This window comes from Blautia sp. HA3515 (genome assembly GCF_059933065.1).
In genome coordinates, this window is the sequence record NZ_JAYFUY010000072.1 from 1 (window position 1) to 48,166 (window position 48,166).

Annotated in this window: 48 protein-coding genes and 7 pseudogenes; 47 read left to right on the forward strand and 8 right to left on the reverse strand. The window is 44.5% G+C overall.

Annotated elements, in window-relative coordinates; genetic code table 11:
* Positions 1–325: PHP domain-containing protein (locus tag R1Y93_RS05745; protein ID WP_500822024.1), on the reverse strand; the 325-nt coding region annotated here is incomplete at its 3' end.
* 240 nt (positions 326–565) lie between these two features.
* Here R1Y93_RS05745 and R1Y93_RS05750 point away from each other — a divergent pair.
* From R1Y93_RS05750 to R1Y93_RS05865, 24 genes and pseudogenes are all read left to right on the forward strand, one after another.
* Entirely contained in the window at positions 566–1,372 is an 807-nt protein-coding gene (locus tag R1Y93_RS05750) for a class II aldolase/adducin family protein (RefSeq protein ID WP_158420035.1), read from the forward strand.
* Between the two features lie 22 nt (positions 1,373–1,394).
* Positions 1,395–2,783 (forward strand): aldehyde dehydrogenase family protein, encoded by a 1,389-nt coding sequence (locus R1Y93_RS05755; protein ID WP_500822025.1) that lies wholly within the window; start codon positions 1,395–1,397, stop codon positions 2,781–2,783.
* Positions 2,784–2,800: 17 nt separating this feature from the next.
* A complete protein-coding gene (locus R1Y93_RS05760; RefSeq protein ID WP_173728342.1) occupies positions 2,801–4,024 on the forward strand; it encodes a zinc-binding dehydrogenase in 1,224 nt (407 codons plus the stop codon).
* Between the two features lie 24 nt (positions 4,025–4,048).
* Entirely contained in the window at positions 4,049–4,363 is a 315-nt protein-coding gene (locus R1Y93_RS05765; RefSeq protein ID WP_500822026.1) for a BMC domain-containing protein, read from the forward strand.
* A 96-nt stretch (positions 4,364–4,459) separates the two neighbouring features.
* Positions 4,460–4,735: a BMC domain-containing protein gene (locus R1Y93_RS05770; RefSeq protein WP_158420039.1), complete on the forward strand. Its 276-nt coding sequence runs from the start codon at positions 4,460–4,462 to the stop codon at positions 4,733–4,735.
* 29 nt (positions 4,736–4,764) lie between these two features.
* The gene (locus R1Y93_RS05775; RefSeq protein WP_500822027.1) at positions 4,765–5,073 is read left to right on the forward strand and encodes a BMC domain-containing protein; all 309 of its coding nucleotides are present in this window, start codon (positions 4,765–4,767) and stop codon (positions 5,071–5,073) included.
* 134 nt (positions 5,074–5,207) lie between these two features.
* On the forward strand, positions 5,208–5,486 hold the full coding sequence (locus R1Y93_RS05780) for a BMC domain-containing protein (RefSeq protein ID WP_158420208.1): 279 nt from the start codon (positions 5,208–5,210) through the stop codon (positions 5,484–5,486).
* Positions 5,487–5,561: 75 nt separating this feature from the next.
* A complete protein-coding gene (gene pduL / locus R1Y93_RS05785) occupies positions 5,562–6,173 on the forward strand; it encodes a phosphate propanoyltransferase (RefSeq protein ID WP_500822062.1) in 612 nt (203 codons plus the stop codon).
* Between the two features lie 112 nt (positions 6,174–6,285).
* A complete protein-coding gene (locus tag R1Y93_RS05790; protein ID WP_158420042.1) occupies positions 6,286–6,552 on the forward strand; it encodes a EutN/CcmL family microcompartment protein in 267 nt (88 codons plus the stop codon).
* 4 nt (positions 6,553–6,556) lie between these two features.
* On the forward strand, positions 6,557–7,885 hold the full coding sequence (locus R1Y93_RS05795; protein WP_500822028.1) for a 4Fe-4S dicluster domain-containing protein: 1,329 nt from the start codon (positions 6,557–6,559) through the stop codon (positions 7,883–7,885).
* 16 nt (positions 7,886–7,901) lie between these two features.
* Positions 7,902–8,451 (forward strand): annotated as a pseudogene (locus tag R1Y93_RS05800) (BMC domain-containing protein).
* 34 nt (positions 8,452–8,485) lie between these two features.
* Complete coding sequence (locus R1Y93_RS05805) at positions 8,486–9,265, forward strand: DeoR/GlpR family DNA-binding transcription regulator (protein WP_500822029.1); 780 nt, start codon at positions 8,486–8,488, stop codon at positions 9,263–9,265.
* Positions 9,266–9,278: 13 nt separating this feature from the next.
* A pseudogene (locus tag R1Y93_RS05810) lies at positions 9,279–10,435 on the forward strand (1-propanol dehydrogenase PduQ).
* A 399-nt stretch (positions 10,436–10,834) separates the two neighbouring features.
* Positions 10,835–11,376 (forward strand): annotated as a pseudogene (locus R1Y93_RS05815) (propanediol/glycerol family dehydratase large subunit); the annotation flags it as partial.
* Positions 11,377–11,504: 128 nt separating this feature from the next.
* Positions 11,505–12,500 carry a propanediol/glycerol family dehydratase large subunit gene (locus tag R1Y93_RS05820; RefSeq protein WP_500822063.1) on the forward strand — a complete coding sequence of 332 codons (996 nt, stop codon included), beginning with the start codon at positions 11,505–11,507 and terminating at the stop codon, positions 12,498–12,500.
* A gap of 11 nt (positions 12,501–12,511) precedes the next feature.
* Complete coding sequence (locus R1Y93_RS05825) at positions 12,512–13,201, forward strand: propanediol/glycerol family dehydratase medium subunit (protein WP_500822030.1); 690 nt, start codon at positions 12,512–12,514, stop codon at positions 13,199–13,201.
* Positions 13,198–13,596, forward strand: coding sequence for a diol dehydratase small subunit (locus R1Y93_RS05830; protein WP_500822031.1), 399 nt, complete (start codon positions 13,198–13,200; stop codon positions 13,594–13,596). Before R1Y93_RS05825 ends, R1Y93_RS05830 begins: the two co-directional genes overlap by 4 nt.
* Before the next feature lie 292 nt (positions 13,597–13,888).
* Positions 13,889–14,391, forward strand: a pseudogene (locus R1Y93_RS05835) (hypothetical protein).
* Between the two features lie 339 nt (positions 14,392–14,730).
* Positions 14,731–15,219, forward strand: coding sequence for a diol dehydratase reactivase ATPase-like domain-containing protein (locus R1Y93_RS05840; RefSeq protein WP_500822032.1), 489 nt, complete (start codon positions 14,731–14,733; stop codon positions 15,217–15,219).
* Positions 15,173–15,274: a diol dehydratase reactivase ATPase-like domain-containing protein gene (locus R1Y93_RS05845; RefSeq protein WP_500822033.1), complete on the forward strand. Its 102-nt coding sequence runs from the start codon at positions 15,173–15,175 to the stop codon at positions 15,272–15,274. The genes R1Y93_RS05840 and R1Y93_RS05845 overlap by 47 nt, the downstream gene beginning before the upstream one ends.
* A gap of 62 nt (positions 15,275–15,336) precedes the next feature.
* Positions 15,337–15,417, forward strand: a complete 81-nt coding sequence (locus tag R1Y93_RS05850) for a hypothetical protein (RefSeq protein WP_500822064.1) — start codon at positions 15,337–15,339, stop codon at positions 15,415–15,417.
* Positions 15,418–15,443: 26 nt separating this feature from the next.
* Positions 15,444–15,806, forward strand: coding sequence for a glycerol dehydratase reactivase beta/small subunit family protein (locus R1Y93_RS05855; protein ID WP_500822034.1), 363 nt, complete (start codon positions 15,444–15,446; stop codon positions 15,804–15,806).
* On the forward strand, positions 15,803–16,021 hold the full coding sequence (locus tag R1Y93_RS05860) for an ATP:cob(I)alamin adenosyltransferase (RefSeq protein ID WP_500822035.1): 219 nt from the start codon (positions 15,803–15,805) through the stop codon (positions 16,019–16,021). The genes R1Y93_RS05855 and R1Y93_RS05860 overlap by 4 nt, the downstream gene beginning before the upstream one ends.
* Positions 16,022–16,079: 58 nt before the next feature.
* Positions 16,080–16,874 (forward strand): ATP:cob(I)alamin adenosyltransferase, encoded by a 795-nt coding sequence (locus R1Y93_RS05865; RefSeq protein WP_500822065.1) that lies wholly within the window; start codon positions 16,080–16,082, stop codon positions 16,872–16,874.
* A gap of 484 nt (positions 16,875–17,358) precedes the next feature.
* Here R1Y93_RS05865 and R1Y93_RS05870 read toward each other — a convergent pair whose 3' ends face one another.
* Positions 17,359–18,210, reverse strand: a complete 852-nt coding sequence (locus R1Y93_RS05870; RefSeq protein ID WP_500822036.1) for a helix-turn-helix transcriptional regulator — start codon at positions 18,208–18,210, stop codon at positions 17,359–17,361.
* Positions 18,211–18,400: 190 nt separating this feature from the next.
* Between R1Y93_RS05870 and R1Y93_RS05875 the strand changes: the two are divergent.
* Together R1Y93_RS05875 and R1Y93_RS05880 are read left to right on the forward strand one after the other, a co-directional pair.
* Positions 18,401–20,197, forward strand: a pseudogene (locus tag R1Y93_RS05875) (L-fucose isomerase).
* A gap of 270 nt (positions 20,198–20,467) precedes the next feature.
* Positions 20,468–21,715, forward strand: coding sequence for a hypothetical protein (locus R1Y93_RS05880; protein WP_500822037.1), 1,248 nt, complete (start codon positions 20,468–20,470; stop codon positions 21,713–21,715).
* Between the two features lie 96 nt (positions 21,716–21,811).
* On the opposite strand, the gene R1Y93_RS05885 is transcribed toward R1Y93_RS05880, so the two are convergent.
* The 4 genes from R1Y93_RS05885 to R1Y93_RS05900 form a co-directional block, all read right to left on the reverse strand.
* Positions 21,812–22,255 carry an RbsD/FucU family protein gene (locus R1Y93_RS05885; protein ID WP_500822038.1) on the reverse strand — a complete coding sequence of 148 codons (444 nt, stop codon included), beginning with the start codon at positions 22,253–22,255 and terminating at the stop codon, positions 21,812–21,814.
* A 191-nt stretch (positions 22,256–22,446) separates the two neighbouring features.
* Positions 22,447–22,839 (reverse strand): VOC family protein, encoded by a 393-nt coding sequence (locus R1Y93_RS05890; RefSeq protein WP_500822039.1) that lies wholly within the window; start codon positions 22,837–22,839, stop codon positions 22,447–22,449.
* Between the two features lie 44 nt (positions 22,840–22,883).
* A complete protein-coding gene (locus R1Y93_RS05895) occupies positions 22,884–24,737 on the reverse strand; it encodes a leucine-rich repeat protein (RefSeq protein WP_500822040.1) in 1,854 nt (617 codons plus the stop codon).
* Complete coding sequence (locus tag R1Y93_RS05900) at positions 24,727–25,986, reverse strand: leucine-rich repeat domain-containing protein (RefSeq protein WP_500822041.1); 1,260 nt, start codon at positions 25,984–25,986, stop codon at positions 24,727–24,729. The genes R1Y93_RS05895 and R1Y93_RS05900 overlap by 11 nt, the downstream gene beginning before the upstream one ends.
* A 218-nt stretch (positions 25,987–26,204) precedes the next feature.
* On the opposite strand from R1Y93_RS05900, the gene R1Y93_RS05905 reads away from it, so the two are divergent.
* The 11 genes from R1Y93_RS05905 to R1Y93_RS05955 all read left to right on the forward strand — a co-directional run bounded on the left by R1Y93_RS05905 (position 26,205) and on the right by R1Y93_RS05955 (position 38,581).
* Positions 26,205–26,774 carry a response regulator gene (locus tag R1Y93_RS05905; protein ID WP_500822042.1) on the forward strand — a complete coding sequence of 190 codons (570 nt, stop codon included), beginning with the start codon at positions 26,205–26,207 and terminating at the stop codon, positions 26,772–26,774.
* The gene (locus R1Y93_RS05910; RefSeq protein WP_500822043.1) at positions 26,677–27,828 is read left to right on the forward strand and encodes a helix-turn-helix domain-containing protein; all 1,152 of its coding nucleotides are present in this window, start codon (positions 26,677–26,679) and stop codon (positions 27,826–27,828) included. Before R1Y93_RS05905 ends, R1Y93_RS05910 begins: the two co-directional genes overlap by 98 nt.
* Entirely contained in the window at positions 27,825–28,274 is a 450-nt protein-coding gene (locus R1Y93_RS05915; protein ID WP_500822044.1) for a cache domain-containing protein, read from the forward strand. The genes R1Y93_RS05910 and R1Y93_RS05915 overlap by 4 nt, the downstream gene beginning before the upstream one ends.
* Before the next feature lie 93 nt (positions 28,275–28,367).
* Entirely contained in the window at positions 28,368–29,825 is a 1,458-nt protein-coding gene (locus R1Y93_RS05920) for a sensor histidine kinase (RefSeq protein ID WP_500822045.1), read from the forward strand.
* Positions 29,826–29,860: 35 nt separating this feature from the next.
* The gene (locus tag R1Y93_RS05925) at positions 29,861–30,625 is read left to right on the forward strand and encodes a substrate-binding domain-containing protein (protein ID WP_500822046.1); all 765 of its coding nucleotides are present in this window, start codon (positions 29,861–29,863) and stop codon (positions 30,623–30,625) included.
* A 175-nt stretch (positions 30,626–30,800) separates the two neighbouring features.
* Positions 30,801–31,784 (forward strand): ABC transporter permease, encoded by a 984-nt coding sequence (locus R1Y93_RS05930; protein WP_500822047.1) that lies wholly within the window; start codon positions 30,801–30,803, stop codon positions 31,782–31,784.
* Positions 31,785–31,822: 38 nt separating this feature from the next.
* Positions 31,823–33,316 carry a sugar ABC transporter ATP-binding protein gene (locus R1Y93_RS05935; RefSeq protein WP_500822066.1) on the forward strand — a complete coding sequence of 498 codons (1,494 nt, stop codon included), beginning with the start codon at positions 31,823–31,825 and terminating at the stop codon, positions 33,314–33,316.
* Between the two features lie 15 nt (positions 33,317–33,331).
* Positions 33,332–34,336, forward strand: coding sequence for an ABC transporter permease (locus R1Y93_RS05940; protein WP_500822048.1), 1,005 nt, complete (start codon positions 33,332–33,334; stop codon positions 34,334–34,336).
* Positions 34,337–34,388: 52 nt separating this feature from the next.
* Positions 34,389–35,468, forward strand: coding sequence for a substrate-binding domain-containing protein (locus R1Y93_RS05945; protein ID WP_500822049.1), 1,080 nt, complete (start codon positions 34,389–34,391; stop codon positions 35,466–35,468).
* Between the two features lie 401 nt (positions 35,469–35,869).
* Positions 35,870–37,270 carry a rhamnulokinase gene (gene rhaB / locus R1Y93_RS05950; protein WP_500822050.1) on the forward strand — a complete coding sequence of 467 codons (1,401 nt, stop codon included), beginning with the start codon at positions 35,870–35,872 and terminating at the stop codon, positions 37,268–37,270.
* Between the two features lie 48 nt (positions 37,271–37,318).
* On the forward strand, positions 37,319–38,581 hold the full coding sequence (locus R1Y93_RS05955; protein WP_500822051.1) for an L-rhamnose isomerase: 1,263 nt from the start codon (positions 37,319–37,321) through the stop codon (positions 38,579–38,581).
* Between the two features lie 125 nt (positions 38,582–38,706).
* On the opposite strand, the gene R1Y93_RS05960 is transcribed toward R1Y93_RS05955, so the two are convergent.
* Positions 38,707–40,524 (reverse strand): sensor histidine kinase, encoded by a 1,818-nt coding sequence (locus R1Y93_RS05960; RefSeq protein ID WP_500822052.1) that lies wholly within the window; start codon positions 40,522–40,524, stop codon positions 38,707–38,709.
* A complete protein-coding gene (locus R1Y93_RS05965; protein WP_500822053.1) occupies positions 40,521–42,086 on the reverse strand; it encodes a response regulator transcription factor in 1,566 nt (521 codons plus the stop codon). The genes R1Y93_RS05960 and R1Y93_RS05965 overlap by 4 nt, the downstream gene beginning before the upstream one ends.
* A 192-nt stretch (positions 42,087–42,278) precedes the next feature.
* On the opposite strand from R1Y93_RS05965, the pseudogene R1Y93_RS05970 reads away from it, so the two are divergent.
* The 10 genes and pseudogenes from R1Y93_RS05970 (at position 42,279) to R1Y93_RS06015 (ending at position 48,092) form a co-directional block, all read left to right on the forward strand.
* Positions 42,279–43,797: pseudogene (locus R1Y93_RS05970) on the forward strand (sugar ABC transporter ATP-binding protein).
* 54 nt (positions 43,798–43,851) lie between these two features.
* A complete protein-coding gene (locus R1Y93_RS05975; protein WP_500822054.1) occupies positions 43,852–44,226 on the forward strand; it encodes an ABC transporter permease in 375 nt (124 codons plus the stop codon).
* Between the two features lie 127 nt (positions 44,227–44,353).
* Positions 44,354–44,791, forward strand: a complete 438-nt coding sequence (locus tag R1Y93_RS05980) for an ABC transporter permease (protein WP_500822055.1) — start codon at positions 44,354–44,356, stop codon at positions 44,789–44,791.
* A 203-nt stretch (positions 44,792–44,994) separates the two neighbouring features.
* A pseudogene (locus tag R1Y93_RS05985) lies at positions 44,995–45,393 on the forward strand (ABC transporter permease); the annotation flags it as partial.
* 122 nt (positions 45,394–45,515) lie between these two features.
* The gene (locus R1Y93_RS05990) at positions 45,516–45,806 is read left to right on the forward strand and encodes a hypothetical protein (protein WP_500822056.1); all 291 of its coding nucleotides are present in this window, start codon (positions 45,516–45,518) and stop codon (positions 45,804–45,806) included.
* Between the two features lie 108 nt (positions 45,807–45,914).
* Positions 45,915–46,415, forward strand: a complete 501-nt coding sequence (locus R1Y93_RS05995; RefSeq protein ID WP_500822057.1) for a substrate-binding domain-containing protein — start codon at positions 45,915–45,917, stop codon at positions 46,413–46,415.
* Positions 46,369–46,938, forward strand: coding sequence for a substrate-binding domain-containing protein (locus tag R1Y93_RS06000; RefSeq protein WP_500822058.1), 570 nt, complete (start codon positions 46,369–46,371; stop codon positions 46,936–46,938). The genes R1Y93_RS05995 and R1Y93_RS06000 overlap by 47 nt, the downstream gene beginning before the upstream one ends.
* 171 nt (positions 46,939–47,109) lie before the next feature.
* Positions 47,110–47,424, forward strand: a complete 315-nt coding sequence (locus R1Y93_RS06005) for a cupin domain-containing protein (RefSeq protein ID WP_500822059.1) — start codon at positions 47,110–47,112, stop codon at positions 47,422–47,424.
* Positions 47,425–47,440: 16 nt separating this feature from the next.
* A complete protein-coding gene (locus R1Y93_RS06010) occupies positions 47,441–47,746 on the forward strand; it encodes a hypothetical protein (protein ID WP_500822060.1) in 306 nt (101 codons plus the stop codon).
* Entirely contained in the window at positions 47,685–48,092 is a 408-nt protein-coding gene (locus R1Y93_RS06015; protein WP_500822061.1) for a helix-turn-helix domain-containing protein, read from the forward strand. The genes R1Y93_RS06010 and R1Y93_RS06015 overlap by 62 nt, the downstream gene beginning before the upstream one ends.
* Positions 48,093–48,166 lie beyond the last annotated feature (74 nt).

Here is a 48,166-nt window from a genome sequence, read left to right on the forward strand (position 1 = left end):
CAGGGTGAAGGTTCTGGGTGTGCATACTGGCAATCGCATAATCAAGGCCTGAGAGAACATCTGCTGGAAGGTCGATCCGGCCATATTCATCCAGGATATTAACCTCTGCACCTAAAAGCAGCTGAATGCCAAAACGCTTCCTGGGGACTGCTGACAGGCTGCGAAAATAAGAAACAGTACCTGCACCTATAGTAGAAGGACCATGGTCTGTGATTCCTAAAAGAGAAAGTCCCTTGCATGAAGCAGCCTTTGCCATTTGAGTAATGGTACAGGAGGTACCATGGCCACTGGCAATAGAATGAGTGTGTATATCTGATAAATACATAAATGAACAACTCCTTTGCCACCAGTATGACATAGCGTGAAAAGGTTTGTCAATGAAAAAAACAGGTGATTTCCTGAAAAAACAATAAAAACAACATAATAAAACCTTTAAAAACAACATAAAACAACAGATATGCCTTGACTTATTGTGTGGAATGAGGTAGAATCACAATAGAAACAAAATGTTACTGCGAAAAATGGAGCAGGAAACGCTATATATGCTTAAGGAGGATAAAAAAGCATGGTAAACGAATATGAGATCAAAAAACAGATTTGTGAAATCGGAAAACGTATCTACAACCGTAACATGGTAGCAGCAAATGATGGTAACATTTCCGTGAAACTGAATGACAATGAATTTCTCTGCACACCTACTGGTGTATCCAAAGGATTTATGACTCCGGAGTATATCTGTAAGGTAGATGCTAAGGGAAATGTGATCCAGGCAAATCCGGGATTCCGTCCTTCTTCTGAGATCAAGATGCACATGAGAGTATATCAGAAAAGACCGGATGTAGGATCTGTTGTACATGCACATCCTGTATATGCAACATCTTTTGCAATTGCAGGTATTCCTCTTACACAGCCGATTATGCCAGAGGCAGTTATCGCATTAGGATGTGTTCCGATTGCTGAGTATGGTACACCATCTACCAATGAGATTCCGGATAGACTTGAGAAATATCTTCCATATTATGATGCAGTTCTTCTTGAGAGCCATGGCGCACTTACCTGGTCAACAGATCTTCTTGCTGCATACATGAAGATGGAATCTGTTGAGTTTTATGCACAGCTCCTGTATCAGTCCAAGATGCTGGGCGGACCAAAGGAATTTGATAAAGAAACTGTTCAGAAACTTTATGAGATCAGAAGAAAAATGGGTCTTCCAGGCAAACATCCTGCAAATCTGTGTCTGAACAAAGACGGCGTAAACTGCCATAACTGCGGCGGTGGATGTGGTTCTTCAGAAGCGAAGAAAGACGTAGCAGGAGATGCAGATCTGGTAGCACAGATCACCAAACAGGTAATGAAACAGCTGGGAATGTAAGAAAAGTTAGGAGGACAATCTCATGCCAATCAGCGAAAGCATGGTACAGGATATTGTACAGGAAGTAATGGCGAAAATGCAGATTGCAGATGCTCCGTCCGGAAAACATGGCGTTTTTAAAGATATGAACGAAGCGATCGAAGCTGCAAAAAAAGCACAGAAGATCGTTCGTGCAATGTCAATGGACCAGAGAGAGAAGATTATTACCTGCATCCGCAGGAAGACAAAGGAAAATGCAGAAATTCTTGCACGAATGGGTGTGGATGAAACCGGAATGGGAAATGTAGGAGATAAGATCCTGAAACATCATCTGGTTGCAGATAAAACACCAGGTACAGAGGATATCAGCACAACTGCATGGTCCGGGGACAGAGGACTGACACTTATTGAGATGGGACCTTTTGGTGTGATCGGTGCGATCACTCCTTGTACCAACCCAAGTGAAACAATTCTCTGTAATACAATAGGTATGCTGGCAGGTGGAAATACAGTTGTATTTAACCCTCATCCGGCAGCAATCAAAACATCAATTTATGCGATCAATCTTTTAAATGAGGCCTCTCTGGAAGCAGGCGGGCCTGATAATATAGCAGTAACCGTAGAAAAACCAACACTGGATACAAGTGAGATCATGATGAAGCACAAGGACATTCCGCTGATCGCAGCGACCGGAGGTCCTGGTGTTGTAACAGCAGTTCTTTCTTCCGGTAAAAGAGGGATCGGCGCAGGTGCCGGCAATCCTCCGGCACTGGTGGATGAGACCGCAGATGTGCGCAAGGCTGCACAGGATATTGTGAATGGCTGTACATTTGATAACAATCTTCCCTGCATTGCAGAGAAGGAGATCGTTGCAGTTTCTTCCATCGTAGATGAACTGATGCATTACCTTGTGACAGAGAATGACTGTTATCTTGCTTCTAAAGAAGAACAGGACAAGCTGACAGAGGTTGTACTTGCAGGTGGCAAGCTGAATCGTAAATGTGTGGGACGTGATGCCAGAACATTACTTTCCATGATCGGTGTAAATGTACCTGCAAACATCCGTTGTATCGTATTTGAAGGACCAAAGGAGCATCCTCTGATCTCTACAGAGCTTATGATGCCGATTCTTGGTGTAGTAAGAGCAAAGGATTTTGATGATGCAGTAGAACAGGCTGTATGGCTTGAACATGGCAACCGTCATTCTGCTCACATTCATTCTAAAAATATTGATAACATTACCAAGTATGCGAAAGCAATCGACACAGCAATTCTTGTAAAGAATGCACCGTCTTATGCTGCTCTTGGCTTTGGCGGAGAAGGTTATTGCACCTTTACCATTGCCAGCCGTACAGGCGAGGGTCTTACAAGCGCAAGCACCTTTACAAAGAGAAGACGTTGTGTAATGGCAGACAGCCTTTGCATTCGCTGACAGGAGGATGGTAGATAATGGATATGAATAATGTAAATATTGAAGAAATAGTAAAACAGGTACTTGCAGGAATGTCAGGAAATGCTTCTGCTCCTTCCAAAGCAGCACCTGCACCTTCAACAGGCAGCATTCCGAAAACAGCAAGAGTTGCTATGTTGACAGCACTTGAGCATTACGATATTAAGGAGTTCCCGATTCCTCCTGTTGGAGATGATGACATCCTTGTAAAGGTAGAGGGATGTGGGATCTGTGGTACAGATGCTCATGAGTTTAAAAGAGATCCGTTCAGCCTGATCCCGGTTGCACTGGGACATGAGGGAACTGGTGAGATCGTTGCCATGGGTAAGAATGTAAAGACAGATACAGCCGGAAAACCTGTTAAGATCGGTGATAAGGTTGTTACCTGCATGATCTTCAAAGATGATCCTGACATTACAATGTATGATCTGAATAAGAAGAATGTAGGCGGCGCAGATGTTTATGGACTTCTTCCTGACGATGATATTCATCTGAATGGATGGTTTTCTGATTATATCTATATCAGAGGCGGCAGCTTCGGATCTACATTCTTTAATGTAAGCGATCTGGATCTGGATTCCCGTATTCTGATCGAGCCAAGTGCAGTTTTGGTGCACGCAGTAGAGAGAGCGAAGACAACAGGTATCCTTCGGTTTAACAGCAGAGTTGTTGTACAGGGATGCGGCCCTATCGGTCTGATCTGTATCGCAGTACTTCGCACTATGGGTATTGAGAATATCTGTGCAGTAGATGGAGAACAGAAACGTCTTGATTTTGCCAAGAGAATGGGCGCAAGCATGACTGTAAACTTTAAAGATCACAAGGGCATTGAGGCACTTGCAGGTGCAGTAAAAGATGCATTCGGTGGACATCTTGCTGACTTTGCTTTCCAGTGTACAGGATCACCGGTAGCACATTCCAATATTTATAAGTTTATCCGCAACGGCGGCGGCTTATGTGAACTGGGATTCTTTATTAATGGAGGAGATGCTACCATTAATCCTCATTTTGACATTTGCTCCAAAGAGATCACAACAGTTGGCTCCTGGGTATATACACTGAGAGATTATGCAACTACATTTGATTTCCTGAAGAGGGCAAAAGGCATCGGTCTTCCAATGTCAGATCTGATCACAGACAGATTCCCACTGGAAGAGATCAACGAAGCACATAAGACCAATCTTGCAATGACAGGACTGAAGATTGCGATCATTAATAAATAACCGGCAGGATAAAGGAGAGAAGAGATGGCAGAAGCTGTAGGAATTTTAGAGGTGTTCGGATTGACAACGGCTTTCGTGGCAGCCGATGCCGGTTGTAAGGCAGCAAATGTCCATCTGGAGGTTTTTGATAAGAATAAACCTGCCAATGCGGACAGCCTGCCAGTACCGCTTCTTGTCTGCATTAAATATAGGGGCAGCGTATCGGATGTGACAGCTGCTGTAGAAGCAGGTATGAAGGTTGCAAAGAGCATGACCGGTGTGGTTCAGCATTATGTGATCCCCAATCCGGATACCGGTACAGAAAAAATGTTAAAGATCAGTGCCCTGGACAAACAATAGACATTGCAGAAACAAAAAAGATACTATACAATGAAAGACAGAAGCAACAGACGATAACAATACAGTTTATTTAGATAATTCAGGAGGATTTAAAAAATGGCACAGGAAGCTTTAGGAATGGTTGAGACCAGAGGACTTACAGCAGCAATCGAAGCAGCAGATGCAATGACCAAAGCAGCAGAGGTATCTCTGATCGGAACAGAGAAGATCGGATCCGGACTGGTAACAGTTATGGTTCGTGGCGATGTAGGAGCTGTTAAGGCTGCAGTAGAGAGCGGAAGCGCAGCTGCATCCCGTCTTGGAGAGCTGGTTGCTACACATGTGATCCCAAGACCACACAATGATGTAGAAAAGATCCTTCCTACCATCTGAAAAGAATCAGGTAATTAAGGAGTTCGCTCATGAATAAATCATATGGCTTTATCGAAATCACAGGTGTTGTGGCGGCTATGGATGCCCTGGACATTATGTGTAAAACCGCAGATGTTCAGCTGGCGTCATGGGAACGCAAGCTGGGCGGACGACTGGTGACGATCATCGTAGAAGGCGATGTGGCGGCTGTAACAGAGGCGGTAGAGACTGCTGCAGCAAAGGCTATCAAGAAACCGGTCAGTTATGCAGTGATCGCCCGCCCCCATGAAGAGATTGTCAAGATAGTAGAATTAAGCGCGAGCCGATGGAAAAAATCAGAAGTACAGGGGGATGAATAATGGCTGACGAGAAAAATACAGCGGAAAATGAAGCCCCGAAAAAGGCTGCCGCTCCCAGGAGAAGAACGGCGAAAACAACAATCAAAAAAGAACCTGTAGAAAGATCACAGACAGATCATAAGGAGGAAAAAAGAATGACACAGGAAGCATTAGGAATGGTTGAAACCAGAGGACTTACAGCATCAATTGAGGCAGCTGACCAGATGTGCAAAGCAGCAAATGTTGCACTTGTTGGAACAGAGAAGATCGGATCCGGACTGGTAACAGTTATGGTTCGTGGCGATGTAGGAGCTGTTAAGTCTGCAGTTGAGGCAGGAAGCGCAGCAGCATCCAGACTTGGTGAACTGGTTGCTACACACGTGATCCCAAGACCACATAACGATGTAGAGAAGATCCTTCCGGTTTTAAAATAATTCACAGGATAGAGTACAATCGGAAAGAAAGCGGGTGCAATCTTGGAAACCAATAACATTGAGCTGATCACGAAAATGGTGATCAATGCAATCAATAAAAAAGAAGAAAAAGGCAATGGTTTTATGGTGCCTATCGGAGTTTCTGCAAGACACATCCACCTGACACAGGAACATGTAGAGGCACTGTTTGGTCCCGGATATCAGCTTACAAAGAAGAAAGAGCTGATGGGCGGACAGTTTGCTTCTAATGAAACAGTGACAATTGTTGGATTGAAGCTTCGTGCGATTGAGAATGTACGTATTCTTGGACCTGTGAGGAAGGCATCTCAGGTAGAGGTTTCTGCCACAGATGCCATTAAGCTTGGCATGAAGGTGCCTGTAAGAGAGTCTGGTGATGTGAAGGGCAGTGCCCCGATTGCCATTGTTGGACCTAAAGGTGCCATCTATCTGAAAGAGGGATGTATTGTGGCAATGCGTCATATACATATGTCTCCAAAGGATGCGCAGGCAGCAGGAGTCAGGGACGGTGACATTGTTTCTGTGAAGGCAGACAATGAACGTGGAACGATTTTCAATCATGTTAAGATCCGTGTGGATGACAGCTTTACATTAGAGATGCACATCGATACAGATGAGGCGAATGCGGCACAGATCGCTACTGGTAATACCGTAACGATTATCAAGTAAGATCTGGTAAAGAACGCAATGATAGTTTTTCTCCTGCAGGGACTGTTCCACAGGGATCCAACAGGATACCTGGACAGTTCCTGCAGGTGGATTTAGAACACTGGAGGTTCATATGATTATAGGCAAAGTAGTTGGCAGCGTGGTTTCCACACGGAAAAGTGAAAAACTGGTAGGCAATAAATTTATGATCGTTGAGCCTGTCCATCATATGAAAGGTGACCTCAGTCAGATCGTTGCCATTGATATTATCGGTGCAGGGATCGGAGAATATGTATTGGTGGCACAGGGAAGCGCAGCAAGAATCGGCTGCGGCGTAGAAACAGCACCGGTGGATGCAGCTATTGTAGGTATTGTAGACGATGGTGCAGGATTGGAGTAACGCCATGGAAATTAAAGAGTTACAGAAAATTATTCAAGAGAATGGTGTAGTTGGTGCAGGCGGTGCCGGATTTCCTACATACATGAAACTGACCGATAAAGCGGATACGATTCTCATGAACTGTGCAGAGTGCGAGCCATTACTGAAATTACACAGACAGTTATTAGAGAAGCACGCATATGAGATCATGAAGACCTTCCATATGGTTGCAGAGACTGTGGGAGCGTCAGAAGCAATTATCGGGATCAAAAGGTCCTATACACAGACGGTAAATGCTTTGAAGCAGCATATTGAAGAATTTCCGGGAATGAGGATTCATCTTCTGGACGAAGTTTATCCTATGGGAGACGAGGTTGTGCTGATTTATGAAGCTACCGGCAGAGTCGTAAGACCTGGCGGACTTCCTATTGAGCAGGGTGTTGCCGTTTTTAATGTAGAGACTTTGTATAACGTATACAGGGCTGTAGAGTCCGGGAAACCTGTAACAGACAAATATGTATCTGTTGTTGCAGAGGTAAATAAACCAGTAACTGTAAGAGTTCCTCTTGGCTGTACACTGGAAGAGGTAGTGGAGCAGGCAGGCGGTATTACAGTAAAAGATCCGGTATATTTTGTAGGCGGACCGATGATGGGACGTATTGGGCAGCCTTCTGATCCGGTGACAAAGACGACAAATGCGATCCTGATCCTGCCTAAGGATCATCTGATCGTGCAGAAGAAGCAGAGGACTTCTTCTATAGATTTGAAAAGAGCAGCATCAATTTGCTGCCAGTGTAATACCTGTACGGATCTGTGTCCGAGAAATAATCTGGGACATCCGATTGATCCGGCACGCTTTATGAGAGCAGCATCCAATCATGATTTTCAGGATCTGAATCCATACATAAATGCAAGCTTCTGCAGTTCCTGCGGTGTTTGTGAAATGTATGCATGTCCACAGAGTCTGGCACCAAGGACTTTGCTGGCTGACATGAAAGGCGGGTTACGAAATGCCGGGATCAGACCTCCACAGGGTGTTCAGCCGGTACCGGTAAAAGAATCCAGAGAGTATCGCAAGGTGCCTGAAGAAAGATTGATGGCAAGGCTTGGACTTACCAGATATGATAAAGATGCACCGCTGGATGAAACTCTGGTATCTGTATCAAAAGCCCGGATCCTTTTAAGCCAGCATATCGGAGCCCCTGCCCAGGCAATTGTAAAGGCAGGCGACCAGGTTGAGAGGGGACAGATGATCGCAGCCCCTGCAAATGGCTTAAGTGTAGGGATCCATGCATCGATCACAGGTAAAGTAACAGAAGTAACAGACCGTTATATTGTAATTGCAAAGAAGTAGAAAGGACGGACAGAACATGAGCAAAGCAATCGGGATGATTGAATTTAAAACCACATCCACAGGTGTAACCGCTGCAGATGCTATGGTAAAAACATCAGAAGTGGAGATTGTGGAGGCACAGACCGTATGTCCGGGCAAATATATTGCAATTATAACCGGAGATCTGAGCGCAGTAAAAGCAGCTGTTGAGACAGCAGTAACTACTTATGAGGATAAATGTATTGACAGTTTTGTCCTTGGAAATCCTCATGAATCCATTTTCCCGGCGATTTAACGGTACCACACAGGTGGAAGAGATCAGTGCCCTGGGAATACTTGAAACTTATGATGCAGCCTCCATTATCGAAGCTGCTGACCAGGCTGCAAAGACGGCCATCGTAGATCTGATCGAACTTCGTATTGCCAAAGGTATGTGCGGAAAGTCCTATATGATGATCACAGGAGAGGTTTCTGCTGTTGAAGCATCTATCCAGAGAGCAAAGGAGCTTGTTGCGGAAAAGGGAATGTACCTGGATTCTTCCGTTATTGCACATCCGGACAGGAGAATGATCGACAGTATCTTATAATCTACAACAAAAAAAGAAAAAAGGAGGCAGATAAATGCTCGCATTAGAGAGACGGAACTTGATTCTAACAAAACTGCAGGAAGAAAAGCGGGTTGTGGTCAGTGAACTCAGCCAGCTTTACAACGTCTCTGAGGAAACCATACGCCGTGACCTGGATAAGCTTGAAAAAGAAGGGCTTGCCATTAAAAGCTACGGTGGTGCGGTGATCAATGAGAATGTAAGTATTGATCTGCCTTTTAACATCCGTAAGAATCAAAATGTGATCAGCAAGCAGAGAATGGCAGAGATTGTAGCCTCCCTATTCCATGAAGGAGAAACAATCTCCATGGATGCCAGTACTACAGATGTATTCATTGCAAAAGCCTTGAAAAGTAAAGAGAAACTCACTCTTTTAACTAATTCCATGGAAATCCTCCTGGAACTGACTGATGTGTCAGGCTGGAACATCCTGTCTACTGGTGGGACTATGAAAGAAGGATATCTGGCATTTCTTGGTTCAAAGACTGATGAAGCTTTCAGATCTTATTATGTGGATACTGCTATTTTTTCCTGTAAAGCACTGGATCGAAATAAAGGGATCATGGAATCACAGGAAGCGTTCGGCTGTGCTAAGCGTGCGATGATCGCTTCAGGAAGGAAGAAGATCCTGGTGTTGGATAATGGCAAATTTGATCAGTCAGCTTTTTGCATAGCAGGCTCTCTTAGAGATGTGGATATTGTGGTGACAGATGTAAAGCCAGCTGATGAGTGGATACAGCTTTTTGATGAATGGGATATAAAGTGCCTGTACCCATCCTGCGAATCAGAAGAATAAGGAGCATGTGGTTATGAAGACATTTGAAATGAAAACAGTGATCCATTTTGGAGATAATTCACTGGAGCGGCTGAAGGTGATTCCCTATAGAAGAGTACTGATCATTACAGATCCTTTTATTGCAAATGGGGACATGATCGATCTGATCACAGCGCCGCTGAAAAGCGGGGGCATCCAGTATGATCTTTTCACAGATGTTGTACCGGATGCACCAGTAGGGAAGATCGCCGAAGGAGTGAAAAAGTTTCTGGAGTATCAGCCGGAAGCAGTGATTGCTGTAGGCGGCGGATCTGCCATTGATTCCTCCAAAGCCATCCGTGAATTCGCTTTAAAGATCAATAATTATGGAAAGGTAGGCCTGATTGCCATTCCTACCACAAGTGGGACTGGCTCAGAGGTGACTTCCTTTGCAGTTGTAAATGATACAGATGCCCAGGTAAAATACCCGCTTGTATCTGACAGCCTTACGGCGGATGAGGCCATCCTGGATGCAGAACTGGTTCGCAGTGTACCTGCTTCTGTAACAGCAGATACAGGAATGGATGTATTTACCCATGCACTGGAGTCTTATGTAAGCACGGATCACAATGAATTTTCAGCAGCATTGGCTGAGAAGGCAATTGAAATATGTGGTGTATTCCTGCTTCGTGCTTATCTGGATGGCAACGATATGCATGCACGCCAGAAGATGCATGTAGCTTCCTGCCTTGGCAGGGCTTTCCTTTAACACGGCAGGATTGGGGATTACCCACAGTATGGCGCATCAGCTGGGTGCTATGTTCCATATTCCCCATGGAAGGGCGAATGCAATGCTCCTTCCCCATATTGTGGAGTTTAATGCAAATATCAATAAACACAGCAAGAGCCAGAAGGAATACCTTCCGGCTGTGAAGAGATATTCTAATATTGCACATGTCCTTGGCAACTAAGCAATTATAACAAAGTGATGAGTGTACGTTCTCTTGTGAACTGGATTCAGTTTATGCAAAAAGAGATGAACATACCGCTGACCATTCAGGAAATGAAAACGATCACACCGGATGTTTATTTTGCAGCAATCGACCGGATGGCAGAGGCGGCTCTGGCAGATGCACTAGTACAGCTACCAATCCAAGAGTTCCTACCAAAGAAGACATCGTAAAGATCTATACAAAACTCTGGTCTTTTTAAATGAGCAAGCAGCAGGACAGTTTTATCTCAGTCGACGAAGACTCCCACCTCTTTCAGGTGGTGAGTAACAGCAAGTTCGTCTCAGTGGGAGTCTAATCTCCGACTGAGACAGACTACTGCGCCGAGAGGATGCGCAGGGATTCTGTAAAGAATATGTCAGCTTACGCTGACCAGAATCACGCGCCAAGTCTCGCGGCTGCTCGACTTGAAAACTGTCCTGTAAATATATACGGTTTTGAATTTAATTAATTAGCGAAGCGGATTTGGGAATATCCGTTCGACTTAATTAGCCAGGCGGGTTATGGGTATCCGCTTAACTAACGAACATATATGTTTCTGTTATGCGGGATGCAGGGACGTATCAGTTAAAAAGTCTTTTTATCAGAAAAGGTAGATACTATGAAAAGATCAAAAAGAATAGAAGCTTTAGACAAGCGGGCAGTAAATCTGGACGGCTTTATTGATGAGTGGCCGGAGATGGATTCGTGGCAATGCACAGTCCTTACGATCCAAAACCATCGGTAAAGGTAGAGAATGGAATGATTACAGAACTGGACGGAAAGAAAAGAGAAGATTTTGATTTCCTGGATCAGTTCATTGCAGATTATGCGATTCGGGTGGATCGGGCAGAAGCCTCCATGGCTGTGCCTTCTCTTGAGATCGCACGGAAGATCGTAGATATTTCCGTATCCAGAAAAGAAATCCTTTCGATCGTATCAGGAATCACACCTGCAAAAATGGCAGAAGTGATCAATCATCTGAATGTGGTGGAAATGATGATGGGCATGCAGAAAATGCGTGCAAGAAAAGTGCCGGGCAATCAGGCACATATTACAAATCTGAAGGACGATCCGGTGCAGATTGCAGCAGATGCTGCTGAAGGTGCACTTCGTGGATTCAGGGAAGAAGAAACTACCATGGGTGTGGCAAGATATGCGCCTTTTAATGCCATAGCACTTTTGATTGGCTCACAGGCCGGCAAGAAAGGAGTTCTGACTCCAGTGCTCTGCAGAAGAGGCCACAGAAGCTGGAACTGGGGATCCGTGGGTTTACTACTTACGCAGAGACGCTGTCTGTATATGGAACCGAGAAAGTCTTTATTGATGGGGATGATACTCCTTATTCAAAAGCATTTCTTAATTCGGCTTATGCCTCCAGAGGCCTTAAAGTCAGATTTACCTCAGGCGCAGGTTCCGAAGTATTGATGGGAAGCAGTGAACAGAAATCCATGCTTTATCTGGAATGCAGATGTCTTTATGTGACCAAAGGCGCTGGTTCCCAGGGAATCCAGAATGGGTCAGTAAGCTGTATTGGCGTTGCAGCCGGTGTTCCGGCAGGTATCCGTGAGGTTATGGGAGAAAATCTTGTTGCAGCACTTTTGGGACTGGAATGTGCATCTTCCAATGACCAAAGCTTTTCTAACTCAGACATGAGAAGGACTGCAAGAACTATGCTTCAGTTTATGCCTGGAACGGATTTTATTTTTTCTGGTTACGCAGCAGAGCCAAATTACGATAATATGTTTGCAGGCTCCAATTTTGATGCAGAAGACTTTGATGATTACAATGTACTGCAAAGAGATATGCAGGTGGATGGCGGGCTCAGGCCTGTTACAGAGGATGAAGTGATCCGTGTACGCCGCACCGCAGGAAAGGCAGTTCAGGCAGTATTTAAATATCTGGGGCTTACTGAGATTACTGATGAGCAGGTGGAAGCAGTTACCTATGCACATGGAAGTAAAGATACATTGAACAGAGATTCTGCAGCAGATATTATGGCAGCGGATGATCTGATGAAGTGTGGGATCACAGGGATTGATGTGGTGAGAGCATTGGCAGAAAGCGGATTTGAGGAACTGGCACAAAGTATCCTGAACATGCTGAAGCAAAGAGTGATCGGTGATTATATGCACACAGCTGCTATTCTGGATGAACATTTTCAGGTAATGTCCGGGGTAAATACACCTAATGATTATATGGGACCGGGAACCGGTTATCGTGTAACAGGAGAACGTTGGGAAGAGATCAAAGCCATTCCTCATAGGATCAATGTAGACGAATTTTAGGAGGCTGTGTTATGAAAATAGATGAACAACTGATACGTGCTGTTACTGCAGCAGTAGTGGAACAGTTGCAGAAAAACGGGCAGCTCCACTTGGATACAGTAAGAACTACAACAGACAATAAAGAAGATTATAAACTTGCCGGAAGAACGCGGATGAAGCCAAAGCATTCTTATAAGGGCGCTGTAAAAGCAGAACAGGGTACTGATCCAAAAGAGATCGTGATCGGTGTGGGAGCTGCTTTTCAGACAGAGATCCGCTCTACGATCTGTGGGATTCCTTTAGATCAGGTTTTACAGAATGTACAGGCCGGGATCGAGGAAGAAGGCATGGCTTCCAGGGTTGTTAAGGTTCTGGACACTTCAGACGTTGGATTTATGGCACTTCAGGCTGCCAAGCTTTCCGGTTCAGGGATTGGTATAGGAATCCAGTCAAAAGGTACCACTGTGATCCATCAGAAGGATCTATATCCCTTGTCTAATCTGGAACTATTTCCACAGGCACCGCTTATGTCCTTGGATACTTACAGGAAGATTGGCAGAAATGCTGCCAAATATGCCAAAGGGGAGAAGGTAACACCTATTGAATGTACCAATGACCCTATGGTGCGTGCCAAATATCAGGTAAAGGCAGCCCTGATGCATATTGTGGAAACAGAACAGCTGGATCCGGAAAAAGGGATGATCAGTTGGGAGGGAGTATGATGAGTAATTATCCTCTTGGACAAAATGAAGCAGATACAATAACTTCTAAGACAGGGAAAAAGTTGAATGAGATCACCCTTGAGGAAGTCAAAAAAGGAAATGTAACAGCTGAAGACATTAAGATTTCATCTGAAATGCTGAAACGTCAGGGACAAGTAGCCCAAGAAGCAGATAATCCTCAGATGACTGCAAATTTTGAGAGAGCGTCAGAATTGGTCAATGTTCCGGATGATGTGATTTTAGATATGTACAACAAGCTGCGGCCTAATCGTTCTTCAAAAAAGGAACTGGTGCTGATGGCACAGGAGCTTCTGGAAAAATACCAGGCGCCCCATTGTGCAAAGCTTGTACTGGAAGCAGCAGAAATATATGAAAAAAGGGGAATTCTTCTTTGAAATTGATTGCTGGTGTTGATATAGGAAATTCCACAACTGAAGTATGTATTGGGGCGATAGAAGACAATGGCAGATTCGCGTTTTCTTTCCAGCGCTTCCAGGATGACCACGGGTAGGCAAGGGAACATTGCCTAATGTTCACGGGACTCAAGGCAGCTCTTACAGAAGCAATGGAGCGGATCCATGAGCCTGCGGAGAGCGGCTTTCCCTTATTCGTCTGAATGAGGCTGCACCTGTGATCGGGGATACTGCAATGGAAGCCATTACCGAGACGATCATCACAGAGTCTTCCATGATCGGACATAATCCTTCTACACCAGCAGGTGCAGGAGAGGCAGTCGGCCGTCTATATTTCTTGAGAATATATGGAAGGGCGAGGCGGGAGTAGCCTATATAGTAGCTGTGTCCAATAGATTTTCTTATGAGGAAGCAGCCTCCAGGCTGAACCAGTTTCTGCCGGAGCTGGATATCCGAGGACTGATCCTTCAGGCAGATGAGGCTGTACTTGTGGAAAACAGACTGAACCGCAAGATGCCTATTGTGGATGAAGTGAAACATATCACCCGGATTCCGGAAGGAAAGCTGGCTGCTATTGAGGTTGCCCTGCCAGGTACATCTGTCAGGATGCTTTCCAACCCTTATGGGATCGCAACCCTTCTCGGGCTGGATGCACAGGAAACAAAAGCCATTACCCCTATTGCCAAAAGCCTTGTGGGAAAAAGAAGTGCAGTAGTGATCCGCACACCTCATGGAAATATGAGAGAAAATATTCTGCCCGCAGGGAGATCCATTTAACAGGGGAGAAAGATCTGTGGGTGAATATTGATGCAGGTGCAGATGTGATCATGGAAGCAGTTGCCCAGGCAGGGGAGATCCAGGATATTACAGGGGCAGGATAATACCAATGTGGCAATGTCAGTGTGGACCAGACGGATGGCTGAGGCAGCCTGGGCAGCAAGGAGATGAAGAGAACCTAACCACAGACACTTGGGCTGTGGACACCCTGGCTCCTGAGACCAGGCATCTTGCTGGAGAACGGTATGGAGACAAGGCACTGATTGCCCAGCCACTGCAGACTCAGCATCTGCCTATGGCAGCAATCGCAGAGAGATTAGAGGAAAACTGCACACCAAGGTGTCAGTTGCCGGAAGTGGGAGGAGGGAGGCATGGTTCTCCCTGCTGGTGCAAATGCAGCAGCCTGGCACTAGGCTTCCGCTGGCAATTCTGGATATGGGAGGAGGATCTACAGATGCAGCTGTCCTTGAACCAGATGGTTCTGTAAGGACCACCCATCAGGCAGGTGCCGGTGAACTGGTTTCCATGCTGATACAGACAGAACTTGGCCTTGGCAGCCGGGTTAGCAGAACAGATCAAGAAGTATCCTATGGGAAAGGTGGAAAGCCTGTTTCATATGCGTTTGGAAAAATGGAGCTATGCAGTTCTTCCCGATCCATAGATCCAAGATATTTTGGTCATGTGGTTTTGCTTGCACCAGGCGAGATGCTGAAGATTGAAGAAGACATTCCTATGGAAACGTATCCTGGAGGTGCGGCAGGATGCCAAGAAAAAGGTATTTGTGAGAAATGCGATTCGTGCACTTCGGACGATCGCACCGGGAAATGACCTGAAAAATATACCCAATGTGGTTTTGGTTGGCGGTTCGGCAGAGGGTTTTTGAGATACCAGAGATGCTGATGGCAGCTCTTTGAGAATACAGGATCGTATGCGGACGAGGGAAATATCAGAGGGACAGAAGGTCCAAGAAATGCAGTAGCAACAGGGCTTTTGATGTCCTATCTTGGGGAGAAACATCAAGGGTAAAGTAAGAACAGGAAGGAGAAGAGGCAATGGTTGTGAACAGGCCGGAGATCATATTGTATACCTGCAGGCCGGATGCGGATTATCTGAAAGAAGTCTGTGCCGGGATCGAAGAAGAAGGCGTACTATATCGTATATACAGCCGTCAGGGAGATCTGGATACACTGGCTTTTGAAGCAGCGGCTGCCTCTATGTTAGGCTGTGGGATCGGGATCACAGGCAGTGAGCTTGCCATGCAGATGCAGCATCTTCCTAAAGGAAAAAATGTTTTTGAATTAAATTGTCCCAGATTCTGGCAGTGTCGTAATCTGGGAGCCAATAGCGCAAGGGCTGTAAAGAAGATGCCCTTTAAATCTGTAATAACCGGAAAAATGGAGGAATCACTGTTATGAATATTTATACGAAAGGCGGAGACAAAGGGACAACAAGTCTTGTACATACAAAAAATGTGTCAAAGTCAGATGACAGGATTCAGCTGGTTGGCACCATTGATGAGCTGACCAGTCACATTGGTCTGGTAAAATCCATGTTAACGGATCCGGATATGATACAGAATCTGGAAAAGATCCAGTCTACACTGATCACTTTAATGGCCGGGGATCGCTGATCCTTATAAACGGGATTATCGGATCAGTGATGAGGAAACCAGTTTTCTGGAAGCAGAAATTGATCGGCTGGAAGGCTTGTTTGACAGACCAAAGAAGTTTATTCTTCCAGGCGGCAGCCGTTTGTCAGCAGAGACGGATGTGGCACGTACTGTTGCCAGGCGGGGAGAACGGGCGCTGGCTGCTGTCAGTGTGAAATTCGGGGCAGATAATGGTGCAAAAAAATATATGAATCGTCTGGCAGATTATCTTTATGTACTGGCAAGGTATATAGATGCCAGAGAAATGGGACAGACAAAAGATGGTGCATCTGGAAAAGAAGGATCTGCAGATAAGGATAATCTGAAGAACAGAGGAAGTATTATGGGACAGAAGGAAATGCCGGTCAGTGAGGCTGTGATACAGGAAGTTTTGAAAAGAATGGGAATACAGGGAAAGATCACTTTGGACAGTGCCAAAAGACTGATCGAAGCCATCGAGCAGGAGGCGCAGCGAAGAGGAAAGAAGGCTGTGATCGCAGTCTGCGGTCCGGATGGGAATCCTATTGCAGTTCATGTGATGGATGGTGCATTCCTGGTAAGCTTTGATGTAGCTGTCAAAAAGGCATATACTTCTGTTGCTGTTAAAATGACAACAATGGAACTCTCTGCACTTGCCCAGCCAGGAGGAACTTTCTATGGACTGGATAAAATGGACAATGGAAAGATTGTGATCTTTGGCGGTGGTGTACCCCTGAAAGTGGGGGATACCATTATCGGAGGATTGGGCGTCAGCGGCGGTACCGGGAGAGGAAGACCATTCTCTGGCAGAGTATGGATTGAGCATTCTGAACCAGGTATTATGATAAAACTGTGACGGTGCAGTTTTGGGCAGCCATTTTTCAAATTATTGCGTATATCTTTATATTTCAGAAAAGACATTTTATATCAGTCGAGAAGACTCCCCCACCTCTTTCAGGTGGTGTGTAACTGCTCGACTTGAATTTATGGAGGAAACAAACCTGTGTTTTTCCATGTAAAATGTCTTTTTTTGATGGAAATAAAAATAGGGTGGATATAAACATCCTGCAAACTTTCGGTGAAATATATCTTTATGTTGGAAAAACAGACAGGATCAGAAGGGAAAACAGGTGCAAACTGTCAAAATATGCAAAATGAGAGGGTTTTCTTTTGGTTGTATTCTGGCAGATGCTTTGATAGAATGTAGGAAACGAAAGAGGGAAATAAGTAAAAATACATGTCTGCTGTCAGTTCTGAACAGCGAAAATCTCCCATCTTTTTATTTTTTTGTCTAAAAACCGGAAGTCAGGCTGATAAACAGTGAAGACTTCCGGTTTTGTCTACAATTTTTTATATTTTCCTGGCGTAGTACCTTTGTATTTACGGAAGGTACGGATAAAATAGCTTAAATCATTAAAGCCTGTCCGATAGGCAATCTCAGTAATGGAGTCATCTGTGGTGGAAAGCTGGTAGCAGGCCTCCTCGATCCGTTGTCGGTTTAGGTAGTCCATCGGGGTCTGGTGGGTCATTTCGGAAAAAAATCTGCAGAAATATTTAGGGGACATGGAAACAGAGGCAGAAAGCTGCTGCAGGGTCAAAGGACTGGCATAATTCTGTTCAATAAATTCGACCACCTGTTTCAGCTGCTGAAGTCTCTTATAGTCACGTCTTGTTTTGGAAATCCGGTCAAGATATAATTGTTTACCAAAAACAAGTCCAAAAAAATGATAAAATTGTCCAATAACTGTCATTTCGTATCCTATGCTTTTTTCCAGGATAGCCTGAAAGATATCGTTCACAGTATCCACAATATCCGGGTATTTTCCTGTAAAATGATGATATACCATTAATTCCTGATGGGCGATCTTCTGGATGTATTCCCCACACAGGGTATTTTGCTTGATAAATGTATTGATGTCAAAAACAATACACTCATATACACAGCCATTGTCTGGTATGCCACTGTGAAGAATACCACTGTTGACAAAAATAACATCACCTGCTTGTGCAGTAAAGCTTTTTTCGTCTAAAGTGACAGTAAGGCTTCCGCACAGGATTCGCATGATCTCGTATTCCATATGCCAATGATAAGACATTTCATAGCGTGGGTGGCTGCTGTCAATGTGATGAAATTCAAAAGGAAACTGATACGTCCCTCTTGGCCGGTCTTCATTCTGATCCAATCCGTGCAAAAAAATACATCTCCTTTCATTAAAATAGAAAAAGTGAATATTATGCTATTATTTGCTATTATAACACAAGTAATAATGTGCACACAACGGTATAATGACAATCAGAGAAGGTTGTACATATGTATCTGTCAGGGGATAAGACTAAGACAGATACACATTCTAAATTTTATTATGGGAGGTATTTAATATTATGGCAAAGAGCAGACTGATCGGTGAATATCCTGTAATCGGTATTCGTCCTACGATTGACGGCAGAAGAGGCGCACTGGATGTAAGAGGTTCTCTGGAAGAACAGACCATGGGAATGGCAAAGGCTGCTGCAAAATTATTTGAAGAGAATCTGAAATATTCCAATGGCGAGCCGGTAAAGGTTGTAATCGCAGATTCTACTATCGGACGAGTTGGCGAATCAGCAGCATGTGCTGATAAATTCAGAAGAGAGGGCGTAGATATTACTCTTACCGTTCTCCATGCTGGTGCTACGGTTCAGAGACAATGGATATGGATCCACAGACCATTAAGGCAGTCTGGGGCTTTAATGCAACAGAAAGACCGGGAGCTGTATATCTGGCATCTGTTCTTGCTACACATGCACAGAAAGGACTTCCTGCATTTGGTATTTACGGACATGAGGTTCTGGATGCAGATGACATGGAGATGCCTGCAGATGTTAAAGAAAAAATGCTCAGATTCGGACGTGCAGCAGTTGCAGTTGCTTCTATGAGAGGCAAATCCTGGCTGCAGATCGGATCTATCTGTATGGGTATCGGCGGTTCCATTATCGATTCTGATTTCATCGAGTCCTACCTTGGAATGCGTGTAGAGTCTGTGGATGAGGTAGAGATCATCCGTCGTATGACAGAAGGCATTTATGATCACGAAGAGTTTGAGAAGGCTCTGAAATGGGCAAAAGAAACCTGCACTATCGGATTTGATAAGAATCCACCAGAACTTCAGATGACAGAAGAGCAGAAAGAAGAGCAGTTTGAATTTGTTGTTAAGATGGCAGTGATCGTTCAGGAGCTGATGAACGGATGCGATAAGCTGGATCCGAAGTTCTCTGAAGAAGCGATTGGACATAATGCACTTGGAGCTGGATTCCAGGGACAAGAGACAGTGGACAGACTTCTATCCAAACGGTGACTTCGCAGAGGCAGTCCTTAATACATCTTTTGACTGGAATGGAGCAAGAGAGCCATACATCCTTGCTACAGAGAATGATGTTCTGAATGGCCTTGGAATGATGTTTATGAAGCTTTTGACAGGACGTGCACAGATGTTTGCAGATGTACGTACTTTCTGGAGCCCAAGCGCGATCAAGCGTGTGACAGGCTATGATGCAGAAGGTCTGGTTAAAGAAAATGGCGGTCTGATCCATCTGATCAATTCCGGTGCATGCTGTCTGGATGCAAGCGGAGAGGCAAAAGATGAGAACGGCACACCAGTCATGAAAGAGTGGTGGAATATTACTGAGGAAGATCAGAAAGCAATCATGGCTGCTACTACATGGAATGCAGCTGATAACGGATACTTCCGTGGCGGCGGATTCTCCTCCAGATTTGTTACAAAGGCAACCATGCCTGCAACAATGATCCGTCTGAACCTTGTAAAGGGTCTTGGACCAGTTCTTCAGATCGCAGAGGGATGGACGGTAGAGCTTCCTGAGGATGTATCTGATACTCTTTGGAAACGTACAGATTATACATGGCCATGTACCTGGTTCGTACCAAGATGCGATGGCAAAGAGGGAGCATTCAAATCTGCATACGATGTTATGAACAACTGGGGTGCTAACCATGGCGCAATTTCCTATGGCCATATTGGTGCAGACCTGATTACTATGTGCTCCATGCTTCGTATTCCTGTATGTATGCACAATGTATCTGAAGATCAGATCTTCCGTCCGGCAGCATGGAATGCTTTCGGTATGGATAAAGAAGGTGCTGATTACCGTGCATGCAAGAATTACGGACCATTATATAAATAATGGGATGAGTGTGGGAGTACAGACAAGAAGTGATCTGCAGGTATCATAGACTGCATCCTGTATCCTGACTTTATATTAAATAGTAGTATTCATTTGCCTGACCGTCTGTATGGATGGTCAGGCGTTTTTTCTGCAAAAAATGACAAAAAAAGATTGAAACTTTCCATGGACATGATAGAATGAAAGATAATAGGCAACTTTCCAATCAATGCATCTTATGAGGGAAATGGTCAGTTGCATTAGCAGAAAGAAAGGGAATGGAAGAACCATATGAAGAATATTCTAAAAGGATTTTTGGGGGCTGTATTTACTGTTCTGTTTACCATTACAGCATGGGCAGATGCAGGTAATACACAAAGCATAGATTATCCCACAGATTATTACATGATCGTGGAAAGCAAAGAAGGCGGTATTAATATATATGCTGAGGCGGATCTGTCCAGCCAGAAGCTGAATGATCAGCTGATCCCTAATGGGACAGCCCTTCATATAGAAGGTGAAAAGCAAACAGACGATAAGCGTATATGGGGCTATACCAAATATCATGGTATGTATGGATTTGTTCCTACAGATGATCTGAAGCCGGTTACCCGCTCACAGGCTGTACAATCTGAGTATTATCTGTATGGCGGCAAGGATGCAGATTATGATCTTACGGTTGCAGCAAAAGATGGCAGCGTTGCCTTATATCATGGCCCTGGAGAGAAGTATGACACAGTGTCCGGCGCAGACCAGATACCGAATGGACAGGTTCTGCATATTACAGCAGAGGCAGATGCAGGTGAGGATGGCCTGTGGGGAAAGACGGATTATGAAGGACTGGAAGGCTGGGTAAATATTCATCAGGCCAAGGGCGAAGACTCCAAGGGAGAGGACGCAGATGGGCTAGAGATCATTGAGACTGTAAATCCAACTGAGAAAGCCACACCTACAAAGGAGCCGGAGACAGCCTCTGCAAAGATGTCGGAAGCTGCACCTGCAAAGAAGGCACAGGCTACACCTACTAAGAAGCCGGAAGCAACGCCAACAAAGGAACCAGAGGCTACTGTTACAGAGAAGCCGGAAGCCACACCTACCAAGAAGCCAGAGGCTACACCTACTAAGAAGCCGGAAGCAACGCCAACAAAGGAACCGGAGGCTACACCTACTAAGAAGCCGGAAGCAACACCAACAAAGGAACCAGAGGCTACTGTTACAGAGAAGCCGGAAGCCACACCAACAAAGGATCCGGAGACTGTAACACCTACAGAAGAAGCAGTAACACCTACAGAAGAAGCAGTAACACCTACCGAAGCGGCGGTGACACCTACGGAAGAGGCAGTAACACCTACAGAGGAAGCAGTTACACCTACGGATAAAGCTTCTGCTGAGAAGGACGCGAGTGCAAAGGAAGCTTCTTCTCAGGAAGCAAAGGCTGAAAAAGGGATTGGCAATTTAGCTTTATGGATACTTTTGGCAGCTGTAGTGATAGGGTTGATCATAGTAGTGGTTCTTATGAAAAAGAACAAGAAAAATTAAATCAGAATACAAAAAGAACGGCCATATATCTTCCTGATGAAACAGGAGGATATACAGCCGTTTTTATGTTGTGTGAAATGACTTTGCAATGAAAGATCATTTGTTGATGACAACGCCCTTCTGAAGCATTACATTGGCATATACAGCCTTTTCACTTGTTGCAATAATGCAATAAGCTGTTTTGGCTTCTTCATAAAATGCAAACCGCTCAATATTACCTACAGCAGAAGCACCACGGGAATCATGCTTGGTAACAATTTCTTTATAAGTATCCCAGATAGGTGTAGCCACCTGATCTCCTGGCATGACTTCCATCAGATTAACCGGATGATCTACATAAGTATCCAGTGGAATCATAGTAAGGATGGCATCCAGGATCTCCGGTACACCATGACCATCGCACCGCACGACCACTGCATTTTTACCCATAGATTCTACAGGGAAATTACCGTCTGCAATTACAAGACGGTCACTGTGACCCATTTCACATAATACCTTTAATAATTCAGGTGATAAAATTTCAGGAACTCCCAATAACATTGTTTGCTCTCCCTTCTGTCCTTTTTTTAATAGAGTACATGGAGACAGAAGAGATTGCAAGGCAATATTTTACTGAAAAAGATGAAATAGTTACGGAAAAGTTATTGTAAACGGAGTAAACAGTAATACGGAAAATCTATATAAAACATCAACAACCGTAACATGGGATATTTGCAGCTGCTCGACTTGAATTAAAGAAACTGGCTGAACTCAACTTTTTCTTTATTGGGGCCTTCAATGGTAAAAAACTTCACTCCATTGTCCCAGAAAGGCAGGAAGTGGATCTGGTCATTTAAGGTGTTAAGGTCATGTCTGCATACCAGGTCGTATACAGCTTCAATATCTGTTACATTAATGGCAATATGTTCTATCGCACCGTAAGCCATAGACGTAGAATCACACTCATAGGCTTCAATTACAAGATCGCCAAGTTTTAAAAAGTTTACAGACTTACCGGTATCCTCCATTGTTGTGGAAAAGGCAATCTCAAATCCCAGTTCTGAGTAGAATAAAAGAGTTTCAGCCATGTCGGTTGTAGGAATGCCGATGTGCTGAACACCGGTAGCATAATCTTTGATTTGCATGTTATAAATCTCCTTTCGCATTTAAATATATCAGATGGGTCATCTTACATATAACTTATGGTTCTGGTGCTGGAGCTGCGGCCGTATACAACATTTTGACCGGAACGGCTGTAAGCACGTACTCTGTAACGATAAGTGATGCCTTTTACAGCTTTTGAATCTAAATAGGTAAGGCTACGGCTTACTCCCGCCTTTTTCCAGGCTCCATTTTCATAGCGGTAGATCACATAGCCTGTGGCACCGCTGCATCGTTTCCAGCTGAGACGGATTCCCTGGGAAACAGACTTCGGGGTTCTAAGTGTTACTCTGGACAAAGGAGTGGCAGCTGTGATACCGGAGGTAAGGTAGGAGCCAAGCACCTGACGGTTGCCTGTATTTGTAAAAGCTCTTACTGTATAGGTGTTTATTTTTCCTGGGGCAACCGGGAAAGAACGTGAGCTTTTATGGATAAAGGAAGTGGTGCTGGCATCTGTGGAACCCAGTAATTTCCAGCGTTTTCCTTTTTTGATGTAAATACGGTATCCATCTGCATCTGCTACCTTTTTCCAGGAAATCAGGTTCCTGTTTGCAGAAAGAAGAGATACTTTTTTTAAGGCTGGTGCAATGGCTGTAGGGATTCCCTTCTTTCCTTTCGCATCATATCGGCTTGTTCCTGCTTTGGATACAGCACGTACTGTGTAGGTATAAGTAGTTCCGGGCGTTAAATAACGGTGATTGTAACCATTTCGTTTAATGCCTTTTTGAAGGACTTTCCATGATTTGGCATTGCCCTCTTTGTAATAGAGAGTATAGGAAGTGGCACCAGGAATCTTGTCCCACATGATCCGAAGTGAACGGGAACTGGTAGCCTTCACAGTATGGATCTTCGGGGTACGCAGACGCGAATCCACTGTAACGGTCAAAGCAGTGGTGACCTGGGAGTCCCCCTTCAGGGTCACGGTAATCCTGACTTTTCCGGCACGCTTCGGGGTCAGGATCCCACTGGAGGATACTCTGCACACAGAGGGGCTGGCACTTGCAAAAGTAAGGGCAGATGGAGAAATCTGTACATGGGAAAAGCCATTGTCAATAAAAAATTCGACTTCTTTTCTTTCACTAAGGCCAAGTTTCGTATTGTCAGTTGCATAAAATTTAAACGGAATACCGGATGAAGAAATAAAGGGTATTTCTGCAGAAACAGTACTGCTGGTATAAGCGTTCATATCAGCGGGAGCAGTAACCTGCTTTCCGTAAAGGATCACCCAATAGCTTACACCTCCGGCAGTGATGGCTCCAACACCTGCAGCTGTGTAATCTGCATTAAAAATACCTGCCTGATCATCTCCGTTCATCCATACTGCCAATGCTTCCGAAGCGGTTCCCTGTCCTGCAGAAATGCTTTCGTAAGAAGCATCCAGGCAGGCTGTAAGTCCTGAAACGCCAATAGGCCTTGTATGGGAATAAAGCACCGTAAGCTCACCGGCACGCTTCATGGCTGCATCCAACAGAGCTGTGTCCATGGTAAGCGGGGAAAGGCCTTTCGCTGAACGCTGCTGATTTACAAGGGCAACCAGCTGGGACGCACTTTCATAATCATAAGTAATATTAATGGGAATCCTGCTGGCTGTTTTCAGAAGCTCATCTGCAGGGTTCGCCCGGGTATCCGGACGGATAGATACAGAGGCTGTATCCGGAAAAGCATGGTCGCCTACTGTTACAGAGGCATAGGGCAGGACCACGGAGGTGATGCCTGTATTATAAAATGCATATCTACCAATAGAAATCAGGCCCTCTGGAAGCGTAATCTGATTAAGAGAAGGGCAGCCCATAAATGCCTGATACCGGATCTCCTTCAGAGAAGAAGGAAATACCACTTCTTTCAGGGAAGCAGATTGTCCGAAGCATCCGTTAGGGATCAAGGTAACACCTTCCGGGATCTGGATCCGCTCCAGGGAATTGCAATAGCTGAAACTGTTGTTGCCGAATTCGCGGATCCCTGTACCGAATATTATGCTGGAAAGACTGCCGCAATATTGGAAGCACTGGGTAGGAATCTGGGTCAATCCGTTGCCGATGGTAACATCTTGCCATCTGTCCGCAGCTGGAAAAAGCACTGGTACCCATCTCGGTTACAGTATCAGGGATCCTGATGGAGGTCAGGCGGCTTCTATAAAAGCTGGCAAGTCCAAGCCTGGATACCTGGTTCAAATCCACAGTCTGCAGATTGGCTGCATAAAAAGCATACACGCCAATGGTCTTTACCGAATCAGGTACCTGGTAGCTTTGTGCTGAGCGGGCAGGCGGGTAAAGACATAAAGTGGTCATGTCTTTTGTGAAAACAACACCGTCCACGCTCTGGTAAGAAGGATTCTCCGGGGAAACAAGCAGCTCCTGCAGCCATTCGCAGCCAAAAAGCATTTTGTCAGAAAGCGTAGTCAGAGAAGCCGGAAGAGTCAGGGAAGTGATCTGGGTTGCCTGAAAAGCAAAATCACCGATCTTTGCAACGGAATCCGGCAAAGAAACAGAAGCCAGGGAGGTACATTCTGCAAAGGCACCGTCACTGATCCCTTCCAATGTATCCGGAAGGGATACAGAAGTTACCTTAGAAAATCCGTAAAAAGCAGCGGATCCGATCTGGGTGATCCCTGAAGTGATCTGGATCTGTGTAGCCTGGCCACGATAGCAGTCCCAGGAAGGACGTACACTCTGACTGAAGTCTCCTGTACTGCCTGTACCGGAAAGAGTCAGGATCCCTGTGTCTGTATCAAAAGCAGCCTGGATACCGGTGCTTGCTGTCACATCCTCATCATTAAGAGACGAGTCCCCATCCGAAAAAAGGGAAACATCGTCTGCATCTGCACCGAAAACATCTGCTCCCACGGAAGATTCATGGGCTATATCTATAGGCGCATCCAGGTCCGTGGAGTCTGCAGCAGCCACATCCTGGATGTCTGCAGCCTCTGATTCGCCGGAAGCATCTGTATTGTGGAAAGATTCATCTGTTACATCCTGAAACATGTCATCGGAAATGCTATCAGAAATATTATTGGAAGCTTCTTCAAAAAGACTGGCATCATCTGTATAAGCTTCTTCTGTACCCCAGACAGGACCTGCAGAAGTGCAGACCATGGCAGCAGCCAGAAGGATGGCAATGTTTTTTCTTTTCAAACTAATTTCCTCCCTTGAAAATGAAATTTAACTATTCAGATTATACCACCCACAGCTAAAAATAGGAATGCTTTTTGTGCAAAATTCAGGAGTTCCGTTGTAATAAAAGGGCGAATATGCTACTATATTAGAAAAGAATTGGAGAGGGAGATCGTAAAAAGTACCGGTGGGCAGAAGATTGGGGAATGTATAAGGTGCTTTTACAAACAGGAAGAATAATGTATCGTATTTTATTAGTAGATGATGAGATCCTGGTAAGAGATGCTATCCGGGAGAATATTGATTGGGAAGCCATGGACTGCCAGCTGGTAGGGGATTGCGAGAATGGCAGGCAGGCTATGGAGTTTATAACAGAGCATCCGGTGGATATTGTTCTTACAGATATTTGTATGCCTTATATGGATGGCATGGAATTAAGTAAGTTTCTTCATGAAGAGTATCCGGATATTTTTATTGTGATTTTTAGCGGCTTTGGAGAATTTGAATATGCCCAGAAGGCTATCCAGTATGGGGTGAGCGAATATCTTCTTAAGCCTGTTACCGCTATGGAGCTGCGGGAAGTGATCGGCAGAGTAAAAGAGAAGGTTGATGAGAAGCGTGGGGCCAGGGAGCAGATGGATTCGCTGCTTCGTACCTCTGAGGATTATCGGGACAACGCACTGATGATCCGGTCCGGAGCGATCGAGGGGCTTGTGTTCCTGCACCAGGGATATTCAGGAAAGCCTTCATCAGCTGGAAAGGCTGGGGATTCATCTGGATGCCCAGTCCTACAGGGTAGCGATCATTGACCTGGATGCTTATTCCCAGCTCTTCCAGATCGAAGCAGACCAGAGACAGGAAAGCCAGCTGATGACCTTTGTGCTTTTTAATATCAGTGATGAGATCGTAAGCCGTGAGAATGCAGGCATTGCATACCAGGAAGGCAGCAGCCGGGTCTGTGTTCTTTTTACTGGCGAAAAGAATAAAGAATTTGAAAGCCGGATCCAGACAGTATGCAAAGAGATCCAGGAGAAAGCCGGGGAGGCCATCGGCATGGGAGTATCCGTTGGCATCGGTGGCTGGGTGAGAAGTCTGGCAGAATTGCATTTTTCCCATGAGCAGGCCCAGAAAGCGATTGAGTGCAGATATCTTCTTGGAGGTAATCTGCTTATTAATATGGAAGATGAAAAAGAACAGGAAAGCGGGCTTTCCATCCAGGTGCTGCTGGAGGATCTGGCAGAAGGCATGAAAACAGGAGAGTGGGACCTGGTACAAGGCAATCTGGATCAGATCGTACAACTTATTCAGAAGGCGCGGGTAGGGAAAACCCGGGCATGCGGCTATTTGCAGCAGATCATCCGTACCATTGGCCTGTGTCTTGGATCTGTTACCGGAGATCATAAAAAAGAAATAAAGCAAAGAGAGTCGCTGCAGGCAAAAATACCAGAACAGCGCACCTTCCGTGAAGCGGTGACACTGGTAGAAGAATACGCAAAAAAGTCCTTTGAGGAACTTCAGATGATGAACAGCTCCAGCGGGCACAGACAGGCGGCTCTTGCCATGGACTACATAAAGACCCGTTATATGCAGCCGGATCTGAATCTGAATCAGATATGTTCTTATCTAAACATCAGTACCAGCTATTTTTCCACTGTTTTTAAAGAATTGACAGGTGAGACATTTATCGAGGTACTGGGACGGCTGCGGATTGAAAAGGCAATGGAGCTTCTGGAGAGTACGACCCTGAAAAACTATGAGATTGCAGAGAAGGTAGGATTTGCAGATCCTCATTATTTCGGGATCTGTTTTAAGAAAATGACTGGGAAAACGCCTACCGAATATGCCCGGGAGAAACGCCGATGAAAGAAAAAAAGAAAAACAGGGATGTGCTCCGGCATTTTAAAAGTGTAAGGAGTGCACTTTTTGCTGCTATATCTGTGATGGTGCTGTGTGCTGTGGTCATTGTGGTAGCAATTTCCCTGCGCTTTACCAGAACCTCTGTATTTGATAATGCAGTGGTTTATACCAGGACGATTGTGCGCCAGACCAACCAGAATATCGATTCCTATATTGATTACATGGACAATATTGTAACTATGGTTTCTGGCAGCCGGGACACCCAGTCATTTCTGTATAATAAGGATGAAGAAACACTTCAGGTTTCCGAATGCAGACAGCGACTGGTAGAGCAGTTTCGGACGATCCTGAAAAGCCGCAGCGATATTCGTAACATTGGCCTTATCGAAAAAGACGGGAACCGGCTTTTTAATAATGGCGGCCAGCAGAAGAATGCTGTATCTGGATCTTGACACCCAGGCATGGTATAAAAATGCTATAACCAGCAACCGTTCCGTACTTACTTCGTCTCATGTGCAGCATGTGATCAGGGAGAACGCCCCTGGGTGATCACAGTAAGCCGCGGAGTGCGTAATTTTACAGGAAGCGGCAACAGAGAAGGTGTTGTATTTATTGACTTGAATTACAGTGCTATCAGTGAATTGTGCGACCAGAACAGTATTGGTTCCAAGGGATACGTTTTCCTTCTTGACCAGGATGGTAATGTTGTTTATCATCCCCAGCAGCAACAGCTTTATAATGAGCTTCAGACTGAAAATATCGACCTTGTTATGAATACAGACAAGGAAACACTGATGGATGGAAGTGGGGATAATGCCAAGATCTATACGATTTCCCGGTCTGAGAAAACCGGCTGGACTGTAGTTGGCTGTACCAATGTGGCAGAGCTTTTGAAAGACAGCAAAAAGGCCAGAAGTATTTATGTGCTGGTAGCGGCAATCCTGGTGATCGTAGCATTGGTTCTTTCCAATCTGATCTCAAGGAATATTACACGGCCGCTGCAGCAGCTTCGGGATTCTATGGCAAGGGTACAGGAAGGGGATTTCAGGGCAGCGGAAGTAGAAGTGACCTCTCGGAATGAGGTGGGCAGCCTGACCAGATCCTTCAATGTGATGACCAGCAGGATCCAGGAGCTGATGAAGCAGAATATTTATGAGCAGCAGCAGAAAAGAAAAAGTGAATTGAAGGCATTGCAGTCCCAGATCAATCCGCATTTTCTGTACAATACCCTGGACTCTATCATATGGATGGCAGAAGGGAAGAAAAATGAGGAAGTTGTGGTTATGACTGCTTCCCTGGCAAGGCTTCTCAGACAGAGCATCAGCAATGAAGAGGAACAGGTACCTATTGGCCAGGAGGTGGAATATGCAAGAAGCTACCTGACTATCCAGAAAATGCGTTACAAGGATAAACTGGAGTTTCAGATCCAGGTTGATGCCCAGATCATGGGAGTGCCTATCATTAAGCTGGTGCTTCAGCCTTTGATTGAAAATGCGATCTACCATGGACTGAAATATAAAGAAGGTAAAGGCCTTCTCATTGTCAGAGGATACAGGGAAGGGGAAAATGCAGTGATCCAGATCAAGGACAATGGAGCAGGCATGGATGAGCAGACTTTGTCCCATATTTTTGAAAAACACAAAGTAAATTATCGGTCAAATGGGGTTGGAGTCTATAATGTACAGAAAAGACTTCAGTTGTATTATGGAATGGATTACGGCATTACATACAGCAGCAGGCAAGGGGAAGGAACCACTGCTTCTATTGTTATTCCTATGAATATGATTCCTATGAACAGGAGGCAGATCATGAAAAAATATAAAAAATGGATCGCCATGGGGTGCTATCGGCTTCCTGATATTTCTTGGCTTTTTTACAGGTTATATCCTGCAGAGGCAGAAAAGCAGCACACCATTGTCTTTGATCTATATTCCCAAAACCGAAGACGGAACCAGCGATTTCTGGTCTTCACTTATTTCCGGAGCCAGGATGGCTGCCAGTGAATATGGAGTACAGCTGGAAGTGATGGCACCGAAAAATGAACACGTATGGAAAAGGGCAGATCAGTTTCCTTAAAGAAGCAATCAAGCAAAATCCAGATGGGATCCTTTTTTCCACATCCAGCAGTAGTGCAGCCAATGAAGATCTGAAAAAAGCAAAAGAAAAAGGGATTTGCATTACCTATATTGATTCCTGTACCTCAGAGGAATTGCAGGATCTGACTGTAGCTACAGACAATGTGGAAGCAGGGCGCAGGCTGGGGGAATATGCAAGGACGATCGTAGGCAAGGATGATAAGATTGCAGTGATCAGTCATGTGAAAGGAGTTTCCACAGCTGTGGAACGTGAGCAGGGATTCCGTGAAGGTCTGGGAGATTATGAGAAGAATATTGTGGAAGTGGTGTACTGCAATTCACTTTTTGACAGATCCTATAAGCTGGCAAAGGAACTGATGGAAAAGTATCCGGATCTGAAGATGATCGCAGGCATGAATGAGTATTCTTCTGTAGGCGCAGCCAGGGCGGTGAAGGAGGCGGAAGCAAAGGACCGGATCGCCACCGTTGGCATCGACAGTTCTCAGGAAGCAGTGCAGCTGATGGAGCAGGGCGTATTTAAAGCATTTGTTGTACAGAAAGCTTTTAAGATGGGATATCTTGGAGTAAAAGAAACGATTCTTCACCTGGAAGGGAAAAAGGAAGAAAAGAATATTGATTCCGGTTGTGAACTGATCACCCCGGAAAACATGTACAACAGTGAGATGGAAAAGCTGTTATTTCCATTTAATACAAAAAAGAATACATAAAAATGCAAAAAGGGAGCGGAGTGATCCGTTCTCTTTTTGCATTTTGAAAAAAAAGGTAAAAAATTACCATATCGTAAATTTTTAACCTTTTTCAAGAATATATTCCATTAAAATCCAGATGGTCACAGGATATAATAATCACAGTTGAAGGGAAATGAAATGAGGAGGAACGGAAATGGAAAATTTCAAAAACAGCCCATTTGTAAAAAAGGTTGGATTTAACAGGATTGTATTATGTGGTGTGCTTCTTGTTATGTACATTGCATTTGCAATCATCAGCCCTACGTTTTTAAGCTATTCCCGAATCCTGAGTGCATTGAACTATGCATACTTTCTAGGATTCCTGGCATTGGGAGTTACCTTTGTGATCGCCACCGGCGGTATTGATTTCTCAATCGGTCCGGTTATGTTCTGTGCAGCACTGATCGCAGGAAGACTTCTGACAAAAGACGGCATACCTACAGGAGCAGCTCTTCTGGTATGTGTTCTGGTAGGCCTTGTGTTTGGTATCTGGAATGGATTCCTGGTAGCCTACATGGGACTTCCGTCATTTATCTCTTCCATGGCTTCCATGATGCTGGCAAAGGGAATCGGTTCTGTATTTACACAGACACAGACCATCAGCTGGCCACAGTCAAGTGATGCATCCGGCTGGTACAGAAGCCTGGTAAGAATGAAGATCGGAAATACAGATGTTCCCACTGGTCTTCTGATCCTGCTTGTGATCGCAGTGATCTGCGCAATCATCCTGAATAATACAAAAGCAGGAAGATATATCCTCTGCCTGGGCAGCAACAAAGAAGCAGTCCGCTTATCCGGTGTTAATGTTAAGAAATGGGAAATGCTGGCATATGTGATCTGCGGAATATTGGCAGGAGTTGCAGCAATCGCCTATGTTGGTTCCTATACAACAGTTCAGCCGGGACTTGGTGATACATTCAACAATGATGCTATCGCAAGCTGTGTTATGGGAGGAACTTCCATGGCAGGTGGTGTGGCATCTATCGGAGGAAGTATTATTGGTGTTCTGATCGTATCACTTCTTCAGGAAGGTATCCTTGCAATGGGCTTCCAGAAAGATTATCAGTATGTAATTACCGGTATCATCGTTCTTCTGGCTGTGTATGCAGATGTTCGGAGTAAGAAGAGAAAGAACTGATGTGTGACTACAATAAAGTAGAGAGAAAGGATAGAGATATGGGTGAAGTCATTTTAACAATGAAGGGTATAGATAAGTCTTTCCCCGGTGTTCATGCACTGGACCATGTTGACCTGGAGATCAGAAAAGGTGAAGTTCATGCTCTGATGGGAGAGAACGGAGCCGGTAAATCCACTCTGATGAAAGTCCTGACAGGTATTTATTCCAAGGATTCCGGTTCGATTACATATGAAGGAAAAGAAGTAGAGTTTACAAGCCCAAGGGATGCACAGGATGCAGGTATTGTGATCGTGCACCAGGAACTGAACATGCTGAATCATCTTACAGTTGCTCAGAATATTTTTATCGGCCGTGAGATCATGAATGGCAAGCTGATCAATGATGCGAAGATGAACGAGGAAGCGGCAAAGCTTTTCAAACAGCTGAACATTGATATTGATCCAAAGGAAAAAATGGGAAATCTTACTGTTGGTAAGCAGCAGATGTGTGAGATCGCCAAAGCGATTTCTCATGAGGCAAAGGTTATCATTTTTGATGAGCCTTCTGCAGCTCTTACAGAAGCTGAGATCGAGGAGCTGTTCAAGATCATCCGTGATCTGAGGGATAAGCAGCTGGGAATCGTTTATATTTCCCATCGTATGGATGAGATCAAGGTGATTACAGACCGTGTAACCGTTATGCGTGATGGAAGTTACGTAGGCACACTGATCACTAAGGATTGCACAAAAGATGATATCATCAATATGATGGTTGGCCGTGTGATCTACGAAGATCCGAAAACTGAAAGCAATGTGGCACCAGATGCACCGGTTGTTCTGAAGGTAGAACACCTGAATGCAGGTAAGATGGTACAGGATGTAAGCTTTGAGCTTCACAAGGGAGAGATCCTTGGTTTCTCTGGTCTGATGGGCGCAGGGCGTACAGAGACTGCAAGAGCACTTTTTGGAGCAGATCCTAAAGAAAGCGGTGATATTTACGTAAATGGTAAAAAGGTAGATATCAAGAACCCTATGGATGCTGTAAAATGCGGAATCGGTTATTTGTCAGAGGACAGAAAGCGTTACGGAATCGTTGTAGCCAAAAGTGTGGCAGAGAATTCTACCATGGCTAGCATGGAGAATTTCATGAATGGAATCTTCATTAACAAGAAAAAAGAAAATGAGATTGCAAAGAAATATGTAAATGACCTGAAAACAAAAACACCAGGCGTAGATCAGCTGGTAGTAAATCTTTCCGGTGGAAACCAGCAGAAAGTAGTTATTGCTAAATGGCTGGTAAGAAACTGTGACATCCTGATCTTTGATGAGCCTACCAGAGGTATTGACGTAGGTGCCAAAAGTGAGATCTATCACCTGATGAATGAGCTGGTGGCAGAAGGAAAGTCGATCATTATGATTTCCTCTGAAATGACAGAGATTCTGAGAATGAGTGACCGTATCGTGGTAATGTGTGAAGGTAAGAAGACCGGTGAGATTGATATCTCAGAGGCAACACAGGAAAATATCATGCATGCGGCTACCAGAAGAGAATAAGAGGAGGAAGGAAAAATGGCAGATAGAGAAAAAAAGGGGAATGCTTTTACCAATAACCCTATTGTAAAAGCTATTGGAACCCAGAAAATCGTGGTTGTGCTGGTAATTATTTTCCTGGCGATCATGTTTTCAGTGGGAAGTCCGGCTTTCAGACAGTATTCTACATTAGTTAGTATTTTTGATTATTCGTATTACATCAGCTTCATGGCAATTGGTGTTACCTTCTGCCTGATCACAGGTGGTGTAGACCTTTCCATAGGAACAGGAATGATCTGTTACGCATTGTTTGGCGGTCACCTGATCACAAAGGTTGGAATGCCTGTAGTGGTTGGTATGCTGGCAGCCCTTGTACTGGGAGTTTTGATCGGTCTGTTGAATGCATTACTGGTTGCAGTAATGGATCTGCCTCCCTTTATCGCAACACTTGGTACTATGATGATCACCAGAGGTCTTGGTTCTCTTCTTACAGGAGCCATGAGTGTTACCTGGCCTCCGGCAGCAGCTGAAAACGGCTGGTTCCGCAGCATTTTCAAGCTGAAATTAAACGGAAAGATGATTCCGGTAGGATTTATTCTGGTACTGATCTGTGTGATCCTGATGTCCATCTTCTTAAATAAAACAAGAGCAGGACGTTACATTATCGCTATTGGAAGCAACAAAGAAGCAACAAGATTATCAGGTGTAAATGTAGTAAAATATCAGTCTCTGGCTTATCTGATCTCCGGCTTTTTCGCAGGACTTGCAGGTATCGCCTATGCGGCTACATTCCAGGCAATTCCGCCAGGAACCGGAGCAGGACTGGAACTGGATGCTATCGCCGGAGCGATCATCGGTGGAACATCCATGAATGGTGGAGTAGGGACAGTTACAGGAACTCTGTTAGGTGTTTTCGTAATGTCACTGCTGAAAACAGGTTTTCCGTACATCGGACTGCAGGCAAACTGGCAGCAGATCTTTACAGGTCTGGTACTGGTCCTGGCAATCTTCATAGATGTACTGAAAAATAAAAAGACTGCATAAGGGGTATGCAGAAACTACAAACTATATAATTCAAATCAAGGAGGATTTAAAAATGGCAGGAAAGAAATTAATGAGCGTTGCATTATGTGCTGCAATGGTTGGAACTATGGTTGGTGCAGTTACAGTTCATGCTGAGTCTGATTATGCAGGACTGAAGATCGAGATCGTATCCAAAGGCTTCCAGCATCAGTATTGGCAGGCAGTTTTAAAGGGTGCTGAGGAAAAAGCAGAAGAATTAGGATGCTCCATCAACTTTGTAGGACCAAACTCCGAGTCTGATATTGCTGAGCAGGTTCAGGAACTGAACTCCGCAATGAACCAGAAACCAGACGCTATCGGACTTGCTGCTCTTGATACAAGCGCATGCCTGGATGCTATCGGACAGGCTCAGGATGCAGGTATCCCGATCATCGGTTTTGACTCTGGTGTTCCGGATGCTCCAGAAGGCGCAGTAGTTGCAAACGCTTCTACAGACAACTATGCAGCAGGTGCTCTTGCAGCAGAGAAAACATATGAAGTATTAAAAGACAGAATCGCAAATGCTGATGGCAAAGTAAGAATCGGTGTTATGGGCCAGGATGCTACTTCCGAGTCTATCGTAAACAGAGGTCTTGGATTTATCGACAAGATGGGCGAGCTGATCATCGCAGACGGCAAAACAGTTTCTCTTGAAGGAAATGACAGATACGTTGGAGATTCCAAGGTTGAAGCTACAGACGACGGTGATGTTGTAATCGAGATCCTTGTTCCTTCACAGGTAACATCTGAGCTGTCCGCAATCGACTGCCAGACACTGTTAAATAAAGATGATACAATCTGCGTATACGGCTCCAACCAGCACTCCGCAGAGGCTATGATCACAGGTAATGAGAACCTTCAGAAACTTGGCTCTGGTGATGATCAGGTTGTTGGTGTTGGATTTGACTCCGGCGCAAACATCAAAGCAGCAGTTGCTGACGGCACATTCATCGGCGCTATCACACAGGCTCCTGTAGCTATGGGCGCATCTGTAGTTGAACTTGCTTGCAAAGCAGCAAAAGGTGAGACTGTAGAAGACGTTGACAGTGGATGCCAGTGGTACACAGCTGAGAACATGAACGACGAAGAAATCGCACAGAACCTGTACGACTAAAGCGAATGCAGACTCGAAATATGAAGCTTTCGGCTGCTTGCAGACGAAAAGATTCATAAGAGAGGCTATGTGAGCGCAGCGAACATCGAAAGACCGAAGGTCTTGAGATGAGCATTCGCGCTAATGTACGAACGAAAACTTATCAGGAAAACCGGAGGCTACCCTCCGGTTTTCTTTTTAGAAACTTCATGCATCTGTGGATATCAGAAGTTAAAAGTTTACAAATAGGAGTTATTGCTTATTCTATTTTCAATTTGCAAATAAGAACCTTTTTTATGGCAAACCAGGTTCTTATACATTGCTGATTTATGTAGTAATATGGTATCATCAATATGAAGGTATTCCTGCATAGATTCAGACAAAATACGAGGAATTATACAAATATTGAGGAGGTTTTAAAAATGACAAAGTATTATCTGGCAGTAGACATTGGAGCATCCAGCGGAAGACTGATCCTGGGACATCTGGAAAATGGAAAAATGGTGCTGGAAGAAGTGCACCGTTTTGAAAATGGGATGGTAAAAAAGGACGGAGAGCTTTGCTGGGAATTTGACAGGCTTTTCGTAGAAATCAAGGATGGACTGAAAAAATGTAAAGAGCTGGGCAAGATCCCGGTAAGCATGGGAGTAGATACATGGGGAGTTGACTATGTCCTTCTGGATGAAGCCGGACAGGTTCTTGGCAATACAGTTGGTTACAGAGATCATCGTACAGAGGGTATGGATGAAGAAGTATATAAGATCATTCCACAGGAGAAGCTGTATGAGCGTACAGGCATCCAGAAAGAGATCTTTAATACCATATACCAGCTGATGGCTGTAAAGAAAAAACATCCGGAATATCTGGAAAAGGCAGACACTCTGCTTCATGTACCGGATTATTTTCATTACCTTCTCACAGGAAAGAAAACCTGCGAGTATACAGAAGCAACCACAGGACAGCTTGTAAGTCCGTTGACAAAGGACTGGGATTATGAACTGATCGATATGCTGGGATATCCAAGAAAAATGTTCCAGAAGCTGATCATGCCAGGTACACCCATTGGCCATCTTACAAAAGAAGTACAGGAAGAAGTAGGGTTTGACCTGGTAGTTGTAGCTCCGGCTACCCATGACACAGGCTCTGCTGTTCTGGCAGTACCGGCAAATGATGATGACTTTATTTATATCAGTTCCGGTACCTGGTCTTTGATGGGACTGGAAAGAAAAGAAGCAGACTGTTCACTGAAAAGCTGCGGTATGAACCTGACAAATGAAGGGGGATACGGAGGAAGATTCCGCTATCTGAAAAACATTATGGGACTTTGGATGATCCAGTCTGTACGCCATGAATTCCAGGATAAATACGGATTTGGAGAGATCTGCCAGATGGCAGAAGAGGCGAAGGATTTCCCATCCCGGGTGGATGCAAATGCACAGTGCTTCCTTTCACCGGAGAATATGACAAAAGAGATCCAGGACTACTGCAGACGGACAGGTCAGCAGGTTCCGGAAACATTAGGTGAGATCGCAACTGTGATCTATACAAGCCTTGCAGAATGCTATGCACGTACAGCAAAGAGCCTGGAAGAAATGACAGGCAGAACCTACAGCAGGATCCACATTGTAGGTGGTGGCGCAAATGCAGGATACTTAAATGAGCTGACAGCAAAAGCAACAGGAAAAGAAGTTCATGCAGGCCCTACAGAAGCTACCGCTATTGGAAATATTACAGCACAGATGCTGGAGGCTGGAGAATTCGGATCTGTAGAGGAAGCGAGAACTGCGATCCACCAGTCTTTTGATATCAAAATATATAAATGATGTAATCAAAGTCCCTTGGGAAGAGATTATTTAAAGGAGGAATCAACAATGACCACAAAGGAAAGATACGAATCTGCAAAAGCCAGATATGCCAAGGTTGGAGTAGACACAGACAAAGCCATCCAGGTTCTGAAAAATGTGCCTATTTCTCTTCATTGCTGGCAGGGCGATGATGTAAAAGGTTTTGACCAGGACGGTCCATTAACAGGTGGTATCCAGACAACAGGAAATTATCCTGGAAAAGCCATGACACCGGAAGAATTGATGGCAGATATGGAAAAGGTTATGTCACTGGCTCCTGGAAAGAAAAAAATCAATATACATGCATCCTATGCTATTTTTGAAGAAGGCCAGTGGGTAGACAGAGATCAGCTGGAGCCAAAGCACTTCAAAAAATGGGTAGATTTTGCAAAAGCCAAAGGTGTGGGCATTGATTTCAATCCAACATTTTTCTCAAGCCCGAAAGTGAAAGACGGACTTACCTTAAGCAGCCCGGATGAAGAAACCAGAAAATTCTGGATCCGCCATGGTAAAGCATGTATCCGTATTTCCCAGTATTTTGCTGAAGAAACAGGCATCCCATGTGTTATGAACATCTGGACAGGTGACGGGTATAAGGATATTCCTGGAGACCGCCTTGGACCGAGAATGCGTTATAAAGAATCCATCGAGGAAATCCTTTCCGAGCCATACGATTTCAATCTGGTAAAACCATGCGTAGAGTCCAAAGTATTTGGTATCGGTGTGGAATCCTATACAGCAGGAAGTGCAGAGTTTACGCTGTCCTTTGCAGCAGAGCATAAGGATAAATGCCTGCCGCTGATGGATAACGGACACTATCATCCTACAGAAGTGGTATCTGATAAGATCTCGTCACTGCTTTGCTTCTTCCCTGAGATCGCATTGCATGTAACAAGACCTGTACGCTGGGATTCTGACCATGTTGTACTGTTTGATGATGAAACAAGAGAGATCGCAAAAGAGATCGTCCGTAATGATGCACTTGACCGTGTATATATTGCACTGGATTACTTTGATGCAAGCATCAACCGTATTTCCGCATGGACCACAGGACTTCGCAATATGTCCAAGTCTTTGCTGTTTGCCCTTCTTCAGCCTAATGCACAGCTAAAAGAACTTCAGGATACCAATAACCTGACAAAGCTTATGACTGTACAGGAAGAAATGAAAACATTCCCATTTGGAGATGTATGGGATTACTTCTGCGAAAGCTGTGGCACACCGGTTGGATTTGACTGGTTTACCGAAGTGGAGAAGTACGAAAAGGAAGTACTTTCCAGTAGGAAATAATTAAGCTTCTGATTTTGTTTTACATATATTCACATAGAAATAGCCTGGCCAAAGGGTCAGGCTATTTCTGTGCGTTTTTCTGCACGAATCGAGGAAGCTGCGGTGTAATGTTCCTGTTACGTTTCTTATGTGGAGGCTTTTCTGGCAGGAATGCGGATCTGTACCTCTGTTCCCTTTCCAGGTTCACTGGAATAGAAAAGTCCATAGCCTGGCCCATAAAGGATCTGAAGTCTGCGATGGGTATTATAGATTGCAATATTTGTGCCCTTGCCTGAAGAGGAGCCTGTCCCGGTAAGGATGGTATCCAGTTTTTCCTTGGACATGCCAACACCATCATCTGAAATAAGCAGTACCAGATCCTGATCCTCCAGCCATCCGGTCAGCACAATGGTACCGGATTTGGAATCGGTTTCCAGGATGCCGTGAAGAATGGCATTTTCCACTACAGGCTGCAGGGTCAGCTTTGGGATCTGGTCATCCATCAGCTCATCCGGAATATCAGAGATAAACTGGATGCTGTCATGATAACGCATGTTCTGCAGATGAATATAAATGGATACATGCTCCTCTTCCTTAGCAATGGTACTGATGCTTTTTTTCTGACTTAGGGTCAGCTTGTAGAACCTGGAAAGGTTCTGTACAGCGTTTGTTACTTCTTCTGTACGTCCCTGCTGGGCCATCCAGTTGATCATATCCATGGTATTGTAAAGAAAATGAGGATTGATCTGTGCCTGCAGGGAATTAAACTCTGCGATTCTCAGATCTTCAGCGGCTTTTGCCTGATTATCCATCAGCTGGTTCATTTTTCTTGTCATATAGTTGTAGGTATCGATCAGATCACCTACCTCATCGTGATATACCGGGCTGTCCATAGCTACCGGAGGTCCCTGGCGGACCTTACGCATTTGTCCGATCACAGAAGAGATACGTCCTGTAATAGAACGGGAAAGCCGGCCGGACAGGAACAGGGCAAGGATGAGAAAAAGCAGATAGAAAAAAGCGAACTGCATCATCATCTCATTACTTTGGGCAATCAGTGGTTTGGAGGGCAGGATCGTTACCATAAACCAGCCTGGCTGATTGATCCTGTAAAAGCAGGAGTAGATTTTATTGCCAAGGATGTTTTTTTCGATAAAATTATTGGAAGACATAAAGGACTGGGAAATATCCTCGTATCCCAGCCAGTAAATACCGGACAGAGACTCATCAGAAGAAGCAACCAGGCTGTTTCTTTCATTGACAATATAGGAAACACTTCCCTTTAATCCAAGGTTTTCATTTAATACTTTTATCAGATGGCTGCTGGAATAGTATACAGCTACATAGGCATTGATAGGACTTCCGTGATAATAAATGCTGGCAGTATGGATGTAAGCCATATCTCCACAGTTAGATTTTTCCTGCGTCCCTAAATAAAAAGGAGGACAAAAAAGCTCTAAGGTATTAGTGCTTTGGAAAATCCCATGCCAGTAAGTTCCCCGGATCCCGCTTACCGGATGGAGAATCTTTTCTTTTGTGCCGGAAAACAAGGAAGAGACAGCAGGAAGATCCACGTAGATCCGGATATTGGTGATCAGGGAGCTGTCTGTAAGCTTTTTCACAGCCTGACAGAAATCATCTGCACTTTCAGAAGCTGTCAGCATGGAAAAGGGCGCATTTACCGGCTGGTGAAATAAAGTTTTATAAAAGGATTCTTCCGCCAGAGAGTCATAGGTATCTGTGACCTGTTTAAGCATATCGTCGATCTGGGGGGAAGTTTTAGCGGAAATATCCTGTTCCTGCCGTATGGTATAGGAGACGATCATTTCGTAAAGTTTTCCATAGAAAAATATGCCCAGAAGGATAAGGGGAACTGCCACAGCAAGCACAAGTGCAATGGTAAATTTGGACTGAAGCTTCATATCCCCGTAGCGGTGCTTCAGCTTATTCAGCATTTTTCTCATAATTGTTTACAGGAAATCCTTTCTCGATATTCAGAAGGAGAAAAACCGGTATACTTCTTAAAGCTTTTACCAAAATAATTCCCGTCATTATATCCTACCTTGGAGGAGATATCCGCAATTCGGAATCTGGGATCCGCAAGCAGCTGCTTTGCCTTTTCCATTCGATATTCGGTCAGATATTGATTCAGGGTTTTGCCGGTTTCATTTTTAAAAAAGGTACATACATAAGAAGCTGACAAAAATACATGAGAACTGATATCCTTTACCGAAAGGGACTCATTTCCGTAATTCTTGCTGATATATTCCTTAATCAGAAAAATGGTCTGATTTTCCTGTACAGAATCCTGAAGCTCACAGAAAAAATCTGTGATCCGGTCAAGCAGCTTGCTATGCAGATCCTGGAATGAAAAGCTGTTTTCAAGAGTGTCTACTGCATTTTCCCTGTCAGAGGGAAGGGAGATCTGAAGCTGCCTGTAGATCTCATCAAGACAGCGGAACAGCTTGTAATAAAGATCCTTTGCGTGATTGGGAAGTACCTGTGTATTCTGATTGTAAAAATCGTATATTTGCCCAAGAAAGGCATTGCAGCCGTCCTGATTTTTAAGGGCAAGAAGATCTTGAAATTCTTTCTCCGGAAATTCCGGAAGAGGGGGATGAGAGCGCAGATCACTGTCTTTCAGAAGAGAGGAGCTTAAAAAAGATCCGCTTGGGAAAAAGAAGCTGCTCTGCTGAAGGATCACTGCCGACTCATAGGACTGGTAGGCTTTGGAAACACCTGTAAAGGAACCGCCTGCCGTGATATAAAATTTGTGATAAGCCTGATACTGGCAGCTGATATAATCCCGGATCAGATCCAGAGTCGCTTCCTGTGGCATGGAAGAGCCAAAAATAAAATAAACAAGATATTGTGCTTTCTTTTCTGCATAAATACATTGAAGATGAAAATTAGACAGATAATCGCAGATATTTTGATAAATATCGTCGATAGCCGGCACAGAGAAATCCTGTTCTGTATCGATTTTGGCGATCAGGGCGGTAAAACAGGTATCAGATCCCATATAAAGGGAAAGCTCCTGGCTTAATTCGCTGATCACTTTTTCGCTGAAGCGGTAAGGAGTAGCCAATGCCAGAGCAAGCCGTGAGGCTGTTTCCATGGAATGAAGCGTTTCCCCGCGATGGGTACGTAGCTTCTGGCGATAGACTTCAGAAGCTTCCTGTACAGCTTCACGGATCTCTGTTGGATTTAAAGGCTTTTCAATGTAGTTTACGGCTTTTAATTTAATGGCAGCTTTCAGGTACTCCTTGTCTGAGTAGCCACTCATAAAAATGGGAACTGTGTCCGGAAGGAACTGTTCCAGCTTTTCAAGCATGGTGATACCATCCATACGGGGCATCCGTACATCACAGAGTATGATCTCAGGCTTATGAATCCTGGCAGCCTCCAGTCCGTTGATCCCGTCGTCTGCCTGGAGCACTTCGTCTATGTCTAATGATTTCCAGTCAATGGAGGAAATAACGCCAGTCCGTGTAAGCTCCTCGTCGTCTACAATTAGTAATTTCATATAGGAAGAACCTCTTTCTTTCTATGATCTCTTAGCAATTCTGTTAAAAGGATTATATCATAACACAGGGAAAATCTGTGGATTTTTCTTTAACTGAATAATATTTTACCCTGTTTCCAAATATTTTCCGGTTTAGCCTCTAAAAGGCACATGATACAATTAGTACAGATCAAAGAGGGAGGTAATCATACAGTGTCGGAATATGTTCTTGAGTTAAAAGGCATTACCAAGATATTCCCCGGAGTGAAAGCACTGAACAATGTACAGTTCCAGCTAAAGCCCGGAGAAGTTCATGCGCTGATGGGTGAGAATGGTGCCGGTAAATCCACATTTATCAAGGTTATTACCGGTGTACATAAAGCAGAAGAAGGAGAGATGTTCCTGAATGGCCAGAAGGTGGACTTCAAAGGGCCAAAGGACGCACAGGCAGCTGGGATTGCTGCTGTATATCAGCATCCTACATCTTATCCGCATCTGACAGTTGCAGAGAATATTTTCATGGGACATGAGATTATTGTCCATAAGATGATCCAGTGGAAAAAGATGAATGAGGAAGCCAACAAGCTTCTTAAACAGCTGAATGCAGATTTTGATGCTACAGCTGAAATGGGAACTTTAAGTGTTGCACAGCAGCAGATGGTTGAGATTGCCAAGGCGCTTTCTACCAATGCCAAGATCGTGATCCTGGATGAGCCTACTGCAGCACTTACTAAAAGAGAATCAGAGGAGCTGTATCGGATCGTAGATCATCTGAGAGAAGAAGGAGTTTCCATTATCTTTATTTCGCATCGTTTTGAGGATATGTACCGCCTTGCATCCAGAGTTACCGTTTTTTAGAGACTCTCAGTATATTGGTACATACAATGTAGATGAGATCACAAATGCAGATCTGATCAAAGCTATGGTTGGCCGTGAGATCAAGGAATCCGTCTCCAAAGCCGGAAGTACAGATCGGTGAAGAAATGCTTCGGGTGGAAGGTTTGTCAAGGGTTGGTTATTTCAAAAATGTTTCCTTTGACGTACATGCAGGGGAAATCATAGGTCTTACAGGGCTGGTTGGTGCAGGCCGTACCAGAAGTAGTAGAAAGCATCTGCGGAATTACCACTCCGGATGAAGGAAAAGTATATCTGGAGGGCCAGGAGATCCATATCAAACAGCCATCTGACGCAATGAAAAAAGGCATCATTCTTCTTCCGGAAGACAGACAGAAGGAAGGCTTGATCATGAGCTGGGGACTGGGTCGGAATGTGACACTTCCTACCATCAGCCAGTATGCAAAAAAAGGATTTAATAATGAACCGAAAGAGCGGGAGTTGGCAAAACAGCTTCTTGAGGAAGTAGATACAAAGGCTGTGGACATTTTCCAGCCTGCAAGTTCCCTTTCCGGTGGTAATCAGCAGAAGGTAGTTGTTGCCAAGGCACTGAGCCAGGAAATGAAAGTAGTTATCATGGATGAACCTACCAAGGGTGTTGATGTAGGTGCAAAGGCAGAGATCTATGCGATCATGGGAGATCTGGCAAAGAAAGGCTATGCTATTGTGCTGATTTCTTCAGAAATGCCGGAGATCCTGGGGAATGTCTGACCGTATCGTTGTGATGTGCAATGGTCGGAAGACAGGTGAATTAAATAAAGATGAGGCAACTCAGGAAAGAATCCTTGAGCTTGCAATGGAAAAAGGACAGACATCAAAGGAGGCGGGAAGATCATGAAACAGAAATCAACTCTAAAGAAAATAACCGGCTCCAGGGAGTTTCTCCCTTGCAGTGATTCTGATTTTGCTTTTTGCAATCGTTACAGCCATCAGCCCTTCTTTCTTGAAACCCAAGTCACTGATGGACATGTTGAAAAACAATGCAGTTACAATGGTTATGGCACTTGGAATGCTGTGCGTTATGCTGGTGGGAGGAATTGATATTTCCATCATGTCAACATTGGCACTTTCCGGAATGTCCATTGGTATGCTTCTGAAATACGGTCATATTACCAGCACCATTCTTGCTTTTGTGATCGCACTTGCCATTGGACTTGTCTGCGGCTTCCTGGTAGGTCTGGTGATATCCAGAGCCAGTGTACCGCCGATCATTGCAACCATGGGATTTATGTATGTGTTCCGTGCCCTGGGAATATCCGGTATCTAATAATGGTGAGTGGGCCGGGGCAGCAGCACTTGGAAGCTCTTAAGAATTTTGCAACATCCAGTGTGCTTGGGATCAATGCAGTTGTATGGGTGATCATCCTCTCTGCTATGTAGTTTTCTTCTTCTTTATGAAGTGGACAAGGACAGGAAGAAAGATTTACGCAGTAGGAAGCAATCCTAGTGCAGCAGAAGTTTCAGGTATCAATGTTAAGAATATCAAACTGATGGTTTATATGATCATGGGCGTGCTTGCTGGTCTTGGAGGAGCACTTCAGGTATCTGTATACGCTTCTGCAATGCCGGATATGCAGCAAGGCGGTGAAATGGATGTTATCGCAGCCTGTGTAATCGGCGGTGTAAGCATGAGCGGTGGAAGAGGTACTGTTCTTGGCGCTCTTTTAGGATCCTTGATCCTGGCCACCATTGCGAAAGCACTTCCGCTGGTTGGCATCGGTGCTTTGTGGCAGAATACCATCAAAGGTGTACTGATCCTTGTGGTAGTAATGGTGAACGTGATCCTGCAGCGTATTGCTGACAGAAATGCATTAAAAGGAAGGGAGATGTGATCATGGCCGGAAAATCTGGAAGAAGTATAAACAATGTGCCGGAAAATCCGGTGAAACACATGATATTCAGCTGGGAAGGGATTATGGTCCTGCTGTTTGTCCTGGTCAACATTTTCTGTGCATGGTTTTCAGAATTTTACAACTTAAAGAGTGTGCTCAGGCAGATGCCGGTTTATCTGGCAGAGATCTTTCTCATGCTGCCAATGGCTTACATACTGGTTCTTGGAGAGATTGATATATCTGTTGGATCAATTGTATGTCTTTCCGCAACCATCAGTTGCCTGGTATCCAATACAGGGCTTCCGTTTATCCTGGTGATCCTGATTTCTCTTCTTGTAGGTACAGCCTGCGGTGCAGTGAACGGGTTTATCCTTACCAGATTCCAGGAGCTTCCGCCAATGATCGTAACATTGGCTACACAGATCATTTTCAGAGGTATTGCAGAGATCGTGCTTGGTGAAGGTGGATCCGTATCCCTGACAAATTCTGATGGTTTTAAAGCTATCGGCGGTAAAGTAGGAAGAGTTCCATATATTCTTTTCCTGGTTCTGATCCTTGCTGTGGTAGCAGCACTGATCCTTGGCAAAAGCACTTTCGGCCGGAGAGTATATGCGATAGGTACCAACCGTCTTACAGCCTATTATTCCGGTATCCATGTTCGCGAAGATCCGTATGCTCGATCTACACACTCATGGGAACTTTCTGCGGACTGTGTGCACTGTTTATGGTATCCTCTTCTTATGGAGCCAATACCACAACAGGAAACGGTTTTGAGATGGACGCCATTGCAATGGCAGTATTTGGAGGTATTTCTTCTACAGGTGGTAAAGGAAATCTTGCAGGTGGTATTATTTCTGCATTCATTATCGTATGCCTTCGTGTAGGACTTGGACAGCAGAACCTTCACCCACAGGTAATCCTTCTGATCCTGGGGCTTCTGCTGATCTGTGCAGTAGCACTTCCTAACGTGGTGGGAGAGATCAAAAAGGCTTTAAAGGTTAAGAAAAACGCCTGATCTATATGATCTATATTATTAAAATGGTTGTTGGCTGCAAGTGGGGTAACAGCAGCTACACATAAATGTAAACAACAAAAAACTATATTTCCAAGGGAGGAAAAAAACATGAACAAAAAAATCGTTAGCGCATTACTTTGCGGAGCAATGGTACTGGCAACAGCAACACCTGCATTAGCTGGAGAGGCTGATGGACAGAAGATCGCACTGGTTGGAAAATCTGCAGGTAATGCATTCTTCGAGATCGCAGCAGCATCCTTTAAAGAGACTGTTGAGGCAGAAGGCGGCGAAGTAGAGGTTGTTTATCCGGAAGCTGCTACAGCTGACGCTCAGATCAAGGTTCTTGACAACCTGATTTCCCAGGATTTTGATGCAATCTGCATTTCCGCAAACGACGTAAACGCTCTTCAGGCAAAACTGGAAGAAGCAATGGATGAAGGAATCAAGGTTTCATCCTTTGACTCTGCTCCTAATGCAGACAGCCGTCAGGTATTCGTAAATCAGGCTGGTACAGTAGCTGTTGGACAGGCTCTTCTTGATGCAGTTCTTGACATTGCAGGTGGTGAAGGCCAGTGGGCGGTTCCTTTCCGCTACTTCTCAGGCAGCTAACCAGAATGCATGGATCGATGCAATGAAGACAATCATGGAAAGCGATGAGAAATACAGCAAACTGGATCTGGTAGAGGTTGCATATGGTGATGACGAGCCACAGAAATCTACAGACCAGACAACTGCTCTTCTTGAGAAATATCCAGATCTGAAAGTAATCTGCGCTCCTACAACTGTTGGTATCGCAGCAGCTGCTAAATATCTTCAGGATGAGAAATCTACCTGCAAGCTGACAGGTCTTGGACTTCCATCTGAGATGGTTGAGTACACAGGTGCTGATGATGAGCATTCCTGCCCATACTTCTATCTGTGGGATATGCAGGGCCTTGGAAAACTCAGTGCTTATGCAACAATCTCTCTTGTAAAAGGTGATATCACAGGTGCTCTTGATGAAACATTCACAGCTGGAGATCTTGGTGAGTACACAATCACAGAAGCTGATGACGGCGGTACAGAGATCGTTCTTGGACAGCCTCTGGAGTTCAACTCTGACAACATCGAAGAAATGGCTAAACTGTACTAATCTATAGAAATCGGTTGCTATCCATAAGAAAGAATGATAAAATTTAACAGCAGGCTGCTGCAAGGAATATCTCAAAAAGATATTTTGCAGCAGCCTGCTGTTTTATAAGGTACGCCTGGCGGTGCGCATTTCAGAAAAAATAGATTTGGTAAAGAACTATAAGGAGAAAACATGCAAAAGGAATTGCTGGAACAGCTGCGAAAGATCACAGAAGAAGAGAAGAAGATCCTTGAAGGACAGGAAGTAGACAAGGATCTGTATACTTCCGGCAGGGATTTTATTGTAGACAGCAGGAAAATGCTTGAAGAAGGCAAATTGATCACAGTGCGGACCCATACAAGATTTGTGCATTTCCCACCCCATAAACACAATTATGTGGAGGTGCTGTATGTATGCATGGGAACTGTGACCAATATTATTGATGGCAGAGAAGTAGTACTTAAAACAGGAGAAGCTTCTTTTCCTGAATCAGTTTACAAGTCATGAGCTCCTTCCGGCAGGAGTGGATGACATTGCGATCAACTTTATGGTTCTGCCCCAGTTTTTTGATGTGGCATATTCTATGGCAGGTGCAGGAAATATCCTTGCTGATTTTCTGGTAAATGTGCTGCGCCGTGATGAGGAAAGAGGAGAATATCTTCATTTTAAGGTGGCAGAAAATCTGCAGATCCAGAATCTTTTGGAAAATATGATCTATTCGATCGTCACTGGAAAAGGAGAGGACGATCGGGATCGATCAGACCACTATGGGCCTGATTTTCCTGTATCTTCTGGATTCTGTCCAGTATGTGGAAATGCGGATTCCTAATTCATACGAGAATATGATCTCCATGACCACTCTGAATTATATTGAACAGCAGTACAGGATAGCGACCCTGACAGAACTATGTGAAATGCTGAAGCTGCCTATGCATGTATTGAGCAAAATGATCAAGAAGACCACAGGTTTTAATTTCAAGGATCTGCTTCAGAGAAAGCGGCTGAATAAGGCGGCAGAGCTTTTGTGTGATACAGATCTGTCTGTAAGCGATATTATTGCAGCAGTGGGATATGAAAATGGCAGTTATTTTCACAAGGTTTTCAAAAATAGATATTGTATGACACCAAAGAAATTCAGAACAAAAAATCAAAAAAATGGCTGGATACGGCTGTAAATTTGGTGAAAATTCAAACTTGTTTTTTTGTGGAAATGGTTGACATTCAGAAATAAAAAAAATAAAATAAAGTT

Excerpts from the sequence above, each read along its gene's own strand:
- R1Y93_RS05905 (WP_500822042.1), top strand. The coding sequence starts at position 26,205 with ATGTATCGTATTTTATTAGTAGATGATGAGATCCTGGTAAGAGATGCT.
- R1Y93_RS05960 (WP_500822052.1), bottom strand. The coding sequence starts at position 40,524 with ATGAGAAAAATGCTGAATAAGCTGAAGCACCGCTACGGGGATATGAAG.
- R1Y93_RS06015 (WP_500822061.1), top strand. The coding sequence starts at position 47,685 with ATGGGCCTGATTTTCCTGTATCTTCTGGATTCTGTCCAGTATGTGGAA.
- R1Y93_RS05925 (WP_500822046.1), top strand. The coding sequence starts at position 29,861 with ATGAACACGTATGGAAAAGGGCAGATCAGTTTCCTTAAAGAAGCAATC.
- R1Y93_RS05880 (WP_500822037.1), top strand. The coding sequence starts at position 20,468 with ATGAAGAATATTCTAAAAGGATTTTTGGGGGCTGTATTTACTGTTCTG.
- R1Y93_RS05825 (WP_500822030.1), top strand. The coding sequence starts at position 12,512 with ATGAAAATAGATGAACAACTGATACGTGCTGTTACTGCAGCAGTAGTG.
- R1Y93_RS05990 (WP_500822056.1), top strand. The coding sequence starts at position 45,516 with ATGGTATCCTCTTCTTATGGAGCCAATACCACAACAGGAAACGGTTTT.
- R1Y93_RS05770 (WP_158420039.1), top strand. The coding sequence starts at position 4,460 with ATGGCACAGGAAGCTTTAGGAATGGTTGAGACCAGAGGACTTACAGCA.
- R1Y93_RS05940 (WP_500822048.1), top strand. The coding sequence starts at position 33,332 with ATGGCAGATAGAGAAAAAAAGGGGAATGCTTTTACCAATAACCCTATT.
- R1Y93_RS05830 (WP_500822031.1), top strand. The coding sequence starts at position 13,198 with ATGATGAGTAATTATCCTCTTGGACAAAATGAAGCAGATACAATAACT.
- R1Y93_RS05955 (WP_500822051.1), top strand. The coding sequence starts at position 37,319 with ATGACCACAAAGGAAAGATACGAATCTGCAAAAGCCAGATATGCCAAG.
- R1Y93_RS05915 (WP_500822044.1), top strand. The coding sequence starts at position 27,825 with ATGAAAGAAAAAAAGAAAAACAGGGATGTGCTCCGGCATTTTAAAAGT.
- R1Y93_RS05965 (WP_500822053.1), bottom strand. The coding sequence starts at position 42,086 with ATGAAATTACTAATTGTAGACGACGAGGAGCTTACACGGACTGGCGTT.
- R1Y93_RS05935 (WP_500822066.1), top strand. The coding sequence starts at position 31,823 with ATGGGTGAAGTCATTTTAACAATGAAGGGTATAGATAAGTCTTTCCCC.
- R1Y93_RS05980 (WP_500822055.1), top strand. The coding sequence starts at position 44,354 with ATGAAGTGGACAAGGACAGGAAGAAAGATTTACGCAGTAGGAAGCAAT.
- R1Y93_RS05755 (WP_500822025.1), top strand. The coding sequence starts at position 1,395 with ATGCCAATCAGCGAAAGCATGGTACAGGATATTGTACAGGAAGTAATG.
- R1Y93_RS05860 (WP_500822035.1), top strand. The coding sequence starts at position 15,803 with ATGAATATTTATACGAAAGGCGGAGACAAAGGGACAACAAGTCTTGTA.
- R1Y93_RS05890 (WP_500822039.1), bottom strand. The coding sequence starts at position 22,839 with ATGCAAATCAAAGATTATGCTACCGGTGTTCAGCACATCGGCATTCCT.
- R1Y93_RS05855 (WP_500822034.1), top strand. The coding sequence starts at position 15,444 with ATGGTTGTGAACAGGCCGGAGATCATATTGTATACCTGCAGGCCGGAT.
- R1Y93_RS05805 (WP_500822029.1), top strand. The coding sequence starts at position 8,486 with ATGCTCGCATTAGAGAGACGGAACTTGATTCTAACAAAACTGCAGGAA.
- R1Y93_RS05760 (WP_173728342.1), top strand. The coding sequence starts at position 2,801 with ATGGATATGAATAATGTAAATATTGAAGAAATAGTAAAACAGGTACTT.
- R1Y93_RS05885 (WP_500822038.1), bottom strand. The coding sequence starts at position 22,255 with ATGTTATTGGGAGTTCCTGAAATTTTATCACCTGAATTATTAAAGGTA.
- R1Y93_RS05795 (WP_500822028.1), top strand. The coding sequence starts at position 6,557 with ATGGAAATTAAAGAGTTACAGAAAATTATTCAAGAGAATGGTGTAGTT.
- pduL (WP_500822062.1), top strand. The coding sequence starts at position 5,562 with ATGGTGATCAATGCAATCAATAAAAAAGAAGAAAAAGGCAATGGTTTT.
- R1Y93_RS05930 (WP_500822047.1), top strand. The coding sequence starts at position 30,801 with ATGGAAAATTTCAAAAACAGCCCATTTGTAAAAAAGGTTGGATTTAAC.
- R1Y93_RS05750 (WP_158420035.1), top strand. The coding sequence starts at position 566 with ATGGTAAACGAATATGAGATCAAAAAACAGATTTGTGAAATCGGAAAA.
- R1Y93_RS05790 (WP_158420042.1), top strand. The coding sequence starts at position 6,286 with ATGATTATAGGCAAAGTAGTTGGCAGCGTGGTTTCCACACGGAAAAGT.
- R1Y93_RS05775 (WP_500822027.1), top strand. The coding sequence starts at position 4,765 with ATGAATAAATCATATGGCTTTATCGAAATCACAGGTGTTGTGGCGGCT.
- R1Y93_RS06005 (WP_500822059.1), top strand. The coding sequence starts at position 47,110 with ATGCAAAAGGAATTGCTGGAACAGCTGCGAAAGATCACAGAAGAAGAG.
- R1Y93_RS05765 (WP_500822026.1), top strand. The coding sequence starts at position 4,049 with ATGGCAGAAGCTGTAGGAATTTTAGAGGTGTTCGGATTGACAACGGCT.
- R1Y93_RS05945 (WP_500822049.1), top strand. The coding sequence starts at position 34,389 with ATGGCAGGAAAGAAATTAATGAGCGTTGCATTATGTGCTGCAATGGTT.
- R1Y93_RS05780 (WP_158420208.1), top strand. The coding sequence starts at position 5,208 with ATGACACAGGAAGCATTAGGAATGGTTGAAACCAGAGGACTTACAGCA.
- R1Y93_RS05995 (WP_500822057.1), top strand. The coding sequence starts at position 45,915 with ATGAACAAAAAAATCGTTAGCGCATTACTTTGCGGAGCAATGGTACTG.
- rhaB (WP_500822050.1), top strand. The coding sequence starts at position 35,870 with ATGACAAAGTATTATCTGGCAGTAGACATTGGAGCATCCAGCGGAAGA.